We start from the raw sequence: 57671 nt of genomic DNA, 5'->3' as shown, positions 1-57671 counted from the left end.
CTGGACCCGCAGAGCCATCCGCTGTGGGGCATTCCGTTCGCCGTTAAGGATAACATCGATGTTAAGGGACTGCCCACAACGGCGGCTTGTCCTGAATATGCTTATCAGCCGGATCATGACGCTTCGGTTGTCGCAAGATTGGTTGCTGCGGGAGCTATCCCTCTGGGCAAAAGCAATCTGGACCAGTTCGCCACCGGTCTCGTCGGTGTACGCAGTCCTTACGGCGAGACGCATAACGCCCTGCGCCCGGAATATATCAGCGGAGGCTCCAGCGCCGGATCCGCCGTGGCTGTTGCCCGTGGCCAGGCCGTGTTCAGCCTGGGCACCGATACCGCCGGCTCGGGCCGCGTGCCTGCCTCGCTGAACGGGCTGGTCGGCTATAAGCCCAGCCTCGGCGCCTGGCCGGTGCGCGGGGTAGTGCCCGCTTGTGCCAGCCTGGACTGCGTCACCGTGTTTGCGCACAATCTGGAGGATGCCCTCGCGGTGGACCGCGCAGCGCGCGGCTTCGATGAAGCTGACCCCTGGTCGCGTTCCGTGAAGCTGAGGCCCGCCGCTCTTCCGGCGAAGCTGCTGCTTCCGGAGGCTCCGCCGGAGTTCTATGGCCCCCATGCCGAAGAATACCGGGAGGCCTGGGGACGGGCCGAAGCAGCCGTGCAGGCATTGGGGCTGCCGGTTGAACGGGTGGACTGTACGCTGTTCTCCGAAGCGGCAGCTATCTTGTACGAGGGTCCCTGGGTAGCCGAGCGCTGGGCCGGCCTGGGTGAGTTCGTGGAGAATCACCGTGAAGCTGTGCTGCCGGTGACGGAGTCCATCTTGTCTTCCGGGGCGGCCGGGCGCCATACGGCCGCAAGCCTGTTCCGGGCCATGCACCGGCTGCAGCGCTATAAGCGGGAAGCGGAGCTGCTGCTGAAGGATGCCGTGCTGGTGCTCCCGACCTGCGGCGGAACCTGGACCCGGGAGCAGGTTGCCGGTAATCCGGTAGGGGCCAACTCCGATATGGGGCGCTATACCAACCACTGCAACCTGCTTGATCTGTCAGCCGTGGCGGTTCCTGCCGGGGATGCGGCGGAGGGTCTGCCGTTCGGCATCACGATGTTCGCTCTGGCGGACAGCGAGCATCTGCTGGCCGGTGCGGGCGCACAGCTTCTTGGAGAGAGCGGTCCGCCGGAAGGTGCTGTTGATGAGACGGCATCTCCCGGTATGATGACACTGGCTGTCTGCGGTCTTCATATGCGCGGCTTCCCGCTGGAGAAGCAGATGCTGGAGCATGGTGCCCGGTTCTGGCAGGAGGCGCGGACGGCCCCGTGCTATGAGCTGGTCAAGCTCCAGACGGTGCCGCCGAAGCCAGGCTTGCTCAGACAATCGGCAGGCGGAGGCTCTGTCGGGCTGGAGCTGTGGCGGATGCCGGCGGCATCGCTGGGCGCATTCGCGTCGCTCATACCCGCTCCGCTGGGCCTGGGGCGGGTGGTGCTCGAAGATGGCCGGGAAGTGACCGGCTTCATATGCGAAGGCTATGCCGCCGCCGGAGCCGAGAACATTACGGCGCACGGGGGCTGGAGATATCTGCCCGTGAATTGAATAACGTCCTGTTGGAGCGCGCGAACGCCCCGCAAGCAGAAGTATGGCTTGCGGCGCGATTTGATATTCCTGACAAGCGGTGTAGATTCCAGGCTGCTCATTGTTTTTTTTGATATTCCGGAAGAAGGCAAGATGATAATTACGCAGTGCCCCGATTACGGTACATGCGGTATACTTAATTGCACTTTGTACAACTAAATCCTCTGATTTACAACCGATCATCTGTTTAGTTGTATTTCATACAATTAAACTGCTCTATATAGATTGGGTTTCACTCATTCGGGCAAATTTAGTTGTACAGAATACAGTTATCAGAGGAAAGCCATCCTTTTTGCTGTTTTTAATTGTACGGAATACAACTATCACGGAATGCTCACTTCGATCTGAACTTCACATAATTGATGAATTGTTGAATTGTTGAATGAATCACTTGTACTAGCCCCCACCCCAAAAAAAAGGACGCTCCCCAGCTTATAGCTTATGGGAGAGTCCTTTTTGTATGAAGCGTATAGCGCGCGCCGGTACAGCCTTGGCTGGTTGTGCTGCGACTGAGATTGCCGCATAATCGGCACGTTCAATCTCTTCAAGAATCCGGTTCAGATGCGAGAACACTGCGCCAAGATCACGGAATGCGGCGAGCGGGCATTGGCCCTGCAGCTCAGAGAACCAGGCCAGCTGTACATCACGGGCGCGGCGCAGGCTCTCGGGGAGCGAACGTCCGCATTCCGCATCCGACAGTGTCCGGGTGCCATATAAGGCAATGCAGTCTGCAGTTGCCGTTACTACCTCTGTCATCCAGTCGGCTGCGGCATAGTGGGCAGGGAGCAGCGAGAGCTCTTCGGAAATTCCTTTGACGTAGGAATGCACCCTGCTGAGATGGGAGGTTGCCTGTGACAGCGTACCGAGCTCTTTGCGGCACTGGTAATGGGAGAGCGTGAAGTGCAGCTCTTTCTGCAGCTGCTTGCTCTTGCCCAGCAGTTCACCGGAAAGCTTAAGTGCGGTCAGCGCCTGCGTAGCATCCCGTCCCCCGGAAGTTAGACCGGTTAAGGCATCGGACAGTGTCAGGCTGCCCCTCAGTGCCAAGTCTTTGACCTTGACGAACCCCTTGGGCGGAACGATAATCATATTTATGATTAAGGCAATCAGTACACCGATTAAGGTCTCGGCGACTCTCCAGACGATATATTGGTCATGATAGAATGTGAGCGCCAGGACGGAAGTGACGCCAACCTGTGAAACGGCCTGGATATTAATCCGGCAGGCGGTGGCTACGCCTATGCCGAGCAGCAGCATCAGCAGGATCGAGAGCGCACCAACATCGAAGAAGCGGCCCACAACCAGGCTGGCGATTCCGCCTAGCACAATACCGAGCAGCCGGTACACCCCTTTTTCGAGGGAGGCTTTGACACTGCTCTGGGTGATAAGAATCGCTGCCAGCGGCGCAAAGTACAGATAACGGTCGCCATACAGGCTGTGTACCGCGAGCCAGGATAGTGATGCAGCAAGGGTAACACGTATCATATAAAGGGATAATCCGAACTTCTCAAGGCGGTCTTGTAACCCCTCGTTCATGGTAGTCATCTTCTTTCGCAAATGTAAGAAAAATTTTATGTTTTTCAGCCGTTTTCATTATAGCACCTCAAAACAGGCCCCGCCGGGTCCATTTTTTACGAACTTGTTAAGTTTCTGCAATGCATTTAATAATGTAAGCTATCGCATATATAGGATTATTCCTATATGCTATATATATTGAAGTCTGTCGAACAAGGGGAGGAATTGTCGCTTATCCGCGCTGAGCATGCTGTTTCTGGATTGTCTCCCGCAAGAAGCGGGTAAAATAGGTTGTACTACATAAGGTAAGGGAGGTTGTTAGCTATAGCTACCCCGGAAGGCACTATTATTTCATTTGATCAGGTTATTAAGCAATATGACGACGAAGAGGCTGTACTCAAAGGCGTGAGCTTCGAAATTGAACGCGGTAAATTCTATACTCTGCTGGGCCCCTCGGGCTGCGGGAAAACGACCATTCTGCGACTCATCGCCGGCTTCGCCGAGCCGACTGAAGGTTCTATTTATCTGAACGGTAAAATCATCAACCACATTCCAGCCAACGAGCGGCAGGTGAATACGGTATTCCAGGACTATGCGCTGTTTCCGCACCTGAACGTATTCGAGAATGTGGCTTTCGGACTGCGGATTAAGAAGCTTAAGAAGGATGTCATTAATCAAAAGGTGCAGGAAGCGCTGCGCTTCGTCAACCTGGTCGGCTATGACCAGCGGGCCATTAATGAAATGTCCGGAGGACAAAGACAACGGGTCGCAATTGCACGCGCGATTGTCAACGAGCCGCAGGTTCTGCTGCTGGACGAGCCGTTATCGGCACTGGACCTTAAGCTGCGCACGGAGATGCAGTATATTCTGCGGGAAATGCAGCAGCGGCTGGGCATCACCTTCATTTTCGTTACCCATGACCAGGAAGAGGCGCTGGCGATGTCCGACTGGATCTTCGTCATGAACGGCGGAAAGATTGAGCAGAGTGGTACGCCTAATGATATCTATGATGAACCGATCAACCGCTTCGTGGCGGATTTCATCGGCGAGTCGAATATCGTGCCGGGCGTAATGATTGAGGACTATGTGGTTGAATTTAACGGCCACCGGTTCGAGTGTGTCGATGCCGGCCTGAAGCCGAATGAAGCCGTGGAAATTGTGATCCGCCCTGAGGATCTGGAGATTGCCACCGTAGAAGCGGGCAAACTGAAGGTGCGCGTGGATTCCCAGCTGTTCCGCGGTGTGCATTATGAGATCAGCTGCTATGACGGTTCCGGCCACGAATGGCTGGTCCATTCCACCCGCAAGGCGGAGGTAGGCAGCGAAATCGGGCTGTATTTTGATCCGGAAGCGATCCATGTTATGCGTTTCGGCGAAACGGAGGAAGAGTTCGACAAACGTCTGGAGGCTTACGGCGAGGTGGAGAGCGATGAAGAGTAAGGGCAAGTCGTACTACCTCATCCCGTATTACCTGTGGATTGCGTTGTTTGTTATTGCACCGGTGCTGCTGGTTGTCTATTATTCCCTGTTCGATCTGGACGGGAAGCTGACGCTGGATAACTACGTCAATTTCTTCACACCGGTATATATGAGAATGATGCTGAATTCCTTCTGGTATGCTTTTCTGATCACACTGTTCTCGCTCTTGGTGGCGTACCCGGCAGCCTATCTGCTGACGCGTACGAAGCATAAGCAGCTGTGGCTGCTGCTGATTATTCTGCCGACATGGATCAATCTGCTGCTGAAGACGTATGCCTTCATCGGCATCTTCGGCACCTTCGGCCCGGTCAACAATTTCTTTGATCTGGTGGGGCTCGGGGAGCAGCAGATCCTATTCACCGGCTTCAGCTTTGTGTTTGTGTCCGTCTATATTTTCATTCCATTCATGATCCTGCCGATCTTCAGTGCATTGGATGAGATGAATCTGTCGCTGGTGGATGCTGCGCGTGATTTGGGCGCCTCCGGCTGGACGACGTTCCGGAGGGTAGTGTTCCCGCTCACGATCTCCGGGGTCCGCTCCGGCTGCATGGCGGTATTCATTCCCGCGCTGTCGCTGTTTATGATCACGCGTCTGATTGCCGGCAACCGGGTGATTACACTCGGCACCGCTATTGAGCAGCATTTCCTGGTCACACAGGATTGGGGCATGGGCTCCACGGTAGCGGTATTCCTGATCGCCATTATGGCGCTGTTCATGATACTTACGGGCAGCTCGCGGAAAGGAGGGCGCGCGTGAAGAGCAAGAATAGAAACAAAATCAAAAATAAAAACGGGATCGCGAATATCTATCTGGTGCTGGTCTTTCTGGTTCTGTATGCGCCGATTTTCTATCTGATGTATTACTCGTTCAACAGCGGCGGCACCATGCATGAATTCGAGGGTTTCACGCTGGATTATTACCGCGAAGTCGTGGCCGATACCCGGCTGATGATTATTATGATTAACACACTGGTCATTGCGTTGCTGTCCTCGGCGATTGCAACGCTGATTGCAATCATCGGGGCACTGGCGATTCAGCATGTCCGCAGCCGCCGGGCCAAGAATACGCTGCTCTCGCTGAATAATGTGCTGATTGTCAGCCCGGATGTCATTATCGGAGCCTCCTTCCTGATCCTGTTCACCATTGTCGGGATCAAGCTGGGCTTCACCTCCGTTCTGCTCTCGCATGTGGCATTCAGCATTCCGATTGCCGTTATCATGATCCTGCCGCATCTGCAGGAGATGAGTCCGACACTGACCGATGCCGCCCGGGATCTTGGGGCTACCCGCCGCGATGTGCTGACGAAGGTGATTCTGCCGATCATTAAGCCGGGGATCTTCAGCGGATTCTTCATGGCCCTGACCTATTCCCTGGATGATTTCGCGGTAACCTTCTTCGTAACAGGCAACGGATATTCCACCTTGTCGGTTGAGATCTATTCGAGGGCGCGCCAAGGGGTCTCATTGTCGATTAACGCACTGTCGACACTAATCTTCCTCTTCACCATCCTGCTGGTAATAGGCTACTACTACCTTAACCAGCGGAAGAGCCGCCCGGCTATGCATATTGCAGAACCGGTTGCTGAAGCGGGGGTGCCTAGATGAAACAGCTCGTAAATACGTTTCTGGCGATTCTGATCGTAGCATTCGGGCTGATGTTCCTGGCCTCCAGGCTGAACTCGGCCGAAGGCTATTCCGGCGGCAATACGCTGACGATCTACAACTGGGGCGATTACATCGATCCCGAGCTGCTGGAGCAGTTCCAGGAGGAAACGGGCATTACAGTGATCTACCAGACCTTTGACTCCAATGAGGCGATGCTGACCAAGGTTGAGCAGGGCGGTACGGTCTTCGATGTCGTGGTCCCTTCCGACTATGCCATTGCTAAGATGCGGGAAGAGAAGCTGCTGCTGCCGCTGGATCACAGTAAGCTTCCGAATCTGGCCAATATCGGTTCCAAATTCATGGATCTGTCCTTTGATCCCGGCAACCTGTATTCGGTGCCTTATTTCTGGGGGACGGTAGGTATTATCTACAACCCCGAGATGACGGAGGGCATCGATTTCAGTAGTTGGGATTCGTTGTGGGATAAGCGGCTGGACAATAATATCTTCCTGGTCGATGGAGCACGCGAGGTGATGGGCATGGCGCTGAACAGTCTGCACTATTCCGTCAATGACAGGAATGAAGAGCATCTGCAGGAAGCGCTGACCAAGCTGAACCGGCTGTCGCCGAATGTGAAGGCGATCGTCGGCGACGAGATCAAGATGCTGCTGGCGAACGAAGAGGCGGCTGTCGGAATCGTCTGGTCCGGTGATGCTTCGGAGATTATGGATGAGAACGACAAGCTGGATTACGTGGTGCCGGAGGAAGGCTCGAACATCTGGTTCGACAACATGGTCATTCCGCGCGGAGCAGCCAATATCGAAGGGGCACATAAGTTCATCAACTTCATGCTCCGCCCGGATGTGGCGGCGCAGAATACGGAATATGTCGGCTACTCCACGCCGAACGTTCCTGCCCTGGAGCTGCTGCCAGAGGACATCTCCGGCGACGAACGCTTCTACCCGCCCGCCGAGATCACAGACCGGCTGGAGGTCTACGATAACCTCGGCAAGCGGATGCTTGCCCATTATAACGAGCTGTTCCTGAAGTTTAAGATGAATAAGAAGTAGGTTGCCGGTCATTGAGTGCCCGCATGCGGAGGTTTCGCATGCGGGTGTTTTTTTGCTGGAGGGAGGGGCTAGAAGGATGGGGCTGGAGGGGGAGGTGAGAAGGAGGGAGAGAAGGGGAAGCTGGAGGGATAAGGTTAGAGGGATTGGGCTAGAAGGGGGAAGCTGGAAGGCTAAGGCTAGAGGGGTGAAGCTGGGGGCTAGGGCTTGAGGAAGAGAAGAGGGAAGCTGGAGGGATAAGGCTAGAGGGATTGAAGTGAAAGAGTTAGCTGGAGGGCTGAGGCTAGAGGAAGGGGAGAAGGATGAAGCTGAAAGTCGAGGGTCAGAGGGGTTGCCTAGAAGGGCGAAGCTGAAGGTTAGGGTCAGAGCACAGGTGAGGGACATGACTTGTTGGAGAAATTGCATCGCTCCCTCACTGGCTACTAAGTAAATAGGCAGTATTAGTTGGATTTTCTACACTTACTGGTGAACGAATGAACCCTGCGAATGCAGCAGTTGGATAAACAGCACTTAAATGATTACATTTCACCCCAAGTAGCTGAAATCACCCCAATTAGTTGCTGTTTTTCCACTTGCTTGCCCACGATCCTACGAAATCGATAAATTAAGATACCATTTTCCACTTACTGTTACAGCAGTTGATTCGCGGCACTATAGCCTACAGCCAGCAGCGGGTTCAACGATCCACCTGAACGTTGCTGGCGGTTCTGGTTAAAGCTCAGCGTACTTTTCGGATACATGTTACTGGGCAAACGTCGAGCGGACAAGTATAGTGGTGATCCACTTGATGTTGCAATGTTCATCTACGTCAGTCTACGGCCTCGCAACGGATCGCATTAATGCTGGTCCGCTGCCCGCAGCCGTTACATTAAATTTGGTCTGCTGCGGAACCGTAAGTAGATTGCTCCTTATGAGACTAATTAAAATATTCAAGCACACTGCGTTTCAGCTCATACCGTGCGGTCCGTTCCTGATTACTGGTGGGGACGGGAAGGAGCCAGCCTTTGTCAGCCAGATTGTGTAACGTCCGGACTGCGGTTCTGTAATCGACAGAGAAATGTTCCTTCACATCCTGCGGGCGGATGGGCCGGGCCAGCTGGATAATCAGCCGGATTACCTCCTGCTCCATTAGCTGTACACGTGACACAGGTGCCTCGGCAGGCTGATATCTGCCCAGTACGAGCCGCAGTAGGGTCATACAAAGCTCAGGGCGCTGCTCAACATCATCGTACGCGAATGAAATCACATGATAGCCCATGGCGTACAGGAACGTTTCCCGGTTAAGTTCGCCGCAGTATTTAGTCCGGTCCATATCGCGTACATGTGAGGCATAGCCTTTGATCTCGATGAGCAGCTTCACGTATCCCGGTAACCAGGCGAAATCTGCAAAATAAGATCTTCCCCGCCAGTCCATGACTTCATACTCCGGATGAAGTCCGCCAAAGTGGCCCCGCAGAGGCCACCAGATGTTCCTCAGGAACAGAACCTCGGCATGCCGGTGCCCCCGATCCAATCGTGCCCGCCGTTCTCCCTCAGGCCTGCTGCCCAGATGTCCGTTGATAAACTGCAGATGTGCTTCTTCAAATATCATTACGCTCCAACCTCCCGTGAAAATAGAAAACGCCCCGGCTCCCCCAATTGGGGAAAACCGGGACGTTCTTCGTCTCGCTGTTATTAAGTATAGTTTACAAGCTTGATTCTGACTAGAATATAGCAGGAAAAGTTTCTATTTCACGCCGATCCGCATCCGGTAGCTAATCAGCACCTGCAATGTCCGGCCTCGGAAGTAGTTCTTAACCTCTGCCGAGAACTCGGCAATATCTTGCTCAAGTGAGGCCGGGCTAAGCTTCAGAACCGATTGCATTCCGCCTTGGCTGAGGGCAAGGCCGATATAGCGCTCTGCATCGCAGGCTTCTGTGTTGTGAAAAACGATTTCTCGCGCGTAAGTGAAACATCCGCTGGCTTTGATCCGGCCGAGATGTCCTTCCTTGTCCCATTTACGGGCCTGTTCGGCATCGGGCTGAAGCCCGGCGAGCAGGTCATCCGAAGTGGCGATCAGCCCATTGTAACGGGCTTCAATAGCAGGGTTCAGTACCAGAGGCCAATCGCAGTCATAGGCAGCGAACACTCCGCCGGGACTCAGGCAGCGGGAGATTTCCTGAAGTGTGCTGGCCGGGTCCATCCAGTGGAATGACTGCGAGCAGGTGATGATATCGACGCTCTCTGAGGCGAAGGGAAGCTGATTGGAGTAGCCTTGGATAAAAGATACGGATTCAGTCCCGCTGTGCAGGCGGTCCAGCTTCTCCTGCGCTTTGCCCAGCATATCCGGGTTAGGCTCCACTCCGGTTACGGAGTCGGCGGCGTCTTTCCACAGGAAGGTGGACAGACCGGTGCCGCAGCCTATATCAGCCACCGCGGACGGACGGCGGCCCAGGTAATTACTCAACAGCTCAATAACCAGCGGCGGCGCTTCAGGCCGGTAACGGTCGTATTTGTCCTGATATCCCAAGAAGCGGTCAATATTAGGCTTGCTGTTGCCTGCAGGAATCATAGGAATCAGCCTCCATATGAGTTTTGTTTGTTCCTTAATCTAATTAGTCCAAGCTAGCGCAGCAGTTCCGGATCAATGGCAGGCACAAGACCCTCAGCAGCGGCGCGGGTCAGCAGGGCAGAGATTGCCGCGTAGCCGTCCTCGCCCAGGTTCATCGTGAACTCGTTGACGTAAAGATCAATATGAGATTTGGCTACTTCCGGGGAGAGCTCCTGGGCGTGGCTCAGGACATATTCCTGGCAGTCCAGGGGATGATCCCAGGCATACTGCAAAGAGCTGCGGATCCAGCCGGTAATGGACTCGTGGTCCAGATCCCGGCGGGCGATGATCGCGCCGAGCGGAATAGGCAGGCCGGTGTCGCTTTCCCACCAGCTGCCGAGGTCAGTCAGCAGGTTAAGATTATAGGACGGGTAGGTGAAGCGGGCTTCATGAATGACCAGCCCGGCATCAATCGTGCCATTCTGTACAGCAGGCATGATTTCATCGAAGGGCATGACGACGATCTCGGCCGGGCCGTCCGGCACCTGCTGCGCAGCCCATAGCCGGAAGAGCAGGTAGGCGGTGGAGCGCTCGCTTGGCACGGCTATTCTGCGGCCGGATAGCTGACGCGGATGTTTGATGGCACCTGCACCTTTGCGAGTCAGTACGAGTGGGCCGCAGCCCCGTCCAAGCGCACCGCCGCAAGGCAGAAGCTTGTACTTATCCAGCACCCAGGGAAGCGCGGCGTAGGAGATCTTAAGCACTTCCGGACCGGCGCCGTCTGCCGCGAGTCCGTTGGTGATATCGATATCGGCAAAGGTTACCTCCAGCTTGGGTGCATCCGGTACCAGCCCGTGCGCCCAGGCATGAAATACGAAGGTATCATTGGGGCAAGGGGAAAAGGCAATATGAAGTTTGGTTGTCATTACAGCACCTCCAGTAGAATAGCCGCTGCCGCTGTGAGGGCGTCCAGGGCTTCTTTGATCTTCCACGCGGCCCGGTCGCGCGGGCCGACCGGGTTCGAGATCGCGCGCAGCTCCAGCGCTGCGATCCCCAGAGCCTGTGCGGCCACGGCGACCCCGTGGCCTTCCATCGCTTCCGCCGCCGCCTGCGGATGGCGCGCGGCAAGCTCCGCGGCCGTCCCGGCGGTGCCGGTCGCGGTCGATACGGTAAGCACGGTGCCCGTGCTTACCGCAAGCCCGGCCGCTGCTAGCGCGGCCGCAAGGGCCTGGACCGTGCCGCCCGGCGCAGGCACGGACACGCTGCCGAAGCCGAGCTCGGCAGCGCTGCGGAAGCCCTCCGGCGTCTCTGCGCCGAGGGCCGCGTCAAGCATCTCGCTGGCGACGACCAGCGAGCCTACGGGTGCACGGCCGGGGAAGCCGCCGCCGATCCCGGCGCTGATGACGCAGCCGTAGGAGCCGGCTGCCAGAGCGGCGGCGGTGCCCGCCGCAGCCGCAGCGGTGCCGGCGCCCGCTGCGATGACATGGAACCTGCGGCTGCCCTGCAGGCCGCGCAGGACGGCATCCCGCTCGGCTGCGACAGCGGTCACGATCAGCACGCGCGGCGCGCGTGCTTCTTGCGCTGCAACAAGGTCCGCGGCGGTCTGCGAATTCAACTCAACCTTCGCTTCCATAATCAGCCTCCCTTTATATGTTTGTATCTAAAGATCTTCGATAAAACCGCTTGCCGGGATTCTGCTCCTTCAATTCATCTTTACCTTTGAAAGTCTACGCCGTTTCTGAGAACAGGTCAAATTCGCAGGAGGTGTTCTAACGGGATCTCCGGACGAGTATATCGGCAGATACAAATGCTATTCCGATCAATATTTCTTTGGCTATCGGACTGGAAAATATTGATCTTATGTTGAAAAAAATGTGTTCTATGCCCAAAGGATTGATCTTTAGCAAGAGAAAAAGTATAAATATTACATAATAAAGTATTAATGAGAGATATTGTTGTTTATTTTGAGGAATCCTGTCAAACGAAAAGTAAACTTTTCTATCCAATGGTTCGGATTAATTTGTAAACAAAGATATAACAGGATATTTATCCTATTATATAAAACAATGAACAGAAGGGAGAAAACGAGAATGCAAAACAAAACAGCAGTAAAAGAAGTCAACAAAATCGTTTTGAAAGAAGTGCAGCTGGATGCTTGTGAAGTTATGGAGGAAGCAATGACTCCTAGCTTTGGTTTTGGATGTCCTAACGGCTGGTTTGGCGCTTACTGCCATTAATACTTGAGATTCTGCAATTCATTTCAGAACGCTTACTCACAGGAGCAGGCGTTCTGAAAATGAGAAATGGAGGAGAATATGAAGGCGCATATTATTGAGGGGGCCAATACCAATGTATTGTACTTTCCGAATTCATATAAATTTTTCAAAATAGATGATCTGACTAAAAATATCATTTGTGATATTCATGAAGAGATGAACAAAAGTGAAATTATAGAAAAGTACAACATAGGGGAAGAGGATTACTACGATCTTCACCAAATTGTAAACGATACCACCAGCAGTCTGACAGAGCTTCAAGCAGGTCCGAAGGGCCTTTACAAATTAGTGTTGAATATTACTAATGAGTGTAATTTAAATTGTGTGTACTGTTATGCCAATGGTGGAACGTATCAATCGGATAAGGGAGTTATGCAAAGGGAGGTGCTGGAACAGGCACTTAGCATATTTTTTAACAGGTACAATAATATTGGTGTGATTCAACTATTCGGTGGTGAACCGACTCTGAATCTTAATGCTATAGCATATGTTGGAGCATATATTGAACAGAAGCTGCAAAATAAAGAAATCGATTATAAACCAGTTCTTTGCCTGACTACTAATGGGATGTGCTCCAGTGAAAAGTTTATTGATTTAGTAAACAGATATGATATAAAGCTTACCGTAAGTATAGACGGTCCCCGCAGCGTTACAAATCAGACCCGGCTGGCGAATACAGGTGCCGGTGTGGCGGATATTCTGGAAGATAACATTCAAAAGCTGCGCGCCCGGACCGGACAGCCCCAAAGTGCAGAAGTAACCTTTACACAGCTTCACGTTGAGCAGGACATTGAGGTCAGAGAAGTTGTGAACTATCTTGGTACAAGGTTTGGAATTACGGATGTACATGTAAGCCCGGTCAGCGCAGAGGAAGGAGCGGCATACAAGCTGAAGAATAGGGATTCTTTCCTTAAAGCCATCCCGGAAGTGATAAGAAATAAAGAAGACGGCTACATGCTTGTTAATAGAATAATAGACAATCTGAGAACAAAAAGAATGGACAGGCATATATGTAATGCTGGTACATCCATTTATTCGGTTTCTTCAAGTGGGGATATCTATCCTTGCTTCATGCTTACGGATGTTTGGGAGCATAGGCTCGGGAATGTGAATTCTGTAGATGAAGAATTCTGGAGTGAGCTGGAGTCTCCGGCAAATCCGTTCCGCCGATTCGATAAGCTGAAGAATGAGCAGTGTAAAGATTGTTTTAACAACACGATGTGCAACGGATGTATGGGAATCAATCATTTTGGTACCGGAGATATATTCAAATCTCCTGAAGAAGAATGTAGTTTTTTGAAGGGATTGACTGAGCAAGTACTTTTGGCACTATGTGAAGAAGATAAGTAAGCGAGGTGTATATTGTGATAAAACCCAGAATAGCTTCCGATTTGGAAGCTTATTTGTTATTTGATAACAAAAATACGGAAAATATATACTGTATAGGAAGCCTTACATATGATCGGTACATCGAAGCTCAGGAAACTAATAAAGATGCTATCATGCAGGCAGCCGGTTATTTTGACGGGGAACATACCTTGTCAGAGATAGACGATTTTCTCCAGTCCGATCACAACTTAAAGCTCGATGTGTATAAACTCAATTCTTTGTTTGAACATGCAGGTCTAATCACCAATACGGATATCGAATATGACAATAAAAACGAACTGGAAAAGCACGGCATACAGATTGCTTCAGTAAGCTTAAGCCGCTTTCAAAATATGTTCAGCATCCTGGCGAAATCGAGTCATTCATTACTGCTGACCGGATTCTTACTATGTATAGCTTCGCTTCCCTTAATACCAGGGGTTTTTAAAGAATTGTTATTTGTGAATATCTATAAAATCGTGGATTCCTCGACCGTAAGTCTGATCATCTCTTTAGCAGTAACCACGATAAGTGTTTTGCTCCACGAGATTTCCCATGCTGTAGCAGCCAAAAAATATGGGCTCATTCCAAAGCAAATGAAAATTACATTGTATCTGTATCTCAATCCTATGGCATACATTCTAACGAATGGAATCTATACGCTGGAACGCAAAAAGAGAGCCTTCATCTGGGTTGCCGGAATACTGTGCAACTTTATGATCTTCGCTACAGCTGCAATAGGCCAATATTTCTCGCAAGGCACGCTACACAACTTATTTCTGGTTATCTGCTATTCAAACCTGGGGTTAATAGTAACTAACTTGATCCCTTTTCTGCCGCTTGATGGATATTTTCTGCTGACAACTTTATTGAAATTTCCCAATCTAAGAAAGAAGTCCTTTTCAGGTATTAAAGGACTGCTGAATAACAGATCAATAGAAATTAAGGGGATTTATCTTATGTATTATGCAATATCGATATCCATTCTTATCTATATTGTTCTGACGCCAATTATTCAAGTGTATCATAATTTTCTGATTGGGTATTCCAGTCAACATTACTGGCTTGACGGGCTCGCTGAAATCAAAATGTATCTGATTCTAATGATGATCATCGTTTTTTCGAGAATAAGTGTTAAAATAAAGGATAAAAGGAAAAAAATATTCGTGAAAGTTCCGTGAGTCCGGTAGATAACCGGATTAGCAATTATCAGTGGATGCAGTATAGCAGTATATAAGGATGTGGAAAATTGGAGCATATACTGATAGTCGAGGATGAGAAAGAAATTAACGGTCTGCTTCGCTGTTTCATATCGGAACACGGTTATTTGACTACTTCTGCGTATAACGGATTAGAGGCCTTGCAACTTATTCAAAGAGGATCTTATGATCTGATTCTGCTAGACCTGATGCTGCCGTATAAGAGCGGAGATCAGCTTCTGTGTGAATTACGGGAACATTCTGAAGTACCGGTGATTGTGATCTCAGCCAAGGATACAACACAAACCAAAATCGAGCTTTTACGGATCGGGGCAGATGATTATATCACCAAACCTTTTGATCTCGATGAAACCCTTGCGCGGATAGAAAGTAATTTACGGCGGAATAAAATGAACCAGGATACTGCGGGAAACAGATGTTTAACCTATCAGGATATTCAGCTCGATGAGATGAAGCATAATGTAGAGGTTAAGGGTCGCGAGCTTGCGCTTACAGCCAAAGAATATGGAATTCTTGAACTGCTTATGAAACATCCGGAGAAAATATACTCTAAAGCCAATTTATTCAAAAGCATCTGGAATGAAGAATATATGAGTGAAGACAATACACTAAATGTTCATATTAGCAATATACGCAATAAGCTGAAGGCAGCCAGTCCGGATAAGTTATACATAGAAACCGTTTGGGGAATAGGCTACCGCTTGTATAAAACAGACCAGAACCGGTGAATTATTATATGCCTTATTATGAAGGGACCGTTTGCTCATGACGCAAGCGGCTCTTCCTGTTGGGAGCAAAAGCTCGCATGAACCATAACTTTACGAATTCTTTAAAGAGATCCCGGAGGAAATTAAGAATTTCTTTAAGATTACCTCTTACTATAGTCAGTAACGGTAAATATATACTTCAGCTTAACCGTAGAACGGGAGCGTGACAGACATGAGTGACATCATCCTTACGACCAACAATCTCACCAAGAAATATAATCATACATTGGCCTTGGATAATATTAATCTGAACATTGAAAGAGGAAGGATGTATGGCTTCATTGGTCAAAATGGGGCTGGGAAAACAACGCTGATCCGCCTCATTGTAGGGTTATCCTTTCCGACAAGCGGCGAGTTGTACCTGTTCGGCAAGACAGGGAAGCAGGCGCTGCAAGAGCAGCGTAAACGGATCGGCTGTATGGTTGAAACGCCTGCTCTATATCCCAATATGACTGCTGTGCAGAATCTGGAAGTCCAGCGGATTCAGCGGGGAATACCCGATCGGCATGTTATCAGGGAGACGCTGGAGCTGGTCGGTCTGGATGATTATCTTACTGGCAGAAAAGCGGTCCGTAATTTTTCTCTGGGAATGCGCCAGCGGCTGGGTATTGCGATTGCCTTGCTGCATGACCCTGAACTGCTCATTTTAGATGAGCCGATTAATGGGCTTGACCCCATGGGGATCGCCGAAATGCGGATCTTGCTGAAACGCTTAAATGCGGAACGCGGGACCACGATATTGATATCGAGCCATATCCTTAACGAGCTTTATCAGACGGTGTCGCAGTATATCCTTATTAATCAAGGTGTCCTGATTGAAGAATTAACACAAAGCCAGCTGAATGAGAAGTGCAAACGCCATATTGCGCTGCAGACCAATCATGTAGAGAATGCACTGCTTGCTTTAGAAAACCGGCTGCACATCAAAGATTATCAGGTTATGCCTGACGGAACCATTAAGCTGTATGATCACTTGGATGACATGGAAGGCATCTCGTCCACATTAATGAAGGAAGGCGTCCTGATTACAGGAATGACAATGGCTGGAGATACGCTGGAAAGTTACTTCCTCCACCGTATTGGAGGAGAAAAGCATGCTTTGTCTCATTAAAGCGGAAATTTACAAGCTGGTGCATGACCGGAGTTTTTTTATCCTTTTGGCTCTGTCTATAGTGCTGGGCGGCTTTCTTATGCTGGATCAAGGAGAACTTACCGGATATGAGAGTGTATTTGCGTCCTTGTATAATGCACCTATATTAATGCTGCTGACCTGTGTATTTGGGGCGCTCTACATTGGAAAGGATTTTGCAGACCACACGCTGTATCACATAATTTGCGCTGGTCATTCACGGAACCATGTATTTCTTAGCAAAACAATCCTATTTGTAGCGGGGTCGAACATGATTTTACTCCTTCAGCCGATCCTTAGTATCGCTCTTAATGCCGGTATTTACGGGTGGGGGCATCAATCTTTCGGGTCAGATCTGAAGGAGATAATAAAATTATTTCTTACAACAGCTGTATTGAATGCGGCTATGTGCGGAATCTCCCTACTGGCGGCATTCATATGTAAAGATGTTGGTAAAACCTTATCCATTCCAGCGCTGTTTTATTTTTTGACCATATTCCTGTTGAACGGCCCGAACGCGAAAGAAATTGCGCGGTTTATTCCCCTGGGGCAGCTGAGACTGTTAATCGGGGATTCTTCATCAACAGGAGCGGCCCTGCTGGTCGGAATAATTTTTTTAGGCTGCTTCTGCGTAGCGGCCGGCAGGATTTTTAACCATTCGGAACTTTATTAAAGAGGGGGATGCCATGAATAATCTTATGCAGATGGAATGGTACCGCATAAAGTACAATAAATTTTTTGTCGGCTGTGCGCTGCTGAGTATCATTTACGGACTATTTGCCAGCAAAAGCTATATTGCCGATTTGACCACACATAAAGACGCTATAGGGATCTTCTATGCCATGGTTTATGACTCCACCGTCTGGCTTGTATTGTTCTCTGCCTTCGTGGTTCTGCTGATCGGTCATGATTTCACTAACCGCACAATTCACCTGGAGGTTGTAGCAGGCCATTCCAGAATAAAAATCTTCTTCAGCAAATGTCTTATCTATTTAGCCGTGTTTAACCTCTTAATGCTGCTGGGTCCGGTGGTGGGTAGCATAAGAATGTCTTTTCAGCTGGGCTGGGGAGATTCATGGAATCATGATGCTTTGTATATCCTGCGGGTAATCCTGTTTTCGTTATTGCTGAACAGCGCAGTATTTTCAGTCTGTATATTTTTTGCCTTCATATTCAAGGATTCTGCTAAAACGGTATCTGTATCGATGATTGTTCTGTTTATCAGCGCTATGTGTATCGCCTATGCCGGGCCGATGGGCTGGTATGACGTTGTACCGTGGCTGCGGTTTCTGCCGATGAATCAAATTAGAGCATCTTTAGCCTATTCTCTCTCCCTGGTCCAGGCGACAGAGATTGCACTTTCCGGGATAGTGTACCTGCTGTTGTTCATCGCACTTTCATTTCAGAGGTTCAATACTTGTGAACTCAAATAGGGACGGGGAAAGAGGCGTCATAATCCATGATGTATATTGTTGTTCTGCTCACGGTAATGCTTGCGGTGCTTATGTTTCGCCTCTTTTCTCTGAAAAGGCAAATACGCAATGTCACTAAACAGATGGTTGAACTGTCATCCGGGACTATTGAAAAGAAGTTGAATATTTCATTGATAGATAAGAATTTGAATGTGCTCACTGCAGAGATAAACAAGAACCTGACGAAGCAGCGTGAGCTCCGTATTAACATGGCACGAAGCGGCAATCATCTGAAAGAATCCATAGCTAATATCTCCCATGACCTGCGCACACCGCTGACCTCGATGATCGGCTACCTCCAGCTGTTGCAAAAAGGGGCTATAACACCAGAGCAGCGTGAGCAAATAGGAATTGTTTTGCGCAAGGGCCATCATCTGCAGACATTAATCAAATCATTTTATGAACTGGCTGTACTGGATTCAGAAGAAATTCAGCCGAAGTTCAAGAATGTGAATTACTCGAATGTGATTATGGATAGCGTTGTGGAGAACGCCGCCATGTTTGAAGAGCGGGGGCTGCATCCGCAGATAACGCTCCCGGAGGATAGCGTATTTGTCTGGACGGATGAGGATATGTTGCGGCGCATCCTGCAGAACTTGCTTGATAATGCAGCAAAGTATGCCACAGGCGAGATCAGGATCACCCTGCTGAAGAATAGTAAGACAGAATTGATAATGACGAATATGATATCAACTCCCAAAGAAGTTGATCCGGCACGGCTGTTCGACCGCTTCTATACTTCAGATGTATCGCGAAGTGTAGGGAGTACAGGGCTGGGGTTGTCGATCGTCAAAATCCTAATTGATAAAATACGCGGAACGATCAGTGCTGAGTTATCTGGAGACCACCTACAGATCAAAATTGTATTGTGAAGGCCTCAGAGAAAAATGTATGGAGATGACATAGATGCTTAAGATAGGAATATGTGAGGATGAACAAAACGTCCTTAATCAAATTAGCTGTTGTATTCAAGAAGCTTTAAACAATGAAATAGAATACAGCATCAAGGAATACAATTTCGGAATGGCCATGCTAAAGGACAGAGAAATTTTTGATCTGGTGATTCTAGATTTAGATATGCCGGGCATGAACGGATATGAGCTGGCACAGGAAATCCGGGAGCTTGATACAGAAGTGAAGATAGTATTTATAACCAATTACTCTATCTACAAAGATTATGCGTTCTCAGTTCATGCCTTTGGCTATCTGGTTAAACCGGTTAATCGTGATGTTCTTTCTGCTTTACTCCGAGATACCGTTAAGTACATTTCGCCGAGAAAAAAAGACACACAACAGGTTAAATTTTTGTTCAAGGAAGGTGTGAAGTCGTTTCACCTCAAGGAAATATTATACTTTGAGTATATGAACCGTGACATACATCTACAGACACTAAGGGATAGAGAATACATAATCCATAAAGAAAAGATATCTAATATTTCGAAGAAAATGAGTCTATATGATTTTGTGGTTCCGCATAAGAGTTTTGTAATTAATCTGAACTATGTTAGTTATGTAAAGGGATACAATATCTATATTAAGAACGGGGATATTATTCCGTTGTCACAGAGTAATTCTACAGCCTTTAGAAAGAAGCTGGATATTTTTCTCCAGAAGCAAGTAAATGAGTAAAGGGGGCGTTTCTATCCGGAATGGGGGCTGAATTTTTGTACACCCTATACTGTTGACAGATTCTACAGGATGCTGTATATTTATCTTAACTTAAAGATAATTAACTTAAAGATAAACGCGAACACGACAGGAGGTGCACATAATGAGCGGCAATAATGACACAGCAGGTACAGCAGCTGACAGTACAATCGATCAGGAACAGGCGGCATCACTGAAATTATTCGTTGTTCTGTCCAAGGCTTACAAGAGCCTGATGGATCAGGCGGTGAAGGATATGAAGAGCCATGGGCTGGCATCGGCGGAGTTCATGGTGCTGGAAGTCCTGTATCATAGAACGCGGATTCCACTGCAGCAGATTGGCGAGAAGATTCTGGTCACCAGCGGCAGCATCACCTACAACATCGATAAGCTGGAGAAGCGCGGACTACTGAAGCGCGTTCCATGCGAGGACGACCGACGTGTGACTTATGCCGAGATTACGGAAGCGGGGCGCGAGCTGTTCGATGATATTTTCCCCCGTCATGTCAGTTCCATACACAGCCTGATGGGCGGGCTGGACAGTGAAGAGAAGGCTCAGGCCACTCAACTGCTGAAGAAGCTGGGCAAGGGTGTATAGAAGACCGGGAATAGCACAGCGGGTTTCTGAACAGCCGGCTGGAACTCGATAGCTGCCTGTTAGCTTAGCTAGCAGCAAGATGAGCATTGAAGATCAGGCAGTCCATAAATTTAACAGTCTAATAATGAATTGGTATTCTATGAAAATGCCAAGTCCCCGAATGGCGGGCAAATTATATATAGATCAGCAGGACCAAAAATTTTTACCTAATATCTTAACGTTAAGATAATTAAAATCGAGAGAATGGAGAGTGTTTAAAATGGTTAGTGTAGGTTTATTGTTGATGAGATTGGTAATTGGTGTAGCGTTTATCGGGCATGGTGCACAGAAGCTGTTCGGCTGGTTCGGCGGCTACGGCCCCAAAGGCACAGGCGGCTGGATGGAGTCGATCGGCATTAAGCCCGGCGTACGTATGGCGGTGCTGGCAGGACTGATGGAGCTGGTCGGAGGACTGCTGTTCACACTCGGTCTGTTGACTCCGGTAGCTGCTGTGCTGATTGCCGCAACCATGCTTGGCGCAATAGTCAAAGTCCATGCTCCTAACGGGTTCTGGTCTACGGCTAACGGGATCGAGTTTCCATTAACGGTACTGGTGGTTGCGGTCGGGGTGGCTCTGGCGGGTCCGGGTTCGATTTCACTTGATGCACTTTTCTTTAAATAATAGCCGGTACGCCAGGCGGCCTGCTCCACAGACAGCGGGTGGCTGCCCAGGGCGGACGTCAAGATAGCATCCTCATTTTACAAAAGAACAGATTGTACAACACACCCAATTTCAGGAGGTAATAATCATGACTATGCAAACTTCAGGAATTCATCATATCACCGCTTTTGTAGGAGATGCTCAGCGTAACGCTGATTTCTATGCCGGAATTCTCGGACTGCGCCTTGTCAAAAAAACCATCAACTTCGACGCACCCGACGTCTATCATCTCTACTTCGGCAATGAGCAGGGTGCACCGGGCACCATTATTACCTTCTTCCCCTGGTCTACCGGACGCAAGGGCAGAATCGGCGGCGGTCAGGTTGGCGTAACCACTTATGCTGTGCCGGCAGGCTCCATCGGGTTCTGGGAGCAGCGGCTGGCCGCTTATCAGATTCCGGTTACCAAGGTAAGCCGGATCGGCGAGTCTTATCTCTCCTTCGCGGACTTCGACGGTTTGCGGATTGAGCTGGTGGAACGTGAAGAGGGTTCCTTGAGCACCTGGTCCTTCGCCGGAGTACCTGTAGAACATGCGATCAAAGGCTTCGGAGGTGCTGTTCTCTACAGCGTTGCCCCGGACAAAACAGCAGACACTCTCTCCCGTACGCTGGGAATGGAGCGGATTGCTGAAGGTGACGGCTACATCCGGTACAGAGCTGCCGGTGATATCGGGAATATCATCGATCTGAAGGCTACTCCGGTTCCGCAGGGGGCTGGCGGCACAGGTACCGTCCACCACATCGCCTGGCGCGCCAAAGATGATGCCGAGCAGCTGGAATGGGGCCGCCGCGTACAGAGCCACGGCTACCAGCCGACTCCGGTGCAGGACCGCCAGTACTTCAATGCCATCTACTTCCGTGAAGAAGGCGGAATCCTGTTCGAGATTGCGACCGATCCTCCCGGCTTTGCCCGTGATGAAGCACCGGACGCGCTGGGACAGAAGCTGATGCTTCCGGCATGGTTTGAACCGCAGCGTGCGGCGATAGAAGATAACTTGAGCCCATTTGAAATCCGCGAAATCGGGGTGAATCAGAAATGAATATGACGCATGTATTCCATCAAGGTACGGATGTTACTCAGCCGACGCTGGTATTATTCCACGGCACAGGCGGCAACGAGCATGACCTGCTGCCGCTGGCCGGGCTGCTGGCTCCCGGCGCTTCGGTGCTGGGCATCCGCGGGAATGTACTCGAGAATGGCATGCCGCGCTTTTTCCGGCGGCTGGCTGAAGGAATATTCGACGAGGAGGATCTGATCTTCCGCACCCATGAGGTGAAGCAGTTCCTGGACGAGGCTGCAGCGAAGTACGGATTTGATAACGGCAATCTGGTTGCAGTAGGCTACTCCAACGGTGCGAACATCGCCGGCAGCCTGCTCTTCCATTACGGAGGCATCTTCCGCGCGGCAGTGCTGCTGCATCCGATGGTGCCGCTGCGCGGCCTTGCTATTCCGTCGCTGCAGGGGGTTCCGGTCTTTATCGGGGCAGGAACCAATGATCCGATCATCCGCTCCGAGGAGACCCGTGAGCTGGAATCCCTGCTGAGCGGCGCGGGAGCCGAAGTCACCTCTCACTGGGGCAATCAGGGACACCGCCTGAGCACCGCCGAAGCTGAAGCGGCCAGGGATTGGCTGGCCGGACTCACAGCTTCCGGAGAATGATATAACTATACAGACAACCGCCTGCGGGGGCTGCTGATCAGTGATATGATCGGCCGGCCGACTCCTGCAGGCGGTTATTTGCGATATAGAGATATAGGTCCGAGATACATTTGTTCCCCCGTTCTATTCCCCGTTAATGCACAAAAGCATTGAACTTTCAGGCTGTGATCGGGTAGTATGAAGAATAAAAAACGGACCTGAGCAAAAACGGATTTGCTGTCTTTTAAAGGGGTGCCAAGAGAAAGGTTGCGTCACTATTCATGATTAAGCAAAACCATATTTCAGGCCTTGCGGAGGGCGGGCCGTCCAAGAAACAGCGGCTGCAGCTGGCGGTCATTCTGGGGGCCATCGCCACGATCGGCCCTCTGTCGATTGATATGTATCTGCCGGCTCTGCCTGCGCTTAGCACTCATTTCGCCACCAGTCCGGCTATGGTGCAGCTCAGCCTGACCTTCTTCCTGCTGGGGCTGGCCTCGGGCCAGCTGGTGGCCGGACCGCTCAGCGATGTGCATGGACGCCGTGTTCCGCTCTTTATCGGTATGGTGATTTATGCGGTTTCTTCACTGCTCTGTGCGTTCAGTCCTTCTATCGGCCTGCTGGTGTTTCTGCGTTTCATCCAGGGCCTGGCCGGATCAGTAGGTGTGGTCATCTCCCGGGCGGCGGTCCGTGATATGTACAGCGGCTCGGAATTAACCAAGTTCTTCTCGCTGCTGATGATTGTCAACGGGCTGGGGCCGATCTTCGCTCCTGTCATCGGGGGACAGCTGCTGAGAGTAACGACCTGGCAGGGTGTGTTTGTAGTTTTGTTTGTGTTCGGACTGCTCTTTGCGGCCATCATTCTGCTGCGTCTGCCGGAGACATTGCCCAAAGAACGCCGGATCAAAAGCGGGCTCAAAGGAACGCTGCTCACCTTCCGTATCCTGCTTGGCAATGCCAAGTTTATGGGCTATGCCCTCTCCCAGGGTTTCGTTACAGCAGCCATGTTCGCTTATATTTCTGGTTCTTCCTTCGTATTGCAGATTATTTACGGGGTATCCCCGCAAATGTACAGCCTTATCTTCGCTGTTAACGGGCTCGGCATTATTATCTCCGGGCAGATTGCCGGCCGGTTGTCCGCAAGAGTAGGGGAGCGCAAGCTGCTGATTAGCGGACTTCTGCTCTGTACTTTCGGCGGTGTCCTGCTGCTGGTTACCCTCCTTGCCGGAGGCGGACTGCTGCCGATTCTGGTCTGCCTGTTCGCCGTGGTCTCCAGTGTGGGTCTGGTGAGTACAACCAGCTTCTCGCTTGCCATGCAGGATCAGGGAGAAACCGCAGGCAGCGCCTCTGCACTCCTGGGTCTGCTTCCCTTGCTGCTGGGCAGCTGTGCGGCTCCGTTAGTCGGACTTGGCGGCAGTGACTCTGCTGTGCCGATGGCGCTGGTCATCGCGGGAGCAGGCATCCTGTCCATTTTATCTTACCTGCTGCTCTGCAAAAGGGCGGACAAGCCATGAGCCGCAAGGATCTCACGACCCTGCTGCTGCTTGCCTTTGCCTGGGGAGCCTCCTTCCTGTTCATGCGGATCGCCTCTCCTGAATTGGGGCCGGTCTTCACGACCGAGCTGCGTGTTACGCTTGCCGGAGCAGCCCTGCTGCTCTATGCGTTTGTGACCCGGCGCAAACTGGGCATCCTGAAGCACTGGAAGCAGTTCCTGCTGCTCGGTGCCATTAATGCCGCACTTCCGTTCACCCTGATCTGCATGGCTGAGCTGCATCTGAGTGCTTCGCTGGCGGCAATCCTTAATGCCACGACCCCGATGTTTGCGGCTCTAGCCGCCTGGGGAACCCGGCAGGAGAAGCCGGGCCTGGCCAAGTCGGCCGGCCTGGTCATTGGTCTAATTGGCGTAGCTGTTCTGGTCGGCTGGAGTCCGGTACCGCTCACAAGTACAGTTCTCTTGTCAGTAGGGTACTCGCTCTGTGCCGCATTGTGCTATGCATTTGGTGGATTATATGCTTCACGTGTAGGCTTCGGCCTCACTCCGCTGGCGCTTGCTGCCGGACAACAGCTGGGTGCAAGCGTGGTGCTGCTGCCGCTGGCGGTTATTTTTGCCCCGGATCATCTGCCCTCGGCCGCTGCGGTATACTCCGTACTTGGTTTGTCGCTGATCTGTACCTCGGTGGCTTACCTGCTGTACTTCCGCCTGATCGCCAGCATCGGCCCGGTCAAGACCGTCAGCGTCACATTTCTCGTCCCTGTATTCGGCCTGATGTGGGGAGCCATCTTCCTGCATGAGCCGGTCTATGCCAATACCCTTGCCGGACTGGTTATCATCCTGCTGAGCGTAACACTGGTTAACCGGAAGCCGGGCAAGTCGTAGGGTAACAGACATTCAGCAAACTTTCAGCGCATTTTAACGTTGTACTTGGGTGAAAGAGATATATTGGATAGGTGAAAGGAGGGACAAGTATGAATATTTCATCCGTATCCGCTTCAACATCTACCACGTATACGTCCTCCAGTGCAACGGATACAGCTGCGCTTGAGAAGCAGAAGGCGAAGCTGGAAGCTGATCTTGAGAAGGTAAGCTCCAGCAAGGACGACGAGAAGACTAAGGAAACCAAGACCAAACAGCTTGAGCAGCAGATCAAGCAGATCGAAGCGCAAATTGCCCAAAAGTCACAGAGTGCCAGCAGCGCCTCTTCAGCTGGAAGCGCAGCTGCACCGCCGGAGAAGCCTGCTGACAGCAGCAAGCTGGCAGCGGCATCTGCGCAGGAAATCGCGACCGCAACTACAGATAGCGAAGGCAGATTTGACATTCGGGTATAACCCCGGCTAACCAGCATGCCTGAGAAGAGGACCGCCATTGCCGTGGTGACTGGTTCTCTATTGCGGTATGACAACCCTTGTGCAGCAAGAAATAGGCATCCGGACTGATCGCAGTCCGGGTGCCTATTTTTTGTATCCCAGGATCAATCAACCTTCGGTTTTCCTCCGCTGCAGTGATTTACACTTTGCCGGCTGTCTAACTCTGATGAACATACAACCGTTATACGGGTCATCTGCTGCTGATATTGCTATAATAGGTTTTATGGAAAATGCTGAATATTGTTTAGCCAAGGGTGAGTTCAGCAGTAAGGGCAGGTGAAGTCATGCATTCAAAGTCATGCATTCAATGAAACAAAGATTGGAACACTTCAGATTCGTGAGGCTGCTTCTATCCATCTACCGGATTAAGGCGGTAAGGGCGCTTGTTCCGCTGCTGATCATCGGTCTTGTCTATTGGGAAGGGCAGAATGAGCTGAAGCAGATTCATTTGGGGATGATCATTCATGAATTAAAAGCAGTCCCCGCACCGGCCATTCTGCAGATGCTGGGCATTTCCCTGCTCTCCGTTGCGGTCATGAGCACTTATGATTATTTAATCCGCGGGCATTTCCGCTTGCAGACCAGCTACTTAAGCACCTTCCGCTATGCCTGGATCGCGAATACGTTCAATAACCTGATCGGCTTTGCCGGTCTGGCTGGCGCGGGCCTCCGGACGCTGCTCTACAAAAAGAGCGGTGTGCCCTCGTCCGTGCTGGCACCGGCTATCGTATTTCTGTCACCGCTGATGATAACCGGGCTGTCGCTGCTCTCATGGTGCACCCTTACCGGAATCCTTCCGGCGGATGCCCTTCTACATGAACATCGCTGGCTGGTATTCGCGGTGTGGGGAATGGCGCTTTATTTGCCGTTTTTTGTGATTCTCCAGCGTTCCTCACTATTCGCCAAGTGGATTAACCGGGGGCAGGGCAGGACATCCTGGCTGACGGTAGCGGCTTCTGTCGGAGCTTCCTTCCTGGAGTGGGCCTTTGCCGGACTGACCTTCTGGATAATTGCCGGTCAGCTGCTCGGCGGTGCTCCGTTTGTTACGGTCTTCAGTATTTATGTCGTTGCCGCCATTGCCGGCATTCTAAGTATGGCTCCCGGAGGCATCGGTGCCTTCGACCTGATTGCCCTGCTTGGACTTACCCAGCTGGGAATCCGGAGCGATCAGGCCATGGCTGTGCTCGTCATCTACAGACTATTCTATTACATTGTGCCCTGGCTGATCGGACTGGTGCTGGCGGCGCTGGAGATCGGGCTGCCGGGTAAGAAGGGGACTGAACGCAGCGGAGACAGAGTCGAAACTCCCGTTACCGTATGGCAGAGAATATGGGGCTGGCCCGGCCAATACACCTTCCTCAGCGACCTGGGGGTCTGGGCACTCGGCAAGCTGGTGCTGGCCAGCGGTCTGATTCTGCTGCTGTCCGCAGCTACACCTGAGCTGCTCTACCGGCTGCGGATCACGGAGAATCTCTTGTCCCTGCCAGTGATGCGGATTTCCCATCATCTGTCCGTGCTGATCGGCTTCATGCTAATCCTGCTGTCGCGGGGAATTTCCCTGCGTGTCTACAGGGCGTACGTCTGGACCAGTCTGCTGCTCTTCGGCGGTGCAGTATTTGCTTTTACGAAAGGATTCGATTACGAAGAGGCGCTGTTCCTGCTGCTGGTAGGCCTGATCCTCTGGATCTCGCGGACCCGGTTCTACCGGATTAGTGTGCCGCTCAGTACCAGGAGCACCGTATGGTGGCTGGCTCTGACTTCTGTTGTAGCACTCAGTTATTATGGGCTGGGGAGTTATTCGCATCACGGTTTCCTGAAGCATCTCCCGGCCGGAATCCGGCCGGAATGGCTGCGGCAGCACAGCAATGTGGCGGTTACAGCTATAGGCGGACTGATCTTCTCCTGGCTGCTGCTGACTATGCTTGTTGCTCTCCGGCCGCAGCGCAAGGCCGATGAGCTCTTCGCGGATAAGGATATGGCGCGGCTGGAGCAGTTTCTGGCGGAAGGCTGGGGCAATGCCTTAAGCCATATGCTGTTTCTGGGCGACAAAAGCTTCTACTGGGCCCGGGAGGGCAGAGTGTTATTCGCTTTTGCCAGAGTAAGGGACAAGCTGGTGGTACTGGGTGATCCTCTGGGTCCGGTGGGCCTGGTCAATGACGCAATCAGCGAGTTCCGCCAGGCGGCGGATTTGTATGGACTCGCCGTAGTGTTCTACCAGGCTACACCAGCCTACCTCCCGGTGTATCAGAGCCAAGGCTACCGGTTCTTCAAGCTGGGCGAGGAAGCGTTGGTGCCGCTTGAGAACTTCAAGGCCAGCGGCCCCCGCAATGCCGATCTGCCCGGTGTGGCAAGCCGGTTTGAACGTGAGGGCTATGTCTTTGAGATTGCCGAGCCCGCGCATTCTGCAGACCTGCTGCAGGAGCTCCGGGCGCTGTCGGAGGAATGGCTGGACGGGCGCCTGGAAAAAGGGTTTTCGCTGGGCTGGTTCAGCAAGCCGTATCTGCAGCTCGCTCCGCTGGCGCTGCTGCGCGGAGCTGACGGGCAACTCATAGCTTTTGCCTCCGTTGCCCCGGGCTATGACGGACACAAGACCGTGTCCATTGATCTCATGCGCCACCGCAAGGATACCCCGAACGGGACTATGGATTACTTGTTCCTGTGTCTGCTGGAGTGGGCGAAGTCGCGGGGGTTCCGCAGCTTTAATCTGGGTCATGCCCCGCAGCCTGGTGCCGGCCGGAATACCGGAGCGCTGCGCGAGGAGAAGGTGGCCCGCCTGGTCTTTGAACGCGGCGGCCACTGGTACGGATTCTCCGGCCTGCGGCGGTATAAGGAGAAATTCGGGCCGCAGTGGGAGCCGCGGTATCTGGCGTATCCTGCATCGCTTACCCTCTACCTGTTAACCCTCGATCTGGTGAGACTGGTTTCCCGCCATCCGGGTCCGGAAGATAAGGAATAAGAGCTGGACGATTCTCCTGAAATGGGGGATACTAATTTTACCAGCAACCGGACCGCAGAACAGGCAACGATAGAGTATAGATCATTTTGGGAGGGCTCCTGTTCTTAGCGGAGTCTTCTTTTTTGGGCTTGAAGCTGTAACAAGGAGGCTGAGCCAGCCAGTAAGGAATGGGCAGTTCAGGTCAGGGCAAGACAAGGCAGGGCAGGGTTGCGGGATAATTTGAGGAGGCGGCTGTTATGGGGAATGCAGTAATGGAAATTATGGAGAAACGCAAGTCTGTGCGGACTTATGAGACCACACCAATTGATACAGCAGCCCATGCCTCCATTATGGAGTATCTGGATAAGGAAGAGAATTTGCGCGGTCCTTTTGGCGGGATATCAGGGATTGAATGGATCTGGGCCAAAGGCGGGGCGGGGGAAGGCAAGGGCATGAAGCTGGGCGCTTACGGGATCATTGTGAATCCGCAGGCTTATCTGGTAGGCTCCGTGCGTAACGGGAAGCTGGCACTGCTGGAGTTCGGATATACCTTCCAGAAGCTGATTCTTTTTGCGACCGGGCTGGGTCTTGGAACCTGCTGGATTGGCGGAACCTTCAACCGCAAATCCTTTACCCGTGAGCTGGAGCTTGCCGAAGGGGAGATTATTCCCTGCATTACGCCGCTCGGCTACGCGCGGGAGAAGCAGCGGCTGCTGGATACCACGATGCGGTATGTGGTCAGAGCCGACAATAAAAAGCCTTGGAAGGAGCTCTTCTGTGACGGTGATTTCAGCAAACGGCTGACACCGGAAGCCGCCGGGAAGCTGGCCGTCCCCATCGAGATGGTCCGGATCGGCCCGTCAGCCTCCAACAAGCAGCCCTGGAGACTTGTCTTGTCTCCAGACCGGCAGCAGCTGCATTTCTACTTGGAGCATACGCCTAATTATAGCGGCAATAAGCTCGGATTCCAGATGCAGCGGATTGATATCGGCATTGCCGCCTGCAATTTCGAGCTGGCCTGCCGCGAGCTGGATATTGCAGGCACCTGGACCATTAACGATCCGGGAATAGAAGCCGGCAGTCCGAATACGGAATACATGCTCAGCTATACACTTAGCTGATCCGGGAAAGCCACCACAACAGGCCTGCTGCCGTCAGGATACATAGCGCAACCCATGTATCGCGCTTGTTCCAGGCCAGCTGATAGACAGGAGTCCGCTGCTTGGCGGGATCATACCCGCGCGATTCAACGGCTGTAGCCAGCTCGTCGCCCATGCCCAGGACAAGGATGATCAGGGGCACGATGATCAGGGCAATCTGCCGCGGGGACCAGCGTGCCAGTCCGCGGGCCCGTCTGCCGCGCGAGCTCAGTGCCAGCTGCAGCTGTGTCAGCTTGCCGAGAATCCAGGGCACGAACTGCAGCGTCACGGACACAGCCAGCGACCAGTTGCGGGTCCGGATTCCAAGATGTCTCAGCGGAGCAATTCCCCATTCCAGCCCTTCACGCAGCGGAGCGCCGGTAGTGGTCTCCGTGAACAGGAATCCGAGGACGATCAGCAGCAGAAACCGCAGCACGCTGATTCCTCCGCGCTGAAGTCCCGCAGAACTGAAGCTGAGCGGGCCGATACTGAAGCCGGGCGAGTTCCAGCTGAGCCCGGACAGCAGCCAGAGGAACAGGAACATGAGGAGGAACGGGCGGAAGAAACGGAAGACCCTCCGCCAGGAAATTCCGGCCGAAACCGTGAGTCCGGCCAGCAGGCTTGCAGCCAGCAGCAGCGGGAGGAAGGTGTCCATCCCCAGCACGGTCAGTGATCCGATAATCATCCCCAGCCATTTGACCCGGGGATCCAGTCCCTGCCAGCGTAACCGGCCAGGGGCTTGTTTGATTGATAAGTGGTCAGATGTTGCGGGCTCCCCGTAAAGTGCCTGAGGATTCATTGAAGCCAAGGCCTCGCTTGCCGGGCCTATTGTGGCGGCAGATAGACCTGGTGCGTCTCCGCTTGCGGGGCCTGTTGTGGCGGCAGATAGACCTGGTGCGTCTCCGCTTGCCGGGCCTATTGTGGCGGCAGATAGACCTGGTGCGTCTCCGCTTGCCGGTGGAGATTCCGTCTCGCTTCTTCTCCCTTCGCTGGGCTCCTTGTGGGCCGCCGCAGGAGTGCTGACTTCCTGCGGAACGGGCAGAGGCTGCTTATCCAGTCCGGCGAGCAGCTCCTCCAGATTGTCCGGTAATGCTTCAAGCCAGCCGCGTTCTACAAGCCTGCGGCCTAGCGAGGCATAAGCCGGAGGCGTAAGTCCGGCAGCTCGCAGCAGTCCGGGGTCCGCTGTCAGTGCCGCAGCAGGGCCATCATAATGGGCCGCGCCCTGCTTCATCACGATCACCCCGTCGGCAACCGGCAGAAAGCTGTCCAGATCATGGGTGCCGATGATCAGAGTCAGGCCGCTCTGCCGCAGCTCCTGCACCATTTCCAGCAGCGACTGTGCCGCCAGCGGGTCCAGTCCTGCGGTCGGCTCATCGAGAATGAGAAGCCCGGGCCGGGAGGCTATGGCTCCGGCAATACAGACCCGCCGCTTCTCGCCTCCGCTAAGCAGAAAAGGGGAACGTCCGGCGAACTCATCATAAGGCAGCCCGGTCCGCGCGAGGGCGCTGCGGATGATACCGTCCCGCTGCACCTTAGGTACACCGCGCTGCGTCAGGCCGTATTCGATATCCTTATGGACGCTGTCTGCGAACAACTGGGTCTCCGGCTGCTGAAATACCATAGCGACAGCCTCCCCGACCTTGCGGTCCGCAGGCATCGTATCCTCATGAATGATATTGCCGGATGCCGGATGCTCCAGCCCGGCGAGCAGGCGCAGCAGAGTGGACTTGCCGCTTCCGTTAACTCCGCAGAGCACGGTCAATGTGCCTGCAGGGATATTCAGGGAGATATCCTGCACGGCGTACTTGCCGTCGTAATGGAAGGAGAGATGCTCTGCCCGAATCCTCATAGCATCGCCTCCAGCTGCGGCTCGGTCAGCGGGAGCAGATGAAGCGGCCAGTTCTGTCTCTGCAGCAGTCTCCCGATGCGGACCACGGGCGATGGAACCCATCCGAGCGCATCCGGCAGGCCGGAGGCGTAGAACAGGGTGCGCGGATCACCGTCATAGAGCAGCCGGCCATCGCCCATAACGGCAATGCGCTGGCTCTCGGCCAGTTCCTCCATCCGCTGCGTGACCCAGAGCACGGTTGTGCCGCTCCTCCATAACTGCCGGGCCAGCTCTAGAATATCCTGCCTTCCCGCCGGGTCCAGCATAGAAGTGGCCTCATCGAAGATGATCATGCCTGCTTCCAGGGCAAGGCAGCAGCCGACAGCCAGGCGCTGGCGTTCTCCGCCGGATAGACTGGCGACATCTGCTTCTGCTTTGTGGGCCAGTCCTACCTGCTGCAGAATATCATGGATTCGCGTAACCATCAGATTCCGGTCCAGCCCGCGGTTTTCCAGCCCGAAAGCGATGTCCTCGAAGGGCGTAGAGCCCACCGTCTGTGCCTCGGGATTCTGAAATACAAGCTGGACCTGCTGCTTCACGTCCGCGCGGTTCTGAGGCGAGCGCAGATCCAGCCCGGCGACGGACAGACTGCCTCCTGACGGGGGAATCAGCCCGTTGAAGGTGCGGATCAGCGATGTTTTGCCGCAGCCGTTGGCTCCTGTGAGCGCAACCCATTCTCCCCGTCCAATATGGATACTAATCCCTTGCAGAACCGGGCGCCTGTGCTGGCCATCCCGTAAAGACAAGGTCAAATTATGCGCCCTGATCATCCTCATGCCCGCTTTCCTTACAGCTCTAGTCAACAATCGCTCCCCATTATAACAAAGATTTGAGGATTGATGTATCCGGAGGGGGATGATATAGTGATCCTAAAAAAAGGGGGTACTCCCGGCAATGAAAAAATGGACGACCCGCGGCCTGATATTCAGTGCACTATTCGCCGCAGTTATGATCGCTCTGAGTTATTTAAAGATCTCTCTGCCTTTTTCTACTGTACCTATTACAATGCAGACCCTGGCTGTCATGCTGGCCGGTTCTATTCTGGGGGCACGCTACGGCACGCTCGCCGTACTGATCGTGATCGGACTTGCTGCTGCGGGCTTCCCGGTGATGGGCGGAAGCGGCGGACTCGCGGTGCTGGTTGGCCCGACCGCAGGCTATATATTCTCCTGGCCGTTCGTAGCCTGGCTGATCGGCTTCTTCGCCCAGCGTATTAAGCAGGATAAATATACTTTCGTGAAGCTGCTTGCGGCTAACTTTATATTTGGTGCGCTGCTTGTCTATCCTGGCGGCGTATGGTGGCTGGCCCATTCAACCGGTATGGACTCGCTGGCCAAGGCGTTAACTGCAGGTATGTGGCCGTTCATTCCGGGCGACCTGACCAAGGCAGTGCTGTGCTCTGCCGTAGTGACGGCTGTGTGGAAGGTGTATCCGATCGACCGTATTTTAAACAGTGATTCCGGCGTCTGGGCAGACGGGGAGAAGTCAACCGTCATTCGTTAGCCGGTGGAGGCTGGATGAGGTGGCGAATGGCTGGCTAAGGTGGCGAATGGCTGGCTGAGGCTGGCGAATGGCTGGTTAAGCTGGCGAACGGTTGGCTGAGGCTGGCGAATGGCTGGCTGAGGTGGCGAACGGTTGGCTGAGGCTGGCGAATGGCTGGCTGAGGTGGCGAAACGACTGGCTGAGGTGGCGAATGGCTGGCTGAGGTGGCGAAACGACTGGCTGAGGTGGCGAATGGCTGGGCTGAGGTTGGCGAACGGTTGGCTGAGGCTGGCGAATGGCTGGTTGCACGGAGCAAAGAGGCGATTTCGCTGCCGTATGGCAGGGAGTCGCCTCTTTTATTGTTATTTAGAAAATTATGATGTCCGTCTGTAGTGTATAGAACGTGCATGATGTCCTGGTTACGTTTCTTTAGAGCTTGGAGCCAATCCGCTTGAAGGACAAATTTGTTCTTGTATCAGGAAACTTCACCGAATCCCCCGGGAGTCGGCAGCACGGTGAAATCAAAGGGATAAATCCCTCTAATTCCGCTGAAAGTGGGCTGTATGATGAAATCAAAGGGATAAATCCCTCTAATTCCGCTGAAAGTGGGCTGTATGGTGAAATTAAAGGGATAAATCCCTCTAATTCCGCTGAAAGTGGGCAGTATGATGAAATTAAAGGGATAAATCCCTCTAATCACACCCGGACGTTGACCAAAGGAGGAAATGAGGAGCAAAAGTGCCCCTGATTTCACCGGATGCGGGCAAAAGTGAGAAATGAGGAGCAAAAGTGCCCCTGATTTCACCGGACGCGGGCAAAAGGAGGAAATGAGGAGCAAAAGTGCCCCTGATTTCACCGGATGCGGGCAAAAGTGGGAAATGAGGAGCAAAAGTGCCCCTGATTTCACCGCCAGTCCTCGTCAGCCCCCGCCCGCCCCGCCAGTCCTCGTCCGTCGCCCACCGACTATCCTCGTCTGCCGTCGCCCGCCCACGACTGTCCTCGTCTGCCGTCGCCTGCCCACCGACTATCCTCGTCCGTCCGTCGCCCGTCCACCACCTGTCCCCGCCGCCCGCCTATCCTGGTCTGCCATCGCCCGCCTATCCTCGGCTGCCCGTTGCCGCCCGCCGACTATCCTCGCCCGTCCACCGCCGCCCGGAGTCCAATGCTCACTCTTTCACGCAATCGTCCTCCGGCTCCGGATCGGGCAGAGCCCAGACCGAGACGCTTCCGCCATTCACCGGGAATACTGCCCAGCCGTCTTCTCCGATCGTGACAGTCTCCTGGCGGTTGCCGGTCAGATCCTCCCATACTTCCCCGCCGCGCGCTTCGCCGGCGAACATCCGCTTCTCTCCGTTGTCCCCGTTCGAGATCACTACGGCGCAGCCGGAGCCTTCGATCTCCGGAACGCCGCGCCGCACCCAGCCGATGGTGTTGGGATGGTCGAAGTAATCATCCTGTTCGCCGTAGGCCTTGTTGTAACGGGCGCAGAGCAGAGGATCGATGGCGTCCTTCTTGCCCTCCACCGGTGCCGGGCCGCCGATACCGTAATAATCGCCGTAGAAGACAACGGGGTATCCGTCTCTCCGCAGCAGAATCAGGGCATAGGCGCTCTGCTTGAACCAGTCGCCGACCCAGGATTCCAGCGCCTCATGCGGCTGGGAGTCATGGTTGTCGACGAAGGTGACGGCATTGGCCGGATGCGTCTGGACCAGCGTATCGTCGAAGATATGCGTCAGATCGAAGTCCCTGCCCGCAAGCGCAGCCGAGTAGAGCTTATAATGCAGCGATACATCGAACAGATCGATCTGATAGTCAACGGTGTTCAGGAATTCGCGGCAGGCTTCCAGATTGGAGTTCCAGAATTCGCCGACAATGTAGAAGTCTTCGCCGCGTTTCTTTTTCATTTCAGCCGCAAATTCTTTAATGAATTCATGGTTGATATGCTTAATGGCATCCAGGCGGTAGCCGCTGCACTGCAGGGTGTCGACCAGCCATTTGCCCCAGTTCAGCATTTCGTTCTTCACGTCTTCATTACTGTAATCAATATTGGCGAACATCAGATAGTCGTAATTGCCGAATTCGTCATCTACATTCTGATTCCAGCCTTTGTTCGTCCCATCAATCCGGAATACGCCGTTCCGGCTTGCCTTGGCATCGAAATCGGTGCCGTTGAAGTGGGTGTGGTTCCATTTGAAGCTGGAGTACTCATCCCCGCGCCCCGGAAAATCAAACTTGGTCCAGCCTTCAATCTCAAACGGCTGGGAGATATCCTTATTGCGGTCGTTAGGATCGACCTCAATGACCTCAAACACCTCGGTCTCATCCGCCCCGGCCTTATGGTTCATGACCAGATCCACGTAGACCGCGATGCCGTTCTTCAGACATTCGGCAATCGCGTCGACCAGTTCCTGCTTGGTTCCGTATTTCGTGCGCACGGCACCCTTTTGATCAAATTCGCCCAGATCATATAGATCATAGACTCCATAACCGGTATCTTCCGGAGAGACCGCCTTGGTTACGGGAGGAACCCATACGGAATCAATTCCCGCCGCCTTCAGGTCAGGAGCCATTTGGGCAAGGCGTTTCCAGTGTTCTCCGTCTGCGGCAACATGCCATTCAAAAAATTGCATCATGGTATGGTTTCTCTTCATTCCTGGTTAGCCTCCTTAAGGGTTGTGAAACGAATGGAACAATTCTTGGGTCTGTTGCTTCAGCAAGGAGTAGAAGAGATTTATGTAGACCTCCGAACCTCAGGTGAATAAGTCCAGCTGGCGCGGGGCCAAACCGCCGTCAATCCCAAGCAGGGACTGCAGCTCCTGCGCATTGGGGGTAGCATCACCGGCGGAATTATTATTAAAGACAACGTAGATATCACGGCTGCTCTGCGTAAGTGTAAGCAGACGGTTCTTCCATTCCACCAGTTCTTCGGTGCTGTAACGGTACAGATAGCGCAGCTTGCGCCAATCGGGATGACTGCTCTGATTCCAGCCTCCGGTATTGCGGCCGTGCAGCCGTACATAGGTGATGTCTGGCGTAGTTGCGACCGGCACAATCGGGATCGAACCTGAACCAGCCTGCGGCTCATCGGCTATAGTATGAATCCAGCCCTCCTGCTCCAGGAACTGCAGGGTTCTGCTGCGCAGCTCAGGACTGTACCAGGAATCGTTGCGGAACTCGATGGCGGAGGGCACATCCAGCATTCTTTCCTTAGCCTCACGCAGGAATTCCACATTATCCTTGGTGCAGTCGAACCAGGGCGGGAACTGGAACAACGTCATGGCCAGCTTGCCTGCCGAACGCACAGGGGCAATGGAGGTATGGAAGGCGCGGTACATCTCCTCCGGCGTATCGTAATAATTTTTTTTATCACGGAGATGTCCGGTCATCCCCTGGTAAGCCTTCACAATGAACTTGAACTGCTCCGGCGTCTGGTTAACCCACTTCACATAATTCTTGACCGGCTGCACGGCATAGAAAGAACTGTCGATCTCCACAATGGAAAAATAAGCGCTATACGCAGGAAGCCGGTCGGCAGGTTTGATTTTGCCATACAGCTCCTCATGGTCTCCGAAGCCGGTAAGCCCGATCTTAATCATAGAACGCCCTCCTTGTATCAGTCTGCTCTATGCCAGTTTCGACACTGGCTATCTCTTATTAAACTGAAAACCCGTCAAGGCAAACAAGGGCATTTGATTAAAAGCTGAAACTCAGGCAACATGAAGAGAGGATTTGGAACAGAATACCGTGAATGAAAAACTGCCAATGGTGCTGTTATCACCAAAAGAGGAAGAGGATATACTCCGGCAGAATGCCTTTTATTCTGCTTACCCTACCCTTTAAGGTATAGCAATGGAAAGGAAGTTGTGTATGGAACATAAGTTTCAGGAGCTAAGTCCGCATATTCTTATCATGCATGCGGAGCATGACACGGACCGCCCGATCCTGGCGGCCGTCTCCGGCTCACGCCGGACACTGCTGATGGATGCGGGGAATTCCCCCGCCCATGCGGAGCTGTTCCGGGAAGAGCTGGCAAGAAGGGGCTGGCGTCAGCCGGATCTGCTGGCCTTGACGCACTGGCATTGGGACCACACCTTCGGGATGACAGCCTGGAGCATCCCTGTGATTGCGCATGAAGAAACGGCGCGGGTACTTAACCGGCTCGCAGGGCTGAGCGGAAGTGATGAAGAGCTGGAAGGCCTTGTGCAGGAGGGGACAATCAGTGAGGAGAGTGTAACGCATATCCGTCTGGAATATGGCTCCCCGCGGGTAATCACCGTGGGTACACCTGATATTATATTTAGCGGAAGCATTACTGTAGATCTGGGCGGAGTCACTTGTGAGCTAAGCCATGTGGGCGGTGATCATTCAGCCGATTCCTGCGTCCTGCATGTTATAGAAGATAAAGTTCTTTTCCTGGGAGATGCCCTGGGACCGTCCGTATATGGCGGGCCGCGCCGTTACAGCAGTACCGGTTTCCTCAAGCTGCTGGAGCTTATCTACGGCTATAAGGCGAATGTGCTTGTAGAATCACATGGAGTACCAATGACGGAACAGGAGTTCCGTGCAGACCTGGTACCTTGGGAACGTCTTGCCCGGATTGTGGATGTCTTCGGGGATAACCGCGAGCGGGTGCTGCTGGAGCTGAAGACGTATCTTCAGCTGGAAGAGCTGCCGCCGGGTTTATTGCGGAGCGTGGAATATTTCCTGGAGGGCGCAAGGTGATACTCCGCAGCCGAAGCCGAGACTAGTCCCTAAACGGATAGTACGAATCTGTCGTTCATGATGGAGGATTTCAAACCCACATGCTGGGCCTCTAATATTTCTGTTAACTTATCCACGGCATTACATCCCCTTTGGTACCCGATAAGAATTTTCCCAAAAACAACACTACCCCCATGCTCAGGATTCTGTCCGGGCATGGGGGTAGTTGTATTGTTATGAAATTATACCGGCTTGAAATGCGTGATCGCAGAGCCGCTAGACAGATGAACGGCATTGCGGCCGTTCCGCTTGGAGGTGTAAAGTGCATGATCGGCTTCGGAGAGCAGCTCCTCCAGCGATATATTACTGCGGAAGGCTTCCACTACGCCGAAGCTTGCCGTTACATTAATGGACCCGGACAGCGTGTAGAATGCGCTGCGCTCGATATCCCCGCGGATCTTCTCCGAGATGACCGCCGCCTGCTTCAAGGGAGTATCCGGCAGACATAAGACGAATTCCTCGCCTCCATAACGTCCGAAGATATCCTCTTCCCGCACATGCCGGCTGCATACACCCACTACATGCTGCAATGCCATATCGCCATATTGGTGTCCGTACCGGTCATTGATGCTTTTGAAGAAATCGATATCCAGCAGGATGATCGAAAAGGGGGCGGAGCGTTCGGCCGCTTCCTCCAGCAAGCCCCGGCTCAGTTCCATGAAATGCGTCCGGTTATATATACCGGTAAGGCTGTCGATGGTGGCCAGCTGCAGGAGCTTCTCCTGGAGCAGTGTCCGTTCAGTGACATCGATCAGCATAATCATCCGTCCGGCCAGATGCCCGTCATGCTTCTGCACAGGGGAGGAGCGGATCTGGTAATAACGGACATCCTCCCCCATATTCCAGACGAGCTCCTGCTCCTCGCTGTCCCCGGGATTGGAATTCATCACATAATCGACAGCTTCCTTGCCGGCGGGAAGGAACAGCTGGGCCAGCGGCCTGCCGATTGCGGAGGCATCGAGATCCTGCAGCATCTCGGCTGCGGCCCGGTTGTAATCGACAAGCTTGTCCGAGAGGTCCATGACCAGCACGCCGTCCCGCATGCTCTCGAACAGATTCTCGCGGGCAATGGGTGCGGCTGTAAGCATGCCCCGGGAGAGAATAGCCCATATATACAGGGTGGACGTTACACTCATGATTACGGGCACGGGGTCCATTCCATACGGAGTCGCATCCATCAGGTAGAGGAATGCGCCCAGCGCAGGCAGGAACTGCCCGATGAAAATAATCACCATCTGCCGCAGGTACACCCGCTTCATCCGGTTCCAGCGCCAGAGAATAAGGCACATGCCGGCCAGCATGCAGCCGAAGGTCAGACTGCCTTGCACAATATACCAGGGTCCCATGACGATATCGATCAGCGGTGTAGGGGCACCTTCCCGGAAATGCATGGATTGATAGAACAGGTGATGGGACTCGTTGGTCCATACGAGCACGGTAGAGATCACGGGGACCGAATACAGGACGGTCAGCAGTTTTTTGGAAATCAGCCGCTCCAGACCTACGAAGTGCATAATCATTAGCATGCTGGAGGGGGCGATATAGGGCAAACCGAGGTACTCCACCTTAACCCACAACGCAATTTCCTGCATGGTGCTGCCGGAGAGTTCCAGCGCGAACCCGAAGGTATATATCGCCGAAGCAGCTGAGCTAACAATGAAAGCTTTTAGACCGGAAAAATCTGTCTTCCTATAATAGGCAAACAGCGCCAGCAATGCGCTCAGCACACCTGAGATAGAGACGATGACTATATAGTTGGAAATCATGGATTCCATGGGTAGCGCCTCCATGTGTAGGAATAGGCTTTGAACATTGGCTAAAGGTCTCCTATAGAAGAGTAGATATAGTTAAATGATATCACACATCTGCATAGATAACAGTTGGGAGGAATCCGGCAACAGAGGGTGAGAATACATACTAACTTTATCGGCACAATTCCAGATTATTAACAATGTAAACGGGCTCCTGGACAAAATGACGGAATTTCTCAGCGTCCATTTTACGATTTGTCTAATGTGGGTCTGCAGAGCAAAGTGTAAGATGTTAGTTAATCGAACATGTAACAAGAAAAAGGCGTTTTTTCACAACATATGTGTTATGTTATTTAACATATAATAGTTCAGGGATGAAGGGGGAGCTGGAAATGTCACTAGTAGCGACGAAAATTCCTGAAATACAGCTGGAGAGCGTCGAGATGCGTTATAAGACGGAAACGGCTGACGTGCTTGCGCTGCATCAGGTAAGCCTTGATATTGCCAAAGGAGAGTTCGTGTCCCTGCTGGGACCTTCCGGATGCGGTAAAACCACACTGCTGAGACTGATGGCAGATCTTATAACACCAACAGCCGGTAATATTATGGTGGCCGGAAAGACGGCTAAGGAAGCTCGGCTGGCACAAAAGTATGGGATTGTTTTTCAGAGTCCGGTGCTGTATGACTGGCGGAAGGTCAAACATAATATTACGCTGCCGCTGGAGCTGATGGGCGTTAAGAAATCGGTCCGCGAGGATAAAGCGCTGGAACTGCTGGATCTCGTGGGATTGCAGGGGTTTGCTGATAAATATCCCTGGCAGCTGAGCGGAGGGATGCAGCAGCGCGTAGCTATCGCCAGAGCGCTCTCGATGGAGCCGGAAATTCTGCTCATGGATGAACCCTTCTCAGCGCTGGACGAATTTACCCGCGAACGCCTGAACGAAGAGCTTCTCTCCGTCTGGAGCAAGGTCCAGAGCACGATTGTATTCGTCACTCACAGCATTCCTGAATCCATCTTCCTGTCAGACAGAGTATTCGTACTATCCCCGCATCCGGGAAGACTGTCTGCGATTGTTGATATTCCGCTGCCGCGCCCGCGGACGGCGGAGATGAGAAACAGTCCTGAGTTTTTTGAACTGATCGCCCGCATCCGCGACAGCTTTGAAGGGGTGTAGGCATGAAGCAGAACAGTGCGTTTATGCGGGAGCGCGTGCTGCCGCTGTTCGTCTGGATCTTTGGTTTGCTGGTGGTCTGGGAGGCTGTCTCATGGTGGCTGCTGAACGTAGCGAAGACGCCGCTGGCCCAGTCCAAGCTGCCTTATGTCCATGAAGTGGCGGCAACCCTCTGGAAGTATAGCGGGACGCTCCTGAAAGAGGGCGGAGCCACCTTCGGCAACGCCGGTGTCGGATTTCTGATCGGAGCGCTGGCCGGGGTCATTCTGGCAGTGCTGATGAGCCTGTCGAAGACAATAGAACAGCTTGCCTTCCCCTATGCCATTGCTTCGCAGATGATTCCAATCCTTGGCCTGGCGCCGATTATCTATGGTATTGTACGCGATGAGCAGGTGTCGCGGATTATTATATCCGGATATATCACCTTTTTCCCGGTGGCACTTAATATGCTGCGCGGACTGCGCAGTGTGGATCTATCTGCACTGGAGCTGATGCATTCCTATGCCGCTAAGCCTTGGGCAGTCTATTGGAAGCTGCGTTTCCCCGCAGCGCTGCCGGGTCTGTTCAGCGGCCTGAAGATTGCTGCACCGCTGGCTGTAACGGGCGCTATTCTCGTTGAGCTGATGGGTGCGCAGCATGGCATCGGTGTAATTATGCTCCGCAATCTCTACTATGGCCCTTCCCATACGTATATGTTCTGGTCCACCGTACTGGTCGGCGCCCTGCTCGGCATGGCAAGCTACTGGCTGATGAGCCTGGCCGAACGTCTGGTGGCGCCTTGGCAGCCGGAATTCCGTCCCAAAGGAGGGAACCGCTGATGGCAAGCAATTCTGTAGGCGATATCCCATTCATTACTTCTGCCGGAGCGGAGGCGGGTCCTGCTTCAATCCCGGCATCTAACAACGGAATTTCATCAGAACCAGGGAAGCAAAAGAATCCCCGCCGTCCCTTGCGGCGGCTGAATCCCGGAATCATCCTTCCCCTCCTGGCCGGGGTGATATTCCTGGTGTTGTGGGAATATCAAGTGTTTCACCGAATCTTCGATTTGAAGAAATATCAGCTGCCGCTGCCCTCGGCCATAGCGGAAGCTATGCGGGACAACTTCAGCCTGCTGCTCTCTTACACCGGATATACCCTCACTGAAGCCGTCCTTGGCATGCTGATCGGTTCAGCCTGCGGCTTCCTCATTGCACTGGCCGCAACGGCCTGGCCCCGCTGGGGCGGGGGCAGCCTGACCATGGTTGCTGCGCTGAATGCCGTGCCGATCGTGGCGCTTGCCCCGATCATGAACCTGTGGTTCGGTGACGGCATCGGCTCACGGGCCGCTATTGTTACCGCGACCACGATGGCGGCCATGGCCATCAATGCCTACAAGGGCATGGCGGCTGTTGATCCGCTGGCCCTTGATCTGATGCATTCCTATGCAGCGGGCAAACCGGCAGTATTCCGCTATCTGCGGATTCAGAACAGCCTGCCCTATGTATTCACCGCGCTGAAGATCAACGCTACGGCGAGTATGATCGGAGCGATCGTCGGGGAGTTCTTCTTCTCCTCGCGGGGACTCGGCTATCTGCTCTCCAACTCCATCAAGGTGGCCAAAATGCCGCTGGGCTGGTCCTGCATTGTGCTGGCAGCCATTGCCGGAGTCATCTTTTACCTGGTCGTTGAACGGCTGGAGAAGGTGTTCATCAAGTGGCATCCCTCCCAGCGTGCGTAACACTTGCAACAACCGTAACACCCTGTACCTGTTACATCCGGCTTCTGCGCTGACGGGATATAGAGAAGCTGTCAACGCATGACCGTATGCATAGAGCATCACGATGGCAACCATGCTGTGTTTGGCCGGATTACAAAACTCAATTTGGTAGGGGGAGTTGCTGAGATGAACGGTAAAAAAAGCAAATTTCGTGGCGGGTTAATGATGGCGGCGGTTATTATGATGATTTCACTGCTGGCAGGCTGCGGCGGCAACAACAATAATGCTCCTGCGGCAGAGGCGACAGCGGGCAATACGGCTGCGGCTTCACCGGAAGCGGCGGCAACCACAGAACCGGCGGCTGATCCGGTTACCGTGAAGCTGCAGCTCAAGTGGGTTCCGCAGGCGCAGTTCGCCGGCTACTTCTTAGCCCAGGACAAAGGCTATTATGCCGAAGAAGGGCTGAATGTTGAGATTCTGCCCGGCGGTCCGGATATCGTGCCGGAGCAGCAGGTGGCCGGCGGTTCGGCGGATATCGGCGTAGACTGGGTAGCGAGTCTGCTGACCAGCCAGGAGCAGGAAATGCCGCTGGTGCAGATCGCCCAGATCTTCCAGAAGAGCGGTCTGGTGCTGGTATCCAAGAAGGATGCGGGTATCGCTACACCGGCTGACCTGAAGGGTAAGAAGGTCGGCAACTGGATGGGCGGTAACGAGTTCGAAATTCTGGCCCTCTTTGATAAATACAAACTGGATTCTAACAAGGATCTGAACTTCACCAAGCAGGGCTTCACCATGGACCAGTTCCTCGGTGGTGAGATTGATGCAGCTTCAGCTATGACCTACAACGAATATCAGGTGGTGCTGGAATCAGGGATCAAGGCAGAGGATTTGAATGTAATCGACATGAATGACGAGGGTGTGGCGATGCTCGAAGACAACCTGTTCGCCAACAAGGAGTGGCTGGATGCCAATAAGGAAACGGCAGCCAAATTCGTCCGTGCTTCCCTCAAGGGCTGGGCAGATGCGATTGCCGATCCTGAAGCGGCTGTTGACAGTGTAATGAAGCTTGCGGAAGAAGGCAGCACGTCCCGCGAGCATCAGCTGACGATGATGACTGAAGTTGCCAAGCTGATTCAGCCGGAGGGCTTCGATGCTTCCAAGATGGGTTATACGGATGCGGCGGCATTCCAGCAGACAGCTGATATTGCGCTCAAGTTCGGTGTCATCAAGACGGCATCTGATGTGAATGCAGCCTATACGAACGAAATTGTCGAGATGGCGGCAAAATAACCAACTTCCTTCCTATATATAGTGAGTTTAAGAATCAGCAGGGCATCATTCTTAAGTTCAGCTTATATAGCTATAATAGATGGCCTCCCGGGCACGGCGGTCATCTATTATAATAAACAGCCCAGAATATGGAAAGAGGTGCAGACTATGTCTCTGCTCGTGGGGCAGGCCGGTAAAGTGAAGAACTATGTGAATGGGGCTTGGGTGGAATCCTCATCCGGGCAGGAAGAGGAGGTATTCAATCCGGCAACGGGCGAAGTGATTGCTTATGTGCCGATCTCCAGCCGTGCTGAGCTGAACGTTGCCGTACAGGCAGCTTCAGAGGCCTATGCATCGTGGAAAAGAGTAGCCGTACCTCGCCGTGCCCGCTATTTCTTCCAGTACCAGCAGCTGCTGGTACAGCACTGGAATGAGCTGGCGGAGCTGATCACGCTGGAGAACGGCAAAAGCCTGGAGGAAGCACTGGGCGAGGTGCAGCGCGGCATCGAATGCGTGGAATTTGCCGCAGGCATTCCCACACTGATGATGGGCAGCCAGCTGCCGGATATCGCCACGGGCGTGGAGTCCGGGATGTACCGCTACCCGCTGGGGGTAATCGGCGGCATCGCCCCCTTCAACTTCCCGATGATGGTGCCCTGCTGGATGTTTCCGCTGGCGATTGCCTGCGGCAATACCTTTGTGCTGAAGCCCTCCGAGCGTACACCGCTGCTGGTGAACCGGCTGGCGGAGCTGTTCGCAGAGGCGGGCTTCCCTCCGGGTGTGCTGAATGTCGTGCATGGAGCACATGAGGTGGTGAATGGTCTGCTGGAACATGAAGAGGTGAAGGCGATTTCCTTCGTCGGCTCACAGCCGGTGGCGGAATATGTATATAAGCAGGGTACGGCGCACGGCAAGCGGGTACAGGCGCTGGCCGGAGCCAAGAATCATTCGATTGTGCTGCCCGATGCGGATCTGGACAATGCGGTGAAGAATATCATTTCCGCAGCCTTCGGCTCGGCTGGTGAGCGCTGTATGGCCTGCTCGGTGGTCGCGGTGCATGAGACAATCGCGGACGAACTGGTGAACCGTCTGAAGGAGGCGGCCGACGGACTGAAGATCGGGGACGGCAAGGAAGACGGCGTGTTCCTGGGGCCGGTCATCCGGCAGTCGAACAAGGACCGGACGATTGCCTACATCGAGACAGGGCTTGCCGAGCAGGCGGAATTAGTGCGGGACGGCAGGAAGGACGCTGCTGTTTCTGGCAGCGGCTATTTCATCGGGCCGACGATCTTTGACCATGTGCAGACGGGCATGACGATCTGGCGTGATGAAATCTTCGCGCCCCTGCTGTCTGTAGTGCGTGTTAAGGACCTGGCGGAGGCGATAGCCGTCACGAATGAGTCGCCTTTTGCCAATGGGGCCTGTATCTATACGGACAGCGCCAAGGCGATTCGCGAGTTCCGCGAAGAGATCGATGCCGGGATGCTGGGGGTTAATCTCGGCGTACCGGCCCCGATGGCGTTCTTCCCGTTCTCGGGCTACAAGAAATCCTTCTATGGCGATCTGCATGCCAATGGTCGGGACGGCGTTGAATTCTACACCCGCAAGAAAATGGTCACCGCGCGCTATTAGTTGATTCATTCAAATATCAAATGGGATTTCCGAGAGGAGAGAGTGCCGTGCAGAGCCTGGGCAAAGAAAGTGAGCAGTTGCTCAAGAAGGATCAGCAGTATCTATGGCATAATATTACACCATACAGTGAGAAGAACCCGCCGATGATTGCCGCATCCGCAAGCGGTTCATGGGTTACCGATATCGATGGCAACAAATTTCTGGACGGGATGTCCGGGCTATGGTGTGTGAATGTCGGGTACGGGCGCAAGGAGCTGGCGGAAGCGGCGTACAATCAGCTGCTGACCCTGCCGTATTTCCCGCTGACACAGAGCCATATGCCGGCGATTGCCCTGGCGGAGAAGCTGAACGAATGGCTGGAGGACGATTATGTCATCTTCTTCTCCAACAGCGGCTCGGAAGCCAATGAAGCCGCCTTCAAAATCGCCCGCCAGTACCAGCAGCAGACCGGCCAGCCTTACCGCCATAAATTCATTGCCCGCTACCGCGGATATCACGGAAGCTCGATGGGCTCCCTGTCGGCGACCGGCCAGGCGCAGCGCAAATACAAATATGAACCGCTGGGCGGCGGATTCCTGCATGTGGCTCCGCCTGACAGCTACCGCCGTCCTGAAGGCATGACGGAAGAAGCGTTTAACCTCCAGTGTGCGCAGGCTATTGAGGACATGATCATCTGGGAGGGTGTGGAGTCGGTCGCGGCGGTGATTATGGAGCCGGTCATTACCGGCGGCGGCGTCATTGTGCCGCATCAGGTCTACCTGGACCGGGTGCAGGAGATTTGCAACACCCACGGCGTGCTGCTGATCATCGATGAGGTGATCTGCGGCTTCGGACGGTCCGGCCGTAAGTTCGGCCACCACAACTTTGGAATCAAGCCGGATATTGTCACGATGGCTAAGGGGCTGACGAGTGCCTACCTGCCATTGTCGGCCACAGCGGTGCGCAAGGAGATCTATGAAGCCTTCAAGGATAACAGCGATGACTACGGCCACTTCCGTCATGTGAATACCTTCGGCGGCAATCCGGCTGCCTGTGCACTTGCACTGCGTAATCTGGAGATTCTGGAGCAGGAGAATCTGGTGGAGCGCGCCGCCATTCTGGGCTCAAGGCTGGCCGATGAATTCGCTAGTCTTCTGGATCATAAGCTGGTAGGCGATATCCGCAGCTTCGGGCTGGTGCTTGGCATCGAGCTGGTAGCGGATAAAGCCACCAAACAGCCTGCTGACCTCAGTATCGTCAAGGGTATTATCGCGGAATGCAAATCCAAGGGGCTGATCATCGGCAAGAACGGGGATACGGTGGCGGGCTTCAATAATGTCCTCACGTTCGCTCCTCCTTTATCCTCCACCGATGAGGATATTCAGTTCATTATCGACACCTTCAAAGCTGTGCTGAACGGGAGCTGGGCAGACTGAACTTCTCCGGGTACAGGAACTGGTAAGCCCGCAGGGCCACCTGAATGGAGATCCGGTTCTCCGGAAGCATGAAGTCCTCGCCGAGCAGCTCGGTGATTTTGTCCAGCCGGTAGTAGAGAGATTGCCGTACAATGAACAGATTCCGCGCGGCAATCTGCTTCGAGCCGTCATGGTCGAGGTAGACGCGCAGTGTGAGCATCAGCTCGCTGCCCTTGGCCTCATCGTGGTCGATCAGCGGGCCGAGATAGCTGCGGATGAAATTCTCCAGCGTCTTGCCGTCGTTCAGGCTTAGCAGCAGCTGGAAGACGCCAAGCTCTTCATAGAACAGAATGGACTTCTGGTAACAAGAATAGAGAGACAGCGCTTGTACGGCTTCCTGGTATCCGGCATGGGCATGTTTCAGACCTCTATGGGACTTGCTGACTCCGGTAACGAGCTGCAGGTCCTTCAGCTTCTCATCCGAGCGGATATGCTGCAGGGAATCGAGCGCCTGCTGCAGACGCAGCTTGCCGGGCAGCTTGGACTGGATATCCAGCGCAATGACGGTCAGCCGGTTATTCTTCAGCGTAATCAGCGGACGCAGGGAGTACTTCTCGAAGATCGAGCGCAGAATGAGCGAGAGATGGAAGGTGATCGATTCCCAGTCATTCTCCGAGCTGTTCCATTTGACGTCACGCGGGTTCTCAATCTCGATCAGGCATACGCGGTACGGCAGCTCGTTAACCACGTTGAAGTCGGGTCCGACCAGCCCCTTGATCCGGTTATCCTCCTGGCCGCGGCCGCTAACGAGCTCATCCACCCACAGATTCTCGGAGAAAAGCTTGCGTTCCTCCATATACCGCGTGCGCAGCAGCTCCTGGGCGATTGACAGGGAGGCGGAATCCAGCAGCAGGCAGTCGAATTCCTGCGGCTTGTGATTGCAGACCATCAGGATATAGGCCCAGGTCTGGTCCAAGGCTCCGACTGGCTTCAGGGCAATGGTCTTATGGCCATACTCACGGATATGCGGTGCGGCATCCGGTTGAACGCCCTCCATTTCTTCACTGAAGGCCTCGAAGAAACTCAGCAGCGGCTGCTGCTCCTCGGGCGGCAGGGCCGGGAAGAACAGGGGTTTACCCTGAAGCTGCATATAGACAATCTGTGTGCGGGTGCTTTTGCATAGTAACTGCAATACCTTAAGGGTCCCCTGGGAGGTCAGCGTCAGACGGTGGAATTCGCGGGAGATGCTCTCCAGCTCCTGCAGCATGCGGTGATGGCGGTTGATGATGAGGGAATGCAGATCGAGTGTGATATCGACAAAACGTACAGTGCGGGTAAACTGTATCAGCGGGAAGTCGTGATGGTTGGCCAGATCAATCATTTCCTGCGGAATCGAGCTGAAATACGCTCCAAGCTCAATGCACAAACAGGCGGCGTTCTTATCGATCAAATTCTGCATAAAAGATAAAGAAGCGGCCAAATCAGTGCTTGCACTCATCCCGGTGGTCAGAATCATCTCTTCTCCGTGAATCAGGCTGTCGAAGCTTGCGCTCTCCAGCACATGCACCCAGCGGACCGCCCGGTTTAGGCCGTTTCTTCCTCCAATCAGCTCGGCTTCCGCAAACAGCGGTCTCTTCAGCGCATCGCGGATCGTAAATACAAGTTCCCAATCCATAAGCTTCCCCCTCGTTGAACGTATGCCTTGCAGCCCGCCTGCGCGGCTTCTCCATTCTCAGCACATTCTCACAGGTAAAAAATAGACTTTTGAAATTAGACAATGTGTCTAATGTAACGAAAAATCGAATTGACTATAGTTTGAATATAGAATGTCAGGAAATATGACTCAATATTGAATGTGAATCGGTGCTGATGTTGGCTTAGAGTTCATTTTACTACAATAATCCTGATAAGTAAGTAAAATATTAAGGCAATCATCGTAATAATGTTATATTATATAACACAAACCTGATTCGAATGCGGAAGCTATCATACAGAAGGAGGGATAACCGATGGAGCAGGCTTCACCGTTAACGTTCACACCTGATATGTTCATGCGCAATTTTGCCGAGGCTGAGCCGGGACTTACCCGCAAAGGTGCAATCGAGGAATCCAACCGCTGTCTGTATTGTTATGATGCCCCTTGTATCAAGGCCTGTCCGACCAGCATTAATATCCCTTCCTTCATCAAAAGAATCGCCACCGATAACCTCAAGGGTTCGGCGCAGACGATTATGGATTCCAACCCGGTAGGCGCCAGCTGCGCCCGCGTATGCCCTACCGAAGAGCTGTGCGAAGGCGCCTGTGTCCTGAATGACGCTTCGGCGCCGATTCAGATTGGCCTGCTGCAGCGTTACGCTACTGACTGGGCGATCAGCAGCGGAGTTCAATTATTCAAGGCAGGTGTCCCCAACGGTAAAAAAGCCGCCGTGATCGGCGGCGGTCCGGCAGGGCTGTCCGCAGCCAGAGAGCTGGCACGCGCGGGCTTCCAGGTCGTGATTTATGAAGCGAAGCAGCTGGCAGGGGGGCTGGATACCCACGGGATTGTCTCGTTCCGGCTGCCGCAGTCCATCTCCCTATGGGAAGTAGAGCAGGTAGAGAAGCTTGGCGTAGAGATCCGCACCGGTATGAAGGTCGGAGTGGATATCTCTGTTGAAGAGCTGAAGGCCGGGTATGACGCTATTGTGCTGGCTGCAGGCATGGGCTATGTCCCTCCGCTGGGCATCGAGGGCGAGAAGCTATCCGGTGTCTATGATGCAATAGAGCTGGTGGAAACCACGAAGACCGGGATTCCTACCCTGGAGCTGATGGGCCGGCGCGTTGCTGTCATTGGCGCAGGCAACACGGCGATCGATGCGGCTACCTGCTCTGTGCGGCTTGGCGCAGCGAACGTGAAGATGGTCTACCGCCGGACCCGTACGGAGATGACGGCCTATGACTTCGAATATGAATTCGCCAAGCAGGAAGGCGTTGAGTTCAGCTGGCTGACCCTGCCGAAGCGGATTGTCGGGGACGAGCTTGGCAATGTAGCCGGGCTGGAATGTGTGCAGATGAAGCTGACGGGTGAGACCGGTCCGGACGGCCGCCTTGCTCCGATGCCGGTGGAGGGCTCCGAATTCATCCTGCCTGTGGACGCAGTAGTTGTGGCGATCGGGCAGAAGCGGCGGATTGATCTCATTGAAGCGCTGGGCCTGGAGCATCACCGGGGTGTAGTGAAGATTGACGGGGCAACCGGGCGTACCTCTGATCCGCAGATCTATGCTGCCGGTGATATCGTCTTCGGTTCCGGTGCAGGTGAAGCGATGGTTGTCTCTGCCGCCCAGCAGGGCAAGGATGCCGCCTATGCGATTGTGAAGCAAATGTCGGGCCATCAGGACAGTGTGGTTGGCTCTGCGGTATAGATTTCATAAGACAGGGAGGGAATATCAATGGCAGATCTCAGTATTGATTTTGCAGGAATCAAGTCACCGAATCCGTTCTGGCTGGCCTCTGCGCCGCCTACCAATACAGGTTATCAGGTGCAGCGCGCATTCGAAGCAGGCTGGGGCGGCGCGGTGTGGAAAACGCTGGGCGAGCCGGTCATTAACACCTCCTCGCGGTTTGCCGCCGTTCATTTTGGCGGGCAGCGTGTAGCGGGCTTCAACAATATCGAGCTCATTACCGACCGTCCGCTGGAGGTTAACCTCAAGGAAATCTATGAGACGAAGAAGAGATTCCCGAACAATACGATTATCGCTTCGCTGATGGTTGAGCCCAAGCAGGAGAAATGGCATGAAATCGTCAAGCGCGTCGAAGCGGTCGGCGTAGACGGCCTTGAGCTCAACTTCGGCTGTCCGCACGGGATGGCCGAGCGCGGAATGGGCGCAGCTTCCGGCCAGCAGCCCGATCTGGTGCAGGCGCAGACCACCTGGGTCAAGGAAGTGGCGACAACACCGGTCATTGTGAAGCTGACGCCGAATATCACCGACATTACGGTCGTAGCCCGGCATGCCGTCAAAGGCGGCGCGGATGCGATCAGCCTGATCAATACGATCAACAGCCTGGCCGGGGTGGATATTCACAGCTGGAACACGATCCCGAATGTCGGCGGCCAGGGTGCGCACGGCGGCTACTGCGGTCCGGCAGTGAAGCCGATTGCCCTCAGCATGGTGGCGGAATGTGCGCGTGACCGCGCAGTCGATGTTCCGATTTCCGGAATCGGCGGCATCTCCACCTGGCAGGATGTCGTAGAGTTCATGCTGATGGGCTCCACCGGCATTCAGGTCTGTACGGCGGTTATGCATCATGGCTTCCGGATTGTGGAGGAGATGATCGACGGCCTGAATAATTACCTGGATGAGAAAGGGCTGGCTTCCGTCATGGAACTGATCGGCAAGTCGGTGCCCAAGTATTCCAACTGGGGCGATCTCGACCTCAACTATAAAGTGGTTGCGCGGATTAACGAGGATAACTGCATCAACTGCAATAAATGCCATATTGCCTGTGAGGACGCTTCGCATCAATGTATCGATATGCTAACGAATGCAGAGGGTAAGGCGATTCTGCAGGTGCGTGAGGAAGACTGTGTAGGCTGTAATTTATGTTCTATCGTCTGCCCGGCAGACGGTGCCATTGATATGGTTGCACTGGATAGCGGAGCGGCCCCGATGACCTGGAATCAGCGTAATCAGGTCATTAGCGGATTAAACGGTTCTTATTCGGAAGTGGAGGTGGGTTAAGATGAAGAAGATCATCAAGAACGGCATTATCGTCACAGCAGCGGATACTTATACAGGGGATGTCCTGATTGAAGATGGGATCATCACCGGAATTGGCCTGAACCTTGAAGCGCCGGGAGCCGAGATTGTCGACGCTTCCGGCTGTTACGTATTTCCGGGGGGGATTGACCCGCATACGCACCTGGATATGCCTTTTGGCGGTACCGTCACTGCTGATGATTTCGAGACCGGCACGATTGCCGCCGCCTATGGCGGAACCACAACGGTTATAGACTTCTGCCTGACCACCAAGGGCCAGCCGCTGCAGCAGGCGGTAGATACCTGGCATAACAAGTCGCAGGATAAGGCAGTCATTGACTACAGCTTCCACCTCATGGTCTCGGAGCTTAACGACAAGGTGCTTGACGAGCTGCCGCAGATTATTGAGAAGGAAGGCATTACCTCGCTGAAGGTGTTCATGGCCTACAAGAACACCTTCCAGGCTGATGACGGCGTGCTGTACAAGACGCTGCAGGCCGCGAAGCGCGAAGGTGCACTTGTAATGGTGCATGCCGAGAACGGCGATGTAATCGAGTATCTGGTGGATCAGGCGCTGGCTGCCGGCAACACCGATCCGATCTATCACGCGCTGACCCGTCCTCCCGAGCTGGAGGGCGAGGCCACCGGCCGGGCTGCATATTTAACCGGGCTGACGGATTCGCAGCTCTATGTAGTGCATGTGACCTGCGCCGAAGCCGCCTGGAAGATCGCGGAAGCCCGCAAGAAAGGGCTGCGCGTCTACGGTGAGACCTGCCCGCAGTATCTGGTGCTGGACCAGTCAGCGCTTGAGAAGCCGGACTTCGAGGGTGCGAAGTATGTCTGGTCTCCTCCGCTGCGCGAGCAGTGGAATCAGGACGTATTATGGGATGCGCTGTGGAGCGGTACGCTGCAGACGATAGGTTCTGATCAGTGCTCTTTTAACTTCAAGGGACAGAAGGATCTGGGGCTGGGTGATTTCTCGAAGATTCCGAACGGCGGGCCAACCATCGAAGACCGGTTCAGCGTACTCTACTCTGAAGGTGTGCAGAAGGGCCGCATTTCACTTAACAAGTTCGTGGATATTATCTCCACCTCCAGTGCCAAGCTGTTCGGCCTGTTCCCGCAAAAAGGCACAATCGCTGTAGGCAGTGACGCAGATATCGTCATCTTCGATCCTGTTGTAGAAAGAACGCTTTCCGCTGAGACTCATCATATGAATGTGGATTATAATGCTTTTGAAGGTATGCAGGTTAAGGGTGAGCCGGTGTCTGTGCTCAGCCGCGGAGAATTCGTTATCCGCGACAAGGCGTTCGTCGGCACAGCTGGTGCGGGCAAATATTTGCACCGCAAGCGTTTCGAGGCGGAAGCGCCCCGTCCGGCCCAGGCGGAAATCAGCGGAGGAGTGATCTGAGATGTCGGCATTCGACGAGTTCGACCAAGAGCGGCAGGCGATTGACAGCCTCCTGCTGCAGGGATATACGGTTACCGGCATCTTCGAGGATCTGGACGGGGCGAAGGTCCGATTTATCCGCAGGGAGCCGGCCGGAGAACCGATAGAGCTGCTGCTGCTTACAGCAGATGCGCGCAAGCATGTGACGACGCTGATCTTTGGCGGCAGCAAGCCGGCGGCTCCGATTGAAACTCATACGTAAATCAGCAATACGGATAGAGGGCTGCGATCTTAGGATCGCGGCTTTTTATATGGGTACGAAGATTATGATTGACAGTTTTTTACGGTTGGTCTATATTAATCCCATGGATTTAATCGGAATATTAATTGTTGATTGACCAGTAGACTGGAGATCAAGCCTGAATCGCCCGGAGTGGCGTTGGCTTGGTCTTTTTTTGATGGCTAAGCGCGGACGGATAGGAGGGCAGCTTATCAGACGGAGTTATGAGGGGAGGAGGGGGCAGGATGATTGTTGTTAGAGAGTTGAACAAGAGCTACGCTACCCGGGACGGCAAGGTATCCGCTCTGCAGGATATTAATCTGAGTATTAAGAAAGGTGAGATCTTCGGTATCATCGGTGCAAGCGGTGCCGGCAAGTCTACCCTGATCCGCTGCCTCAACCGTCTGGAGCAGCCGGATTCCGGGAGCGTCGAGGTAGCGGGCACGAACATAACAGAGCTTAAGGGCAAGGAGCTGCGGCTCGCCCGCCGCCGGATCGGGATGATCTTTCAGCAGTTCAATCTGCTGGAGGCCAAGACAGTATACGGAAATGTCGCTTTTCCGCTTAGAGTCGCAGGATTCTCCAAGCAGGAGACCCGTGAGCGCGTGCATGACATTCTGGAGCTCGTCGGGTTAAGCGATAAGCTTAATGTATACCCGTCGCAGCTTAGCGGCGGCCAGAAGCAGAGGGTGGGCATTGCCCGGGCGCTGGCCGTCGAGCCTGATGTACTCCTCTCCGATGAGGCTACCTCGGCACTTGATCCGCAGACGACATATTCGATCCTTGAGCTGCTGCAGGACATCAACCGGAAGCTGAATCTGACCATCGTGCTGATCACGCATGAAATGGATGTATTGCGCCATATCTGTGTCAATGCCGCTGTTATCGAAGGCGGGCGGATCGTGGAGAACGGACCGGTTGAGCAGCTGTTCTACCGCCCGGAGAGCGAGACGGCTAAGCAGTTTGTGAATATATTCAACTATTACAAGGATGCCAATGGCGCAGAAAAGGCGGCCATTCTACGATGAAAGAGGATATGGTAGAGCTTCTGTGGGACGGCCTGCTGCAGACGCTGTATATGGTGGCCTGGTCCTCTGTATTTGCCCTTATTCTGGGGGCGCTGCTGGGTATAACGCTGGTGGTCACGGAGAAAGGGGGAGTGCTTCCCGTACCCCGGTTGAATAGGGTGATCAGCACAGCAATTAACGGGGTACGCTCTATTCCGTTCATTATTCTTATTGTGCTGCTGCTGCCTCTGGCCCGGCTGATTGTCGGGACCTCCCTCGGGCCGACAGCGGCGATTGTATCCTTATCCATCGGGGCGGCTCCGTTCCTGGGGAGAATTATCGAGAGTGCACTGCGGGAAGTGGAGCCGGGAAAGATTGAAGCAGCCAAATCGGTTGGTGCCCATCCCCTAACGATTATTACACAAGTCATTGTTCCCGAAGCGCTGCCTGCATTGGTGCGCGGGGTTACGATTGCTGTAATCTCCATCACGGAGTTTACAGCAGTTGCCGGTGCCATTGGTGCCGGAGGGCTGGGCAGCCTGGCTATCCGTTTCGGATACCAGCGTTTCCGCACGGACATTCTTCTGGGTACTGTGCTGCTGATCATTCTGATCGTCCAGATCCTGCAATGGAGCGGTGATTATATTGCCCGATCGATCGACAGGAAACGCTATAAAAGCGGATAAGCTCAAGTACTGCAGTAATGATTGTAAATATATATGTTCGAGAGGCGGGATTAGGGTGAAGAAACAAGCAAGCAGTGTACTGGTCGCATTGGCGATTGTTCTGGCGGGGGTGCTCGCAGGCTGCGGTTCTGACAAGGGGAATGACGGTGCAGCAGCGGCAGAGGGTTCTTCGGACGGCAAGGCAGGCAAAGAGATTACACTCAAGGTGGGGGCGGCAGCCGTTCCGCATGCCGAAATTCTGGAGTTTATCAAACCAACGCTGAAGGAAGAGGGAATCAATCTGGAGATCGTTACCCTTGACGATGAGGGCCAGCTGAATCCGGCGCTGCAGGAGAAGCAGATTGATGCGAACTATTTTCAGCATGTGCCTTATCTGGATTCGATTAAGGAAGAGAAGGGCTATGACTTCGCCGTGACGGCCAAGGTGCATGTGGAGCCGATAGGCTTCTATTCCGGGAAGCTGAAGTCCAAGGAAGAGCTCAAGGACGGGGCCAAGATCGGGATTCCGAACAACCCATCCAATGAATACCGGGCACTTGTCCTGCTGCAGCAGCAGGGATTGATTAAACTGAAGGATGGATTAACCACGTATGAGGCCACGCCGAAGGATATCGCTGACAATCCGCATAACTTCGAGTTCGTAGAAGCCGACGCCGCTACGCTGCCGCGGGCCCTTCCTGATCTGGATGGTGCAGTCATTAACACGAATATCGTGCTTGAATCGGGGATAGATCCTGAGTCGGCGCTGTTCCGTGAGGATGCCAATTCACCTTATGCCAATATTATCGTGGTGCGCAGCGGGGATGAGGACAGGGACGAGATTAAGAAGCTGGATGCGGCTCTCACCAGTCCGGACGTCAAGAAGTTTATTGAAGACAAATATGGAGTGGCGGTAGTTCCGGCATTCTAAAATCAAGACAGCCGGATCCCTCCTGAACATGGACTGACCGGCTGTTCTGCTGTAACTATTCGTATCTGTATTCATGCCGCAGGATAGACATGACCTGCAGCGATTCGAAGCCTTCCTCAGTCCGTACACACTCGCGCAAGGTGCCTTCCAGTTTAAAGCCGGCCCCTTCATACACATGCTGTGCTCTGGAGTTATAATCTTTGACGTCCAGCCATAGCCGGTGAGTATCTGTACGGGTGAAGACCCAGTCGCTCAGCAGCTTCAGCGTCATTGTTCCATAGCCGCAGCCCTTGGTCTGAATGACAATCCGCTTGATACAGACCGTGAGGTTACGGTCGTGAATTCCCGTAAGGATTACGTAGCCGGCCCGTTCCCCGGCGCGGTCCTGAACAATCAGGTGCATAATATCTCCATCATCCAAAGCTGCTGTGTGCTGATCCCTGCTCCACTGGCCGATGAACCGGCGGTTCGGCTCAGCCCTTTCGGCATCCAGGACAAAGTCGAGATCTTCCAGGGTTGTTGCCCGTAAATCTATAAGGTCTGAATGCAGCATAACAATCCACCTGCTTCCTGAGTATGTATACAGCTATAGTACAGGAAGGAGAGACGGCTGCCAATCTGCAGTGTATATGAAGCTGAATCTGGATTTGAGGGGGACTCCGCTACGCCAGACGGTTGGTTGACTCCGGGGATGAGAAGACAGATACGGACGGAGAGCGGGTAATTTCAACAGGGGCGGGAGTGATCTCGGTAACATCGGGCGAGTATAGATAAAAGCTGTTGCCTGCTTCGGAGGTTCGGATTCTGGTGAATTCATTAGCAAGGCTGATGGTCGAGGAGGATGCAAGCGTCTGTTCTCTGACCCGCAGCTTGAAGGTTACCAGCGTCTGGTCTACAGCCGGAATGCAGCTTAGTTTATTGGCCGCTTCGACCTGAATATCGATTCCGCGCATAGTGGTGTTCATTCCGAGATAGATGCTCCCGTCAACCGGGTTCTGGAAATTGAACTGAAAGATATTATTCACTTCATCGCCGGGAGTATAGCTTGCATCCGTATAGACAGACTGCTGTGTGTATTCAGCGTTGTCGAATACCTGACTGTCATATTGCACAATGAAATTGAAATAGCTGTAGCCATGATCATTGGGAGCGAAATCCCGCAAAAGGACTTGCACGGTTACTTCATCACCGGGTAAATAGGCGCTTTTATCCGTGGTAACTTCTACGGACATCGCAGGAGCCGTATTATCTACAGTAACCTCACGAATCATCGACATCATAAGCGGCAGCAATCGAGTAGTTTTGACAACTTTTTTGAATCCGGTCCATGTATTCATTCTTCAACCTCCGTAGCTCTAATCATGCATCCTGTGCCTGAATCAACCTGTGTAAGAACAATGGTAACAATTGTCACTGATAAAACGCTGATAAACGTCGAACTATGACATAAAATATCGAATAGATGAGCACAAAATATACATATTTGCGCTAAAAAGCAGCCCGGGCAGGAGGAAGGAAGCCGGAGCTGCTTTTTAGTGTGCTTTTATCTATGGAACATGCTTCAGCATTTATTTACCCAGGCGCTGGTAGACCTCCATGAACCATTCCGGCAGGTCATCACCCGTCTCGGCTTTGTAGGAGTCCCTGAATTGGGTGAATTTTCGCTGCGCCCTCAGAGGCTTGCCGATTTCATAATAAATGGAGATCAATTGCAGGGCATAACTCTCATCCAGCGGCTCCAGCTCGGCCAGGCGTACGGCGTAATCTTCAGCTTCATAATGACGTCCGTACCGTATCAGCTCCAGGGCAAGCTGCTCCAGCAGCTTAAGATAGATCCGGCGGTATTTGTCGCGGGAGGAATACACCCAGAGGCTGTCCAGCGATTGCAGCAGATCCCCTGTGTACTGGGCGGCAGCATCCCGCATCTCCTCCGGCTGATTGTTCTGCAGTGCAAGCGTGGCTGCCTCCATGAATCTTTCGGTATCGCCTTCGATCCCCCTGGATTCCAGCCGGTAGTTTTCCCTGTCGAAGGTCAGCTCAATACTGTCCCCCAGCGCAG

55 protein-coding genes (2 of these 55 running past the window's edge) are annotated in these 57671 nt (G+C 53.4%); 41 read left to right on the top strand and 14 right to left on the bottom strand.

Annotated features, from left to right (window positions below; all coding sequences use genetic code 11):
• Positions 1–1578, top strand: partial view of an allophanate hydrolase gene (atzF, locus tag GC101_RS33210; protein WP_171720785.1) — the 3' portion only. The gene continues 195 nt to the left of window position 1, outside the view; the window shows 1578 of its 1773 coding nt (coding positions 196–1773); its start codon lies beyond the left edge, outside the window; the stop codon is at positions 1576–1578.
• Between the two features lie 471 nt (positions 1579–2049).
• On the opposite strand, the gene GC101_RS33205 is transcribed toward atzF, so the two are convergent.
• Positions 2050–3150 (bottom strand): FUSC family protein, encoded by a 1101-nt coding sequence (locus tag GC101_RS33205; protein ID WP_171720784.1) that lies wholly within the window; start codon positions 3148–3150, stop codon positions 2050–2052.
• A 294-nt stretch (positions 3151–3444) separates the two neighbouring features.
• Here GC101_RS33205 and GC101_RS33200 point away from each other — a divergent pair, with 294 nt between their 5' ends.
• The 5 genes from GC101_RS33200 (at position 3445) to GC101_RS36655 (ending at position 7491) form a co-directional block, all read left to right on the top strand.
• Positions 3445–4569 carry an ABC transporter ATP-binding protein gene (locus tag GC101_RS33200; RefSeq protein WP_171720783.1) on the top strand — a complete coding sequence of 375 codons (1125 nt, stop codon included), beginning with the start codon at positions 3445–3447 and terminating at the stop codon, positions 4567–4569.
• The gene (locus GC101_RS33195; RefSeq protein ID WP_042140354.1) at positions 4559–5365 is read left to right on the top strand and encodes an ABC transporter permease; all 807 of its coding nucleotides are present in this window, start codon (positions 4559–4561) and stop codon (positions 5363–5365) included. Before GC101_RS33200 ends, GC101_RS33195 begins: the two co-directional genes overlap by 11 nt.
• A gap of 20 nt (positions 5366–5385) precedes the next feature.
• Entirely contained in the window at positions 5386–6213 is an 828-nt protein-coding gene (locus GC101_RS33190) for an ABC transporter permease (RefSeq protein WP_039304962.1), read from the top strand.
• A complete protein-coding gene (locus GC101_RS33185; protein ID WP_171720782.1) occupies positions 6210–7283 on the top strand; it encodes an ABC transporter substrate-binding protein in 1074 nt (357 codons plus the stop codon). The genes GC101_RS33190 and GC101_RS33185 overlap by 4 nt, the downstream gene beginning before the upstream one ends.
• 76 nt (positions 7284–7359) lie before the next feature.
• On the top strand, positions 7360–7491 hold the full coding sequence (locus GC101_RS36655; protein ID WP_281365941.1) for a hypothetical protein: 132 nt from the start codon (positions 7360–7362) through the stop codon (positions 7489–7491).
• A gap of 705 nt (positions 7492–8196) precedes the next feature.
• Here GC101_RS36655 and GC101_RS33180 read toward each other — a convergent pair.
• The 4 genes from GC101_RS33180 to GC101_RS33165 form a co-directional block, all read right to left on the bottom strand.
• Complete coding sequence (locus GC101_RS33180; protein ID WP_171720781.1) at positions 8197–8871, bottom strand: hypothetical protein; 675 nt, start codon at positions 8869–8871, stop codon at positions 8197–8199.
• A gap of 135 nt (positions 8872–9006) precedes the next feature.
• Positions 9007–9831 carry a class I SAM-dependent methyltransferase gene (locus tag GC101_RS33175; protein WP_171720780.1) on the bottom strand — a complete coding sequence of 275 codons (825 nt, stop codon included), beginning with the start codon at positions 9829–9831 and terminating at the stop codon, positions 9007–9009.
• 53 nt (positions 9832–9884) lie between these two features.
• Positions 9885–10736 carry a 1,4-dihydroxy-6-naphtoate synthase gene (locus tag GC101_RS33170; RefSeq protein ID WP_171720779.1) on the bottom strand — a complete coding sequence of 284 codons (852 nt, stop codon included), beginning with the start codon at positions 10734–10736 and terminating at the stop codon, positions 9885–9887.
• Entirely contained in the window at positions 10736–11443 is a 708-nt protein-coding gene (locus GC101_RS33165; protein ID WP_246354624.1) for a futalosine hydrolase, read from the bottom strand. The genes GC101_RS33170 and GC101_RS33165 overlap by 1 nt, the downstream gene beginning before the upstream one ends.
• A gap of 457 nt (positions 11444–11900) precedes the next feature.
• Here GC101_RS33165 and GC101_RS33160 point away from each other — a divergent pair, with 457 nt between their 5' ends.
• The 18 genes from GC101_RS33160 to GC101_RS33075 all read left to right on the top strand — a co-directional run bounded on the left by GC101_RS33160 (position 11901) and on the right by GC101_RS33075 (position 29543).
• Complete coding sequence (locus tag GC101_RS33160; RefSeq protein ID WP_160311854.1) at positions 11901–12047, top strand: hypothetical protein; 147 nt, start codon at positions 11901–11903, stop codon at positions 12045–12047.
• 78 nt (positions 12048–12125) lie between these two features.
• A complete protein-coding gene (locus tag GC101_RS33155; protein WP_171720778.1) occupies positions 12126–13436 on the top strand; it encodes a radical SAM/SPASM domain-containing protein in 1311 nt (436 codons plus the stop codon).
• A gap of 14 nt (positions 13437–13450) precedes the next feature.
• Positions 13451–14635 carry a metalloprotease gene (locus GC101_RS33150; RefSeq protein WP_171720777.1) on the top strand — a complete coding sequence of 395 codons (1185 nt, stop codon included), beginning with the start codon at positions 13451–13453 and terminating at the stop codon, positions 14633–14635.
• A 68-nt stretch (positions 14636–14703) separates the two neighbouring features.
• Positions 14704–15402, top strand: coding sequence for a response regulator transcription factor (locus GC101_RS33145; protein WP_171720776.1), 699 nt, complete (start codon positions 14704–14706; stop codon positions 15400–15402).
• A gap of 211 nt (positions 15403–15613) precedes the next feature.
• A complete protein-coding gene (locus GC101_RS33140; protein ID WP_171720775.1) occupies positions 15614–16552 on the top strand; it encodes an ABC transporter ATP-binding protein in 939 nt (312 codons plus the stop codon).
• Positions 16536–17243, top strand: coding sequence for a hypothetical protein (locus tag GC101_RS33135; RefSeq protein ID WP_171720774.1), 708 nt, complete (start codon positions 16536–16538; stop codon positions 17241–17243). The genes GC101_RS33140 and GC101_RS33135 overlap by 17 nt, the downstream gene beginning before the upstream one ends.
• Positions 17244–17256: 13 nt before the next feature.
• Positions 17257–18003: an ABC transporter permease gene (locus GC101_RS33130; protein ID WP_171720773.1), complete on the top strand. Its 747-nt coding sequence runs from the start codon at positions 17257–17259 to the stop codon at positions 18001–18003.
• A gap of 170 nt (positions 18004–18173) precedes the next feature.
• A complete protein-coding gene (locus GC101_RS33125) occupies positions 18174–18914 on the top strand; it encodes a sensor histidine kinase (protein ID WP_171720772.1) in 741 nt (246 codons plus the stop codon).
• A 34-nt stretch (positions 18915–18948) separates the two neighbouring features.
• Positions 18949–19671, top strand: a complete 723-nt coding sequence (locus GC101_RS33120; protein WP_171720771.1) for a LytR/AlgR family response regulator transcription factor — start codon at positions 18949–18951, stop codon at positions 19669–19671.
• A 142-nt stretch (positions 19672–19813) separates the two neighbouring features.
• Entirely contained in the window at positions 19814–20287 is a 474-nt protein-coding gene (locus GC101_RS33115; protein WP_042140349.1) for a MarR family winged helix-turn-helix transcriptional regulator, read from the top strand.
• A 259-nt stretch (positions 20288–20546) separates the two neighbouring features.
• The gene (locus GC101_RS33110; protein WP_039308226.1) at positions 20547–20948 is read left to right on the top strand and encodes a DoxX family protein; all 402 of its coding nucleotides are present in this window, start codon (positions 20547–20549) and stop codon (positions 20946–20948) included.
• 127 nt (positions 20949–21075) lie between these two features.
• Complete coding sequence (locus GC101_RS33105; RefSeq protein ID WP_171720770.1) at positions 21076–22026, top strand: ring-cleaving dioxygenase; 951 nt, start codon at positions 21076–21078, stop codon at positions 22024–22026.
• A 2-nt stretch (positions 22027–22028) separates the two neighbouring features.
• Positions 22029–22646: an alpha/beta hydrolase gene (locus GC101_RS33100; protein WP_171720803.1), complete on the top strand. Its 618-nt coding sequence runs from the start codon at positions 22029–22031 to the stop codon at positions 22644–22646.
• A 260-nt stretch (positions 22647–22906) separates the two neighbouring features.
• On the top strand, positions 22907–24136 hold the full coding sequence (locus GC101_RS33095; RefSeq protein WP_171720769.1) for a multidrug effflux MFS transporter: 1230 nt from the start codon (positions 22907–22909) through the stop codon (positions 24134–24136).
• Positions 24133–24999 (top strand): DMT family transporter, encoded by an 867-nt coding sequence (locus tag GC101_RS33090; protein ID WP_171720768.1) that lies wholly within the window; start codon positions 24133–24135, stop codon positions 24997–24999. Before GC101_RS33095 ends, GC101_RS33090 begins: the two co-directional genes overlap by 4 nt.
• 89 nt (positions 25000–25088) lie before the next feature.
• A complete protein-coding gene (locus tag GC101_RS33085; RefSeq protein WP_171720767.1) occupies positions 25089–25448 on the top strand; it encodes a FlxA-like family protein in 360 nt (119 codons plus the stop codon).
• A gap of 337 nt (positions 25449–25785) precedes the next feature.
• Positions 25786–28443: a bifunctional lysylphosphatidylglycerol flippase/synthetase MprF gene (gene mprF / locus GC101_RS33080; RefSeq protein ID WP_171720766.1), complete on the top strand. Its 2658-nt coding sequence runs from the start codon at positions 25786–25788 to the stop codon at positions 28441–28443.
• 236 nt (positions 28444–28679) lie between these two features.
• A complete protein-coding gene (locus GC101_RS33075) occupies positions 28680–29543 on the top strand; it encodes a nitroreductase family protein (protein WP_171720765.1) in 864 nt (287 codons plus the stop codon).
• Here the strand turns inward: GC101_RS33075 and GC101_RS33070 are convergent.
• Both GC101_RS33070 and GC101_RS33065 read right to left on the bottom strand, forming a co-directional pair.
• A complete protein-coding gene (locus GC101_RS33070) occupies positions 29536–31410 on the bottom strand; it encodes an ATP-binding cassette domain-containing protein (RefSeq protein WP_171720764.1) in 1875 nt (624 codons plus the stop codon). The genes GC101_RS33075 and GC101_RS33070 overlap by 8 nt on opposite strands.
• Entirely contained in the window at positions 31407–32225 is an 819-nt protein-coding gene (locus GC101_RS33065) for an energy-coupling factor ABC transporter ATP-binding protein (protein WP_246354623.1), read from the bottom strand. The genes GC101_RS33070 and GC101_RS33065 overlap by 4 nt, the downstream gene beginning before the upstream one ends.
• A 118-nt stretch (positions 32226–32343) precedes the next feature.
• On the opposite strand from GC101_RS33065, the gene GC101_RS33060 reads away from it, so the two are divergent.
• The 3 genes from GC101_RS33060 (at position 32344) to GC101_RS33050 (ending at position 33679) form a co-directional block, all read left to right on the top strand.
• The gene (locus GC101_RS33060) at positions 32344–32952 is read left to right on the top strand and encodes a biotin transporter BioY (RefSeq protein ID WP_039308201.1); all 609 of its coding nucleotides are present in this window, start codon (positions 32344–32346) and stop codon (positions 32950–32952) included.
• A gap of 203 nt (positions 32953–33155) precedes the next feature.
• Positions 33156–33311: a hypothetical protein gene (locus GC101_RS33055; protein WP_171720763.1), complete on the top strand. Its 156-nt coding sequence runs from the start codon at positions 33156–33158 to the stop codon at positions 33309–33311.
• A 71-nt stretch (positions 33312–33382) separates the two neighbouring features.
• Positions 33383–33679, top strand: a complete 297-nt coding sequence (locus GC101_RS33050) for a hypothetical protein (RefSeq protein WP_171720762.1) — start codon at positions 33383–33385, stop codon at positions 33677–33679.
• A 418-nt stretch (positions 33680–34097) separates the two neighbouring features.
• Here GC101_RS33050 and GC101_RS33045 read toward each other — a convergent pair whose 3' ends face one another.
• Both GC101_RS33045 and GC101_RS33040 read right to left on the bottom strand, forming a co-directional pair.
• On the bottom strand, positions 34098–35582 hold the full coding sequence (locus GC101_RS33045; RefSeq protein WP_171720761.1) for an alpha-amylase: 1485 nt from the start codon (positions 35580–35582) through the stop codon (positions 34098–34100).
• A gap of 99 nt (positions 35583–35681) precedes the next feature.
• The gene (locus GC101_RS33040; RefSeq protein WP_171720760.1) at positions 35682–36527 is read right to left on the bottom strand and encodes a DUF72 domain-containing protein; all 846 of its coding nucleotides are present in this window, start codon (positions 36525–36527) and stop codon (positions 35682–35684) included.
• A 271-nt stretch (positions 36528–36798) separates the two neighbouring features.
• Between GC101_RS33040 and GC101_RS33035 the strand changes: the two genes are divergently transcribed.
• Complete coding sequence (locus GC101_RS33035; RefSeq protein ID WP_171720759.1) at positions 36799–37653, top strand: MBL fold metallo-hydrolase; 855 nt, start codon at positions 36799–36801, stop codon at positions 37651–37653.
• A 221-nt stretch (positions 37654–37874) separates the two neighbouring features.
• Here GC101_RS33035 and GC101_RS33030 read toward each other — a convergent pair whose 3' ends face one another.
• Complete coding sequence (locus GC101_RS33030) at positions 37875–39467, bottom strand: histidine kinase N-terminal 7TM domain-containing diguanylate cyclase (RefSeq protein ID WP_171720758.1); 1593 nt, start codon at positions 39465–39467, stop codon at positions 37875–37877.
• Positions 39468–39835: 368 nt separating this feature from the next.
• Here GC101_RS33030 and GC101_RS33025 point away from each other — a divergent pair, with 368 nt between their 5' ends.
• The 6 genes from GC101_RS33025 (at position 39836) to GC101_RS33000 (ending at position 46627) form a co-directional block, all read left to right on the top strand.
• The gene (locus GC101_RS33025; protein ID WP_039305637.1) at positions 39836–40618 is read left to right on the top strand and encodes an ABC transporter ATP-binding protein; all 783 of its coding nucleotides are present in this window, start codon (positions 39836–39838) and stop codon (positions 40616–40618) included.
• A gap of 2 nt (positions 40619–40620) precedes the next feature.
• Complete coding sequence (locus GC101_RS33020) at positions 40621–41433, top strand: ABC transporter permease (RefSeq protein ID WP_171720757.1); 813 nt, start codon at positions 40621–40623, stop codon at positions 41431–41433.
• A complete protein-coding gene (locus tag GC101_RS33015; protein ID WP_171720756.1) occupies positions 41433–42332 on the top strand; it encodes an ABC transporter permease in 900 nt (299 codons plus the stop codon). The genes GC101_RS33020 and GC101_RS33015 overlap by 1 nt, the downstream gene beginning before the upstream one ends.
• Before the next feature lie 165 nt (positions 42333–42497).
• Positions 42498–43601: an ABC transporter substrate-binding protein gene (locus tag GC101_RS33010; protein WP_171720755.1), complete on the top strand. Its 1104-nt coding sequence runs from the start codon at positions 42498–42500 to the stop codon at positions 43599–43601.
• 147 nt (positions 43602–43748) lie between these two features.
• Entirely contained in the window at positions 43749–45212 is a 1464-nt protein-coding gene (locus GC101_RS33005; RefSeq protein WP_171720754.1) for a CoA-acylating methylmalonate-semialdehyde dehydrogenase, read from the top strand.
• A gap of 47 nt (positions 45213–45259) precedes the next feature.
• Positions 45260–46627 (top strand): aspartate aminotransferase family protein, encoded by a 1368-nt coding sequence (locus tag GC101_RS33000; RefSeq protein ID WP_343049849.1) that lies wholly within the window; start codon positions 45260–45262, stop codon positions 46625–46627.
• On the opposite strand, the gene GC101_RS32995 is transcribed toward GC101_RS33000, so the two are convergent.
• Positions 46593–48281, bottom strand: a complete 1689-nt coding sequence (locus GC101_RS32995) for a PucR family transcriptional regulator (protein WP_171720752.1) — start codon at positions 48279–48281, stop codon at positions 46593–46595. The genes GC101_RS33000 and GC101_RS32995 overlap by 35 nt on opposite strands.
• A 334-nt stretch (positions 48282–48615) precedes the next feature.
• Here GC101_RS32995 and GC101_RS32990 point away from each other — a divergent pair, with 334 nt between their 5' ends.
• The 7 genes from GC101_RS32990 (at position 48616) to GC101_RS32960 (ending at position 55612) form a co-directional block, all read left to right on the top strand.
• Complete coding sequence (locus GC101_RS32990) at positions 48616–50004, top strand: NAD(P)-dependent oxidoreductase (protein WP_171720751.1); 1389 nt, start codon at positions 48616–48618, stop codon at positions 50002–50004.
• Positions 50005–50031: 27 nt separating this feature from the next.
• Positions 50032–51321, top strand: a complete 1290-nt coding sequence (gene preA, locus GC101_RS32985; RefSeq protein ID WP_171720750.1) for an NAD-dependent dihydropyrimidine dehydrogenase subunit PreA — start codon at positions 50032–50034, stop codon at positions 51319–51321.
• 1 nt (position 51322) lies between these two features.
• The gene (hydA, locus tag GC101_RS32980; RefSeq protein WP_171720749.1) at positions 51323–52750 is read left to right on the top strand and encodes a dihydropyrimidinase; all 1428 of its coding nucleotides are present in this window, start codon (positions 51323–51325) and stop codon (positions 52748–52750) included.
• A gap of 1 nt (position 52751) precedes the next feature.
• Positions 52752–52991 (top strand): hypothetical protein, encoded by a 240-nt coding sequence (locus GC101_RS32975; RefSeq protein ID WP_171720748.1) that lies wholly within the window; start codon positions 52752–52754, stop codon positions 52989–52991.
• A gap of 263 nt (positions 52992–53254) precedes the next feature.
• Positions 53255–54037, top strand: coding sequence for a methionine ABC transporter ATP-binding protein (locus GC101_RS32970; protein ID WP_171720747.1), 783 nt, complete (start codon positions 53255–53257; stop codon positions 54035–54037).
• On the top strand, positions 54034–54702 hold the full coding sequence (locus GC101_RS32965) for a methionine ABC transporter permease (protein WP_171720746.1): 669 nt from the start codon (positions 54034–54036) through the stop codon (positions 54700–54702). Before GC101_RS32970 ends, GC101_RS32965 begins: the two co-directional genes overlap by 4 nt.
• A 55-nt stretch (positions 54703–54757) precedes the next feature.
• The gene (locus GC101_RS32960) at positions 54758–55612 is read left to right on the top strand and encodes a MetQ/NlpA family ABC transporter substrate-binding protein (RefSeq protein WP_171720745.1); all 855 of its coding nucleotides are present in this window, start codon (positions 54758–54760) and stop codon (positions 55610–55612) included.
• 55 nt (positions 55613–55667) lie between these two features.
• Here GC101_RS32960 and GC101_RS32955 read toward each other — a convergent pair whose 3' ends face one another.
• The 3 genes from GC101_RS32955 to GC101_RS32945 all read right to left on the bottom strand — a co-directional run.
• Positions 55668–56165 carry a GNAT family N-acetyltransferase gene (locus tag GC101_RS32955; protein ID WP_171720744.1) on the bottom strand — a complete coding sequence of 166 codons (498 nt, stop codon included), beginning with the start codon at positions 56163–56165 and terminating at the stop codon, positions 55668–55670.
• 109 nt (positions 56166–56274) lie between these two features.
• Entirely contained in the window at positions 56275–56949 is a 675-nt protein-coding gene (locus tag GC101_RS32950; RefSeq protein ID WP_171720743.1) for a hypothetical protein, read from the bottom strand.
• A 231-nt stretch (positions 56950–57180) separates the two neighbouring features.
• Positions 57181–57671: the 3' end of a response regulator gene (locus GC101_RS32945; protein WP_171720742.1), read on the bottom strand. 604 nt of this gene lie beyond the right edge of the window; the window shows 491 of its 1095 coding nt (coding positions 605–1095); its start codon lies off the right edge, out of view; it ends in the stop codon at positions 57181–57183.

The organism is Paenibacillus phytohabitans (assembly GCF_013141775.1).
GTDB lineage: Bacteria > Bacillota > Bacilli > Paenibacillales > Paenibacillaceae > Paenibacillus_AQ > Paenibacillus_AQ phytohabitans.
The sequence above is the reverse complement of the archived record's forward strand: the minus strand, read 5'-3'. Positions and strand labels throughout refer to the sequence as shown.

What these genes read in the sequence shown, in the direction of transcription:
- GC101_RS33025 (WP_039305637.1), top strand. Translation starts at nt 39,836, where the DNA reads ATGTCACTAGTAGCGACGAAAATTCCTGAAATACAGCTGGAGAGCGTC.
- GC101_RS33165 (WP_246354624.1), bottom strand. Translation starts at nt 11,443, where the DNA reads ATGGAAGCGAAGGTTGAGTTGAATTCGCAGACCGCCGCGGACCTTGTT.
- GC101_RS33120 (WP_171720771.1), top strand. Translation starts at nt 18,949, where the DNA reads ATGCTTAAGATAGGAATATGTGAGGATGAACAAAACGTCCTTAATCAA.
- GC101_RS32975 (WP_171720748.1), top strand. Translation starts at nt 52,752, where the DNA reads ATGTCGGCATTCGACGAGTTCGACCAAGAGCGGCAGGCGATTGACAGC.
- GC101_RS33035 (WP_171720759.1), top strand. Translation starts at nt 36,799, where the DNA reads ATGGAACATAAGTTTCAGGAGCTAAGTCCGCATATTCTTATCATGCAT.
- GC101_RS33105 (WP_171720770.1), top strand. Translation starts at nt 21,076, where the DNA reads ATGACTATGCAAACTTCAGGAATTCATCATATCACCGCTTTTGTAGGA.
- GC101_RS32955 (WP_171720744.1), bottom strand. Translation starts at nt 56,165, where the DNA reads ATGCTGCATTCAGACCTTATAGATTTACGGGCAACAACCCTGGAAGAT.
- GC101_RS33180 (WP_171720781.1), bottom strand. Translation starts at nt 8,871, where the DNA reads ATGATATTTGAAGAAGCACATCTGCAGTTTATCAACGGACATCTGGGC.
- GC101_RS32970 (WP_171720747.1), top strand. Translation starts at nt 53,255, where the DNA reads ATGATTGTTGTTAGAGAGTTGAACAAGAGCTACGCTACCCGGGACGGC.
- GC101_RS33060 (WP_039308201.1), top strand. Translation starts at nt 32,344, where the DNA reads ATGAAAAAATGGACGACCCGCGGCCTGATATTCAGTGCACTATTCGCC.
- GC101_RS33085 (WP_171720767.1), top strand. Translation starts at nt 25,089, where the DNA reads ATGAATATTTCATCCGTATCCGCTTCAACATCTACCACGTATACGTCC.
- GC101_RS33090 (WP_171720768.1), top strand. Translation starts at nt 24,133, where the DNA reads ATGAGCCGCAAGGATCTCACGACCCTGCTGCTGCTTGCCTTTGCCTGG.
- GC101_RS33110 (WP_039308226.1), top strand. Translation starts at nt 20,547, where the DNA reads ATGGTTAGTGTAGGTTTATTGTTGATGAGATTGGTAATTGGTGTAGCG.
- GC101_RS33010 (WP_171720755.1), top strand. Translation starts at nt 42,498, where the DNA reads ATGAACGGTAAAAAAAGCAAATTTCGTGGCGGGTTAATGATGGCGGCG.
- GC101_RS33005 (WP_171720754.1), top strand. Translation starts at nt 43,749, where the DNA reads ATGTCTCTGCTCGTGGGGCAGGCCGGTAAAGTGAAGAACTATGTGAAT.
- GC101_RS33205 (WP_171720784.1), bottom strand. Translation starts at nt 3,150, where the DNA reads ATGAACGAGGGGTTACAAGACCGCCTTGAGAAGTTCGGATTATCCCTT.
- GC101_RS33115 (WP_042140349.1), top strand. Translation starts at nt 19,814, where the DNA reads ATGAGCGGCAATAATGACACAGCAGGTACAGCAGCTGACAGTACAATC.
- GC101_RS33015 (WP_171720756.1), top strand. Translation starts at nt 41,433, where the DNA reads ATGGCAAGCAATTCTGTAGGCGATATCCCATTCATTACTTCTGCCGGA.
- mprF (WP_171720766.1), top strand. Translation starts at nt 25,786, where the DNA reads ATGCATTCAATGAAACAAAGATTGGAACACTTCAGATTCGTGAGGCTG.
- GC101_RS33170 (WP_171720779.1), bottom strand. Translation starts at nt 10,736, where the DNA reads ATGACAACCAAACTTCATATTGCCTTTTCCCCTTGCCCCAATGATACC.
- GC101_RS32990 (WP_171720751.1), top strand. Translation starts at nt 48,616, where the DNA reads ATGGAGCAGGCTTCACCGTTAACGTTCACACCTGATATGTTCATGCGC.
- GC101_RS33130 (WP_171720773.1), top strand. Translation starts at nt 17,257, where the DNA reads ATGAATAATCTTATGCAGATGGAATGGTACCGCATAAAGTACAATAAA.
- GC101_RS33140 (WP_171720775.1), top strand. Translation starts at nt 15,614, where the DNA reads ATGAGTGACATCATCCTTACGACCAACAATCTCACCAAGAAATATAAT.
- GC101_RS33135 (WP_171720774.1), top strand. Translation starts at nt 16,536, where the DNA reads ATGCTTTGTCTCATTAAAGCGGAAATTTACAAGCTGGTGCATGACCGG.
- GC101_RS33075 (WP_171720765.1), top strand. Translation starts at nt 28,680, where the DNA reads ATGGGGAATGCAGTAATGGAAATTATGGAGAAACGCAAGTCTGTGCGG.
- GC101_RS33160 (WP_160311854.1), top strand. Translation starts at nt 11,901, where the DNA reads ATGCAAAACAAAACAGCAGTAAAAGAAGTCAACAAAATCGTTTTGAAA.
- GC101_RS33020 (WP_171720757.1), top strand. Translation starts at nt 40,621, where the DNA reads ATGAAGCAGAACAGTGCGTTTATGCGGGAGCGCGTGCTGCCGCTGTTC.
- GC101_RS33070 (WP_171720764.1), bottom strand. Translation starts at nt 31,410, where the DNA reads ATGAGGATTCGGGCAGAGCATCTCTCCTTCCATTACGACGGCAAGTAC.
- GC101_RS32965 (WP_171720746.1), top strand. Translation starts at nt 54,034, where the DNA reads ATGAAAGAGGATATGGTAGAGCTTCTGTGGGACGGCCTGCTGCAGACG.
- GC101_RS33045 (WP_171720761.1), bottom strand. Translation starts at nt 35,582, where the DNA reads ATGAAGAGAAACCATACCATGATGCAATTTTTTGAATGGCATGTTGCC.
- GC101_RS33040 (WP_171720760.1), bottom strand. Translation starts at nt 36,527, where the DNA reads ATGATTAAGATCGGGCTTACCGGCTTCGGAGACCATGAGGAGCTGTAT.
- GC101_RS33185 (WP_171720782.1), top strand. Translation starts at nt 6,210, where the DNA reads ATGAAACAGCTCGTAAATACGTTTCTGGCGATTCTGATCGTAGCATTC.
- preA (WP_171720750.1), top strand. Translation starts at nt 50,032, where the DNA reads ATGGCAGATCTCAGTATTGATTTTGCAGGAATCAAGTCACCGAATCCG.
- hydA (WP_171720749.1), top strand. Translation starts at nt 51,323, where the DNA reads ATGAAGAAGATCATCAAGAACGGCATTATCGTCACAGCAGCGGATACT.
- GC101_RS33155 (WP_171720778.1), top strand. Translation starts at nt 12,126, where the DNA reads ATGAAGGCGCATATTATTGAGGGGGCCAATACCAATGTATTGTACTTT.
- GC101_RS33065 (WP_246354623.1), bottom strand. Translation starts at nt 32,225, where the DNA reads ATGAGGATGATCAGGGCGCATAATTTGACCTTGTCTTTACGGGATGGC.
- GC101_RS33030 (WP_171720758.1), bottom strand. Translation starts at nt 39,467, where the DNA reads ATGGAATCCATGATTTCCAACTATATAGTCATCGTCTCTATCTCAGGT.
- GC101_RS33175 (WP_171720780.1), bottom strand. Translation starts at nt 9,831, where the DNA reads ATGATTCCTGCAGGCAACAGCAAGCCTAATATTGACCGCTTCTTGGGA.
- GC101_RS32995 (WP_171720752.1), bottom strand. Translation starts at nt 48,281, where the DNA reads ATGGATTGGGAACTTGTATTTACGATCCGCGATGCGCTGAAGAGACCG.
- GC101_RS36655 (WP_281365941.1), top strand. Translation starts at nt 7,360, where the DNA reads ATGGGGCTGGAGGGGGAGGTGAGAAGGAGGGAGAGAAGGGGAAGCTGG.
- GC101_RS33095 (WP_171720769.1), top strand. Translation starts at nt 22,907, where the DNA reads ATGATTAAGCAAAACCATATTTCAGGCCTTGCGGAGGGCGGGCCGTCC.
- GC101_RS33195 (WP_042140354.1), top strand. Translation starts at nt 4,559, where the DNA reads ATGAAGAGTAAGGGCAAGTCGTACTACCTCATCCCGTATTACCTGTGG.
- GC101_RS33100 (WP_171720803.1), top strand. Translation starts at nt 22,029, where the DNA reads ATGACGCATGTATTCCATCAAGGTACGGATGTTACTCAGCCGACGCTG.
- GC101_RS32950 (WP_171720743.1), bottom strand. Translation starts at nt 56,949, where the DNA reads ATGAATACATGGACCGGATTCAAAAAAGTTGTCAAAACTACTCGATTG.